Genomic DNA, 48061 nt, shown 5'->3' on the forward strand with positions numbered 1-48061 from the left:
GCCCATCGCAAACAACACCGGTCCAGACCGGCATTCCCTCGACACGAACACCGATCCGGCCCCGGACACACCGCCCGCGCTCACACGAGCCGGCGCACTCCGGACCAGCCGCACACACTTGGCGCGGGGTGGAGCAGCCCGGTAGCTCGTCAGGCTCATAACCTGAAGGTCACAGGTTCAAATCCTGTCCCCGCAACCAAATCCCAATACCAAACAACCCGCCACGCTCACATGCGCGGCGGGTTTTTCGTTTTCAAGGACGATCGATCCCCGTCGATCAGAAGCCGGTCCGCTCAGGCGGACCGGCTTCTTCGTGCGTTCAGTCCTTCGTGGTCGGGATTTCCGAGCCCGCGGGCCGCTCGAAGGGCGGACCCGTCGGAACCGACCCGTCGCGCTGCGTCGCCAGTGCCGGCCCATGCCCGAGACCTTCGGACCGACGGATCCAGTCCCCGATCACGGGCATATCCGGGTGCCCGGATCGCCCGGGCCGGTCCGAGGGCGCCCGCCCCCGGCCCGGGTATTCCCCGCGACGAGACCGTCACTTCCTCAGCGGGACGCCCTTCGTGGTGAAACGCAGGCCGCCACCCCCGTGGCGCACGGGTCGTGGCCGGTCCCCCGCCTTGCCCGCGCCTGCGCCTGTTCCCGGCGGTTGGGAGAACGGCACTAGCTGGTCCGGGCGCGGCCCGATGAGGTCGGCTCGGCCCATCTCCCGCAGCGCCTCGCGCAGCAGCGGCCAGTTCTCGGGATCGTGGTAGCGCAGGAACGCCTTGTGCAGCCGCCGCTGGCGCAGCCCCTTGATCGCCTCGACCGGCTCGCTGCCGCCGCGGCGCACGCCCCGCAGGGGGTTGACCTCGGTGTGGTACATCGCCGTGGCGGTCGCCATCGGCGAGGGCAGGAACGTCTGGACCTGGTCGGCGCGGTAGTTGTTCTTCTTCAGCCAGAGCGCGAGGTGCATCATGTCCGCGTCGGTCGTGCCCGGATGCGCCGCGATGAAGTACGGGATCAGGTAGTACTTCTTGCCGGCCTCCTTGGCAGCGGCGTCGAACATCTCCTTGAAGCGGTCGTAGGTGCCGATCCCCGGCTTCATCATCTTGTCGAGGGGGCCGCGCTCGRTGTGCTCGGGCGCGATCTTCAGGCGGCCGCCGACGTGATGGGTGACGAGCTCCTTGACGTATTCCGGGCTTCGGACCGCGAGGTCGTAGCGGACGCCGGAGGCGACCATCACCTTCTTGACGCCCTTCACCTCGCGGACCTTGCGGTAGAGCCGGATCAGGTCGTCGTGCGACGTGTTCAGGTTCGGGCAGATGTCCGGGAAGACGCAGGAGGGCAGCCGGCATGCCGCCTCGATCTTCGGGTCCTTGCAGGCCATCCGGTACATGTTCGCCGTCGGGCCGCCGACATCCGAGATCACGCCCGTGAAGCCCGGGGTCTTGTCGCGGATCCGCTCGATCTCGCGCAGGATCGAGCCCTCCGAGCGGTTCTGGATGACGCGGCCCTCGTGCTCCGTGATGGAGCAGAAGGTACAGCCGCCGAAGCAGCCGCGCATGATCGTCACCGAGAACTTGATCATGTCCCAGGCGGGGATCTTCGCGTCGCCGTAGGACGGGTGAGGGGCGCGGGCGTAGGGCAGGTCGTAGACCGCGTCCATCTCGTCGCTGGTCAGCGGGATCGGCGGCGGGTTGAGCCACAGGTCGCGGTCGCCGTGGCGCTGGACGAGCGGACGCGCGTTGCCGGGATTGGCCTCCCGATGCAGGACGCGCGAGGCGCGGGCATAGGCCTCCTTGTCGTCCTTGACCTGCTCGTAGGCGGGGAGCCGGATGACGGTGTCGCCGGGCCGGCGGGTGGCGGCCTCGTCCGCCGAGTCGAGGTCGTCGGCGGGCAGCTCGGTGTAATGGCCGGGCACGCGGCGGAACAGGGCGACGCCCCGGATCGCGTCGAGCTCGTGCGGTGCCGCGCCGGCCGCGAGGCGGTTCGCCACCTCGATCACGGCGCGCTCGGCGTTGCCGTAGAGGAGCAGATCGGCCTTGGCGTCCGCCAGGATCGAGCGGCGCACCTTGTCGGACCAGTAATCGTAGTGCGCGATGCGGCGCAGCGACGCCTCGATGCCGCCGAGCACGATCGGCACGTCCTTGTAGGCCTCGCGGCAGCGCTGCGTGTACACGATGGTGCAGCGGTCCGGGCGCCGGCCGCCTTCGCCGCCCGCCGTGTAGGCGTCGTCGTGGCGCAGCCGCCGGTCCGCGGTGTAGCGGTTCACCATCGAATCGAGGTTGCCGCCGGTGACGCCGAAGAACAGCCGCGGCTTGCCGAGCGCCTTGAACGGCTCCGCCGACTGCCAGTCGGGCTGGGCGATGATGCCGACCCGGAAGCCCTGCGATTCCAGCAGCCTCCCGATGATGGCCATGCCGAAGCTCGGATGATCCACGTAGGCGTCACCCGTCACGAGAACGATGTCGCACGCGTCCCACCCGAGCGCCGTCATCTCGGCGCGGCTCATGGGCAGGAACGGCGCCGCCGCTGCGGCCGGCGGCTTGCGGACGGGAGACGCGCAGGCGAGTGGGGCGGAGGCTTGGAGGTCCATGGGGTCCATGCATAGGCCGCCAGGACCGCGAGCTCAACGAAGGGCTCGGCGCGGTTACGAATCCGCGGCCCGGCACGGGATCTTTCCGACGCGACAGGCGGTCGCGGGCGACCGCCGCGCCTCGGCGGGTCGTGCCGGGATGGCAGGCCGCGGGGCCTCGGCCGCCCCGGACGCCGCCTCTCACCGGGCGGATACGGCCCGCCGGCGATGGGCGTCCCCGCCGCCTCGGGGCGTCGCGCAGCGGAATCCGTAACAGTCCCCGGGCGTGGTCCCGTCCCGCCTCATCGCGCCCCGCCCGTCCGCCGCGTTCGGCGCTCGGCCTTGCGGGTCGCGGTCTCGCGCAGGTGCTGCTCGATGGCGTCGTTGGCGCGGCCGCGCATGTGGCGGATGGCGTCCACGTCGTCGAAGGTCTCGGGGAAGCGCCGCGACAGCCACAGATAGGCGCTGGCGAGCTTCACGGTCCGCTCCTGGTAGTCCAGCGCGCCCGCGAGATTGCCCCGGAGCGCCGGCACCGTGAGTCCGGCGGCCCGGGCCTGGCACCAGCGCTCCAGCAGGCCCATGGCGATCTCGTCGCGCCGGTCGATCGGGCAGACCGAGAAGGCGAACTTCTCCTCGATCGGYAGCCGCGCCCGGTCGACGATCCGGGCGACCTCCAGCACCTCCTCCAGGGCCGAGGGCTGGAACGGCGAGCCGGCGTAGAAGGTCGCGCGGGCGAAGTGGGTGAGCACCTCGTACAGGCTGTGCGTGCGCATCTCCTCGGCCACCGAGCGGATCGCCCCGAGATCCGGGCGGACGAAGAAGCGCGTGTCGGCCGCGGGCGCCGTCGGCGCGCCCGAGAGGGCGGTGCGGATCGGCTCGGCGGCGAACGGGTCGGTCGCCGCCACGTAGCCGACATCCTGGTGGCCGTAGCGGCCGGCCCGGCCGGCGATCTGCCGGATCTCCGAGTGGGTCAGCGCCCGCTCGGCGGTCCCGTCCCACTTGCGCACCGCCGAGAACACGATCCGCTTGAGCGGCCCGAGATTGAGACCCATGCCGATCGCGTCAGTGGTCACCAGCACGTTGGCCTCGCCGGAGCGGAAGCGCGCGGCCTCGGCCCGACGGACCTCCGGCGACAGGGCGCCGTAGATCGTCGCCACCCGGTGGCCGCGGGCGACGAGGATCTCGCGATTCTCGTGCACGGCCCGACGGGAGAAGGCCACGACCGCGTCGCCCGCCTCGACCTTCTCCAGGGGCACCGGCTCCTCCAGGAGCAGGAGCGGCGACTTGCGGGTGAAGGGGATCACCTCCAGCGACTCGTTGGCGGCCTCGGCGGCGCGGCGGACATACGACAGGGCGTCGTCGGAGCCACAGACGATGACGGTCTTGGCGGCGACGCCGAACAGCGCGTTGGTCCAGGCCCAGCCGCGGTCGGGGTCCGACAGCATCTGGATCTCGTCGATCACCGCCACGTCGATGGGCCGCGTCAGGTCGGCGGTCTCGATCGTCCGGGCGGTGTGGGTCGGGTTGGCCTCGCCCAGCACCTCCTCGCCGGTGATCATGCCGGCGCGCAGGCCGCGCTCGCGCAGGGTCTCGAAATTCTCCAGCGCCAGGAGGCGCAGCGGCGCGAGGTAGGCGCCGGTCTCGGCCGCCATCAGGTGCTGGAGCGCCGCGTAGGTCTTGCCGGAATTGGTCGGCCCCATGTGGAACAGGATCGTCCGGTTGAGGCGCCGGGCGGCGGTGAAGCGCTCGATATAGGCGCCGAAGCCGACCTGATCGCGCAGGCGCCGCAGGCGCGAGCCCTCGCGGGCCACCGCCTTGGCGTGCCGGCGCACGGGGGTGAGCGTGTCGTTGAGGCCGCGGGCGAGCTTCGGGCCGTAGGTGAACACCCGGGACCGGAGGGAGCGGTCCATGTGGGCGATGTAGGCGGCGGCATCCGCCCCGACCTCGCGCAGGTCGACGAGGAGCTGCGCCCGCAGCCGGTCGACCGGCTTGTGCAGGGCGCGGGTCGCCTGAAGGGCGGTGCGCGCCACGGCGTCGCGCAAGGGCTCCAGGCGGTGGGCCGGGTCGTTCCGGGCGCCCATGCGCGCCAGGATCTCGGCCGCCTCCGGCTCGGGGGCGATGTCGAGCCGCAGGTCCAGGCGGCCGTTGTCGAGGAGCGGGATCTCGGTCCGGATCAGCCAAGTGATGCGGTGGTCCTTGGTGACCACGGCCCGGAGATTGGGGATCGCTTTCCGGATCGCGGGGATTCCGGTCTCCGCGAAGGCTCGGGCCGCCTGCATCGCGCGGAGCGCCCCGGCGACGCGGTCGTCCTCCACCTCGGCGCCGTAATCGGGCAGGTCGAGCTGGGCGAGCAGCCGGTCGAGGTCGACCGCGTCCGGGGAGAGGCCGAGCCGCCCGAGGGATTCGATCAGGCTCTCGATGGTCGGGCGGAGACGCTTGCGCGCCATGCGGTCACCTTCGGCAGAAGCGTCTGACGCCAACCCGGACTGTATCGGGGGCGTTCCGGATCCGATCCATGCGCCGGACGGAGGAGGCGCGCCATCCCCGACTGCGCGCCACGATCGTCTTTGCGAGCGCAGCGAAGCAATCCAGGCCAACGCGACGCCTGTCAGTGTGGCGCGACACTGGGTTGCTTCGCTCCGCTCGCAAAGACGGGATCTCACGGCCGCCGGGCCGCGTCGGCGAGCCAGGCGCAGAAGGCCCGCACCGCCGGGTCCTCGGCTCGCGGCTCGGGGACGTAGGTGTAGTAGCTCCGCGCCGGCAGGGCGGGGGCCGCGAAGGGCAGGGTCAGGCGGCCGGCCGCCACGTCGTCGGCGATCAGCCGCTCCGGCCCCATGGCGACCCCGAGGCCGTCGAGGGCGGCCTGGAGGGTCAGGTAGAAGTGTTCCAGCGTCACCGAGGCCTGCGGTTGCAGGTCCGGCACGTCCGCCGCCTGCAGCCAGTCCGGCCAGACCCGCGGGAGCGTCGCGGCGTGCAGCAGCGTGTGCTGCCGGAGGTCCTCCGGTGTCTGGAGGGGCAGGCGCTGCAGGAGGGCCGGGCTGCAGACCGGGATGCGGCGCTCGGACAGGAACGGCTCCGCGCGATGGCCCGGGCGCGTCTCCGGACCGCCGCGGATCGCGACATCGAACGACTCCGCGAGGTGCGCCAGGGGCACGTTGGAGGTCGTGAGCCGGACCTCGATCGCGGGGTTGGCCACCTGGAAGCCGGACAGGCGGGGGATCAGCCAGCGCAACGTGAAGGTGGCGAGCGCATTCACGTGCAGCAGGCGCGGCCGGCCGCGCTCGGCCTGGCGGGCCGTGGCCAGGGCGATCCGGTCGAGGGCGGCGCCGATCTCGGTGGCGTAGGCCCTGCCGGCCTCGGTGAGGACCACGCGCCGGTTGTGGCGCTCGAACAGCGGCAGCCCGAGCCAGCCCTCCAGCATCTGCACGTGCCGGCTGACGGCCCCGTGGGTCACCCGCAGCTCGTCGGCGGCCCGGGTGAAGCTCCCGTGCCGCGCGGCCGCCTCGAAGGCCTTCAGGGCGTTCAGCGACGGCAGGCGGCGGTGCACGGGTCAGGTTTCCTCACGCGAGCGTCAGCTTAAGTCGTTTGTCAGCCCCGGGCCAGGGCGCCATCCTGGCTCGGAACCACGAAGGATGGCTGGATGTCCGTCGCGTCCGATCTGACCGCGTCTTCCGAAACCGCGTCCCTGCCGGAGGCCCGGCGGACCCTGGTGGCCACCGGATTCAATCACGCCCTGCACGACGGCTACACCGACCTGATCTACGTGCTGCTGCCGGTCTGGCAGGCGGAGTTCGGGCTCGACTACGTGGCCCTGGCCCTCCTGCGCTCCCTCTACAACGGCGCCCTGGCGGCGCTGCAGATGCCGGCGAGCCGCCTCGCCCAGTCCTGGGGCGCGCGCACCGTGCTGGTGCTCGGCACGCTCCTCAGCGCGGCCGGCTACGCGATCGCCGGTGCCTCGGGCGGCCTCATCGGGCTCGGCATCGGGCTCCTGCTCGGCGGCGCCGGCAGCAGCACCCAGCATCCCCTGGCCTCGGCGGTGATCGCCCGGGCCTACGGCCCCGGGGCGCGGGGACCCCTCGGCACCTACAATTTCACCGGCGACCTCGGGAAGGCGGCGGTCCCGCCCGTGGTCGGCCTGCTGCTGACGCTGACGGGCTGGCGGCACGCGCTCTGGGTGATCGCCGGCGCGGGGATCGTGGTCGCGCTGGCCGTCGGGTGGCTGCTGCCGCGTGAGCCGGCCTCACGCGGCGAGTGCACGCCCTCCGGACGGACGGCCAGCCGACCCGCGGCCGGCTCGCGGCGCGGCTTCCGGCTGCTCGTCGCCATCGGCATGCTCGACAACGCCGCGCGGCCGGCCTTCCTGCTGTACCTGCCGTTCCTTCTGCAGGACAAGGGTGCGGCGCTGACCACGGTGGGCCTCGCGCTGTCGCTGGTCTTCGTCGGCGGCGCGCTGGGCAAGGCGGTTTGCGGGCGCCTCGGGGAACGCCTCGGCGTGACCCGGACCGTGATCCTCACCGAGACCGGCACGGCGCTCGCGATCCTGGCGGTGATCGTCCTCCCGCTGGCGCCCGGGCTGATCCTGCTGCCGCTCCTCGGCGTGATGCTGAACGGCACCTCGTCGGTGCTCTACGGGACGGTGCCGGAGCTGGCCCCGGGCGGCCGGGTCGAGCGGGCCTTCGCGGTGTTCTACACCTGGACGCTCGGCGGCAGCGCGCTGGCGGCGCCGCTGCTCTACGGGCGGCTCGGCGACGCGGCCGGCCCGCGCTGGGCGGCCGTGGCGGCGGCCGGGACCGCGCTCGCCGTGGTGCCGCTGATGCTGATCCTGGCGCCGCGCCTGGGATCGGCGCGGCAGCGGGCCTGAGGGGGGCAGGTCATGCGGTCGCCTTGCGGATCACCCGTCATCGCGAGCGCAGCGAAGCGACCCAGGGCAGCGGGACGTCTGCAGGGTCGGCGCCACCCTGGATTGCTTCGCTGCGCTCGCAAGGACGGAAGCATCAGAGGCTGCCCAGGGTGCTGACCCGCACGGCCTCGGACCGGCCGTCCACCGCCGCGTCCCGGATCCGCGCCGGCGCCACGCGGGCCGCCCGATAGACCGCCTCCGACACCACGGCGACGCAGCCGAGGGTCTTGGTCAGCCCCTGGAGGCGGGCGGCGACGTTGACGGTGTCGCCGAGCGCCGTGAAGCGGGCATCGGTGGCATCGCCCATCTCGCCGACGATGGCGGGACCCGCATGCACGCCGATCCCGTACCGGAGCGTGTGCTCCAGATCGGCCGCCAGCAGCCGGTTCAGGGTGTCGACGGCCTCGGCGATGAGGTCGATCGCCCGCAGGGCGTCCCGGGCGGCCTGTTCGGGCTCCGTCTCCAGGCCGAACAGCGCGAGCAGACCGTCGCCGAGGAACTGGTTGGTCGAGCCGCCGGCCTCCCGCACGGCGTCGCCGACCGCGCCGAGGAAGCGGTTGATGATGAACACCGTGTCGTAGGGCAGGCGCTCCTCGGCGAGCCGCGTCGAGCCGCGCAGGTCGACGAACATCGCCACGATGAAGCGCTCCTCGCCGGACTGCGCCCGGTCTAGCAGGTCGGCCTGGCGCACGCGCGGCTGCGGCGGGAGCAGCGGCACCACGGCCATGTCGGTCTCGGGCCGGAACTGGCAGGCGAGGCGCACCCCCGGGCCGGCGGCGATGCGCTCCAGCACCGCCCGCTCGGTGCGGCCGGGCGTGGGCGCGCCGTCGCTGCCGTCCGTCACCCGGATCCGGCAGGTCGAGCACCGCCCGCGGCCGCCGCAGACGCTGGCATGGGGGATCCGGTTGCGCCGGCTCGCCTCCAGCACGCTGGTGCCCCGGGGCACCCGCACCACCCGGCCGTCCGGATAGCTGAGCCGGATCGTGCCGCGCTTGACCTCGGCCAGCGTCCGCGCGCCGCGGGCCACGAGGACCGCCGCCACGAGGCCCGCATAGGTCCCGAGCAGCCCGTTCCGGATGGCGGCGAGCCGCGCCACCTGATCGGGCAGCCCGACATGGACCGGCTGGAGGGCCACCGCCCGCCACGCCGGATCCTGCGCCAGGGTGAGGATCATCCGGCCGCCCTGCGCGAAGCCCAGCAGCGCCAGGACCGGCACCAGCACCGCCAGCGCCAGCAGCCAGGGCGCGATCCTCCCGAAGGCGGGCTTCAGCCGCAGCCAGAAATACAGGCCCATGCAGCCGTGGATCCAGGCCAGGACCAGGACCGTCACCTGCAGGAGGCCCTGCGTCGGCGAGGCGATCCAGAAGGCGTAGAGTTCCTGCGCGTAGCCCTTGTCGAGCCCCTCGGTGACGAAGGAGATCCGGGTCGCCGTGATGTGGCTGATGAGGAGCGTCGGGATCAGCAGGCCGGAGACCAGCTGCAGGGCCTCGGAGGGCCGCCAGTGGAAGAAGCGGGCCGCGTAGAGCGCCTGGAGCCCGAGCAGCAGATGGGTCACCAGCGCGCCGTAGAGCAGCGTCAGGCCGACGGGGTTCAGCCAGACGGCGGTGACGAGGTCGAGGCCGTCCTCCATGGCGTCGAGGGAGACGTTGCCCAGGGCGTGGTTGAGCAGGTGGGTCAGCACGTAGCCGAACAGAATCAGGCCGCTGGCCAGCCGGAGGCGCCGCAGGTTCAGGCGGATCCGCGCGGCCTGCGCGGCGGATCGGGGTTGCGCGCCCGCATCGGCGGACCGGAGCGTCGCGGTCGAGGCTGTGCGCACCATGCTGGGAGGTCCGAAGGGATCGGTTCTGAGACCGCCATTCACGGCCCCTCGTACCAGCAAGACTTCTGCCCCGCCCGATTTATTTCTCCGCGACCGCCATTCACGCGTTCTTCGGCGCGCCCGCCGGAACGCCGCCCCGGGAGTCCCGATGCTGGAGCCCTTCTTCGCCCGAAGCGCCGCCGCGGTGGCCCGCGACCTGATCGGCGCCCGTCTGTTCGTCGGCGCGGCGGGCGGGATCATCGTCGAGACCGAGGCCTACGACCGCAGCGATCCGGCCTCCCACAGCTTCCGCGGCCCGACGCGGCGCAACGCCAGCATGTTCGGGCCGCCGGCCCACGCCTACGTGTACCGCTCCTACGGGATGCACTGGTGCCTGAACCTCGTCTGCGAGCCCGGCAGCGCCGTGCTGCTCCGCGCCCTCGCGCCCACCGAGGGGCTCGCCGCCATGGCGGCCCGCCGGGGCACGGAGGCGCCGCGCCTCCTCTGCGCCGGCCCCGGTCGCCTCTGCCAGGCCCTCGGCGTCACCGACGCGCTGGACGGCGCGCCCCTCGCGCGGGCGCCGTTCCGGTTCGAGCCCCGCGCCCCGGGCGACCCCGAGGCCGTCGACGTGGTCAGCGACCGGCGCATCGGGATCAGCCGCGGCGCCGAGACGCCCTGGCGCTTCCTGCTCGCCGGCTCCCGGTTCGTGAGCCGGCCGGCGCGGACGGCGGGTCCGGCCGCCGGGTGAGGGCGGCCGGACCCGCGGGACGCGGCGTTGCCCCCTTTCCCCCCGGGTCCGCCCCCGGCGGCCCGGGGAACGGCTTTCGCGGCGGGTCCTCCCTCGGCTAGGACAGCGGGGCGCGCAGCCGTCCGGGCGCCTGCGGCGAGCCCGGGGGGACCATGGCGGCCAAGGATGAAGCGACGTGGCGGGTCGGCGTCCTGTTCTCCCGCAGCGGGGTGAGCGGCGTCACCGAGACCGAGCACTTCCTCGGCACAGCCCTCGCCATCGAGGAGATCAACACGGCCGGCGGCGTGCTCGGCCGCCCGATCGAGCCGGTCTGCTACGATCCCGCCGGCGACATCGACGCCTACCGCACCCTGGCCCGGCGGATGCTCGCCGAGGACGGGGTCGAGGTGGTGTTCGGCTGCTCGCTCTCGGCGAGCCGGAAGTCGGTGCTGTCCACCATGGAGCGGCACAACGGCCTGCTCTGGTACCCGTCGATCTACGAGGGCTTCGAGTACTCGGAGAACATCATCTACACCGGCGCGACCCTCAACCAGAACGTCTTCGCCCTGGCCGACTACCTCCTGCAGGAGCAGGGGCGGCGGATCTTCCTGATCGGGTCCGACTACATCTACCCGCGGGAATCGAACCGGGTCATGCGCGACCTGATCGAGGCGAAGGGCGGGACCATCGTGGGCGAGCTGTACGCGGCCCTCGACGCGGATGACGCGGCCCACGCCGCCATGATCGCGGCGATCCGCGACGCCGCGCCGGACGCGGTCTTCTCCACCGTGGTGGGGCGCGGGGCCGAGCGGCTCTACCGCGCCTACGCGGAATCCGGCATCGACCGCGCCCGCTGCCCGATCGCCAGCCTGACCCTGGCGGAGGGCCAGATCCACGCGATCGGCCCCGAGCACTGCACCGGCCACGTCCTGGCGGCCCCGTATTTCGGGTCGCTCGCAAGCGAGGAGAACCGGCGCTTCGTCGCCGCCTTCCAGGCCCGGTTCGGGCCCGAGCGCCCCACCAGCATGTGGTCGGAGACCGCCTACGCGCAGGTCCATCTCTTCGCCCGGGCACTCACGGAGGCCGGCACCCTCGACGCCGAGCGCCTCGGCGCGGCGGCCCTGCGGCAGCGCCTCGCGGCGCCGGAGGGCGACCTCGCCTTCGACGGCGAGACCCGCCACATCTGGCTCACCCCCGGCATCGGCGTCGCCCGCGCGGACGGTCAGTTCGACGTGGTCTGGCGGGCGCGGCGGCCTGTGCGGCCCGATCCCTATCTCGCGTGGTCCCGGTTCGAGACGAACTGGCTGGAGGAGGGGCTCGCCGCGTGACCGCCCCCGCCCGCAAGATCCTGGACGACCTGCGGCGCGCCCGCGCCCTCGTCATCCACCCCAAGGACGAGGAGGGCGCCGCGCTGCTGGAGCAGCTCCGCCGCCTCGGCTGCGCGGTGTCCCTGGCGTGGCCGCCGCCCGCCGCCCTGCCGGCCGACATCGATACCCTGTTCATCCAGCTCGACGACGCCCAGGTGATGCACCTGCTGCCGTCGATCGAGGCGCTGGAGCCCGCCGTGATCGCCATCGTGGCCTACGAGAGCCCGACCTCCCTGAAGGCGATCGCCGACGTCAACGCCCACGGCGTGCTCAACAAGCCGCTCCATCCGCGGGGCGTGCTGACCCAGTTCGCCCTGGCCCGCTACCGGCGCGGCTACGAGGGCCGGCTCACCAGCAAGATCAACCGGCTGGAGGAGACCATGAAGGGCCGCCGCACCGTCGAGAAGGCGGTCCGGCTGCTCGTGGACCTGAACCGGATCGACGAGGACGCCGCCTACAAGCTGCTCCGGGACCGGGCCACCGCCGCCCGCGTGCCGATGTCGAGCGTCGCCGAGAGCGTGGTCTCGGCCCACGAGGCGATGAGCGGTCTCGGCCTGCGCATCGCGTTGGCGGAAAAGACCTGATCGCAGCAGCCTGCCGCATTTATGGTCTTGCAGTCCGTACCGGGGCGCGTATCGTAGTCTAACCGGGCAAGGTTGCCCCGCAGCAGGATTGCTGCACTACATCACGGCTTTGAAGCCTCTGGTTCGCGGACGATTGCGTCCGTGCCCAGGGGCTTTTTGCGTTTTGGAGCTTTCATGATCCAAGCGAACGGTTCCGCGCGCCCACCGATACGGGTCTCCTGTATCCAGTTCGAGCCGCAGATCGGCGAAGTTGCGGCCAATATGGCCCGTGCGTCGGATCTCGTCCGCGCCGCCGCCGCGGAGGGCGGCCGGCTGATCGTGCTGCCGGAACTCGCCAGCACCGGCTACGTGTTCGACTCCGCCGCGGAGGCCGCCGCGCTCGCCGAGCCGGTACCGGACGGGCCGACCACCCGGGCCTGGGCGGCGCTCGCCGCGGAACTCGGCGTGCACGTCGTGGCGGGGATCGCCGAATCCGCCGGCGACGTCCTCTACAACGCCGCCGTGATCGTCGGGCCTGAGGGCTACATCGGCACCTACCGCAAGGCGCATCTCTGGGACCAGGAGAACGTGTTCTTCGCCAAGGGTGACCTCGGCTTCCCGGTCTTCGAAACGGCGCTCGGCAAGGTCGGCGTCGCGATCTGCTACGACGGCTGGTTCCCCGAGACCTTCCGGCAGCTGGCGCTCGGCGGCGCCGAGATCGTCTGCATCCCGACCAACTGGGTGCCGATGCCCGACCAGCCCGCGGGCGAGGCCGCCATGGCCAACACCCTGCACCGCGCGGCGGCCCATTCGAACGGCATCTTCATCGCCTGCGCCGACCGGGTCGGGATCGAGCGCGGCCAACCCTTCGAGGGCCAGAGCCTGATCATCGGCCCCAAGGGCTGGCCGCTCGCCGGCCCGGCGAGCCGGGACCGCACCGAGACCCTCTCGGCGCTGGTCGACCTCGCCGAGGCCGGCCGCAAGGACCTGAACACGCACAATTCCCTGCTGCGCGACCGCCGCACCGACATCTACGGCTGATCCGCGATCCGTATCCGCCCCCGTCCGTCCCAAGGAGCTCGTTCATGGTGAAATGGTCCCTCGTCGGCGCCACGGCGCTCGCCCTCGCCGCCACGGCCGCGCAGGCCGCCGATTCCAAGCCGATCGTCATCGGCATCCCGATCGGCCTGTCGGGTGCCAACAGCGTCGTGGCGCCCTCGGTGGTGCAGTCGGCCGAACTCGCTGTCGAGGAGATCAACGCCAAGGGCGGCGTCCTCGGTCGTAAGCTCGCCCTGGAAGTGGCCGACGACGCCTCCGGGGCGGCCGGCGCCCAGAAGGCCTTCGACAGCCTGATCTACCAGAAGAAGGTCGACGTCCTGATCTCGATGGAGACGAGCGCGGCCCGCAACGCCGGACTGCCCGCCGTCACCAAGGGCAAGGTGCCGTACATCTACACCTCGTTCTACGAGGGCCATTCCTGCAACAAGAACATGTTCGTGGACGCCTGGGTGCCGGAGCAGCAGGTTCCGCCGGTGGTGGACGCCTTCAAGGCGAAGGGCGCCAAGACCTACTTCCTGATCGGCAGCGACTACGCCTTCGGTCGCGGCATGCTGGGCTTCGCCAAGAGCTACGTCGAGAAGACCGGCGGCAAGGTTCTGGGCGAGGAATACCTGCCGATGGACGGGAGCGACTGGACGGCGATCATCTCCAAGCTGAAGGAGGCCAAGCCCGACGCGCTGATCACCTCGACCGCGGGCGGCGCGCCGAACGTGACGCTGACCAAGCAGCTGCGCGGCGCGGGTGTGACGCTGCCCTTCGCCAACCTCGCCCTGGACGAGGGGACGGCCAAGAGCATGGGCGCGGACGCCGAGGGCGTCTACCTCTCGGCTTCCTACGTCACCGGGATCGACAGCGCGGAGAACAAGGCCTTCCTGGCGGCGATGCAGAAGAAGTTCGGCGCGGAGCTGCGCACCCCGAACGACCTCTCGGTGCCGGAATACGAGGCGATCTACCTCTACAAGGCCGCCGTCGAGAAGGCGGGCGGGACCGAGACCGCCAAGGTGCTGGAGGCGCTGCCGACCGTGAGCTTCACGGGGCCGCGGGGCACGATCACCATGAGCAAGCAGCACCACGCGCCGCTGACCATGTATCTCGGCCAGATCCAGAAGGACGGCACCGTGAAGGTCGCCGGGAGCTTCAAGGACGTCGATCCCGGCGCGCAGTGCCCGAAGCTGCAATGAGGGGCGGGGCACGAGGCCTTGCCCTCCCGGGTGACGATATCCACCCGTCTCGCGCCGACGTCGATCACGGAGCGCCACGTGCCCCCTCTCCCGTGCGGGAGAGGGTTGGGGTGAGGGATTAGACGCTCCTGGATCGAGCGCGCCGTCGTCGCGCTGTCTTGGACGAGACTTCTCCGGAGAGGTCACACCCCTCACCCAGTCCCTCTCCCGCACGGGAGAGGGGACCCGCGCCCGGTCCGGAAGCCGCGGTGCCGCGGTCGATACGTGACTCGGCAAGCCCGCAGAGGGGGAGGGGACCGTCGTCACCCGCCACATGCCTCCCTCAGCCCGCGACGACACGCGCACACGGAATCCCCGATGCTGCTCACCCTCGATATCCTGACCACGGCGGCGATCCTGTTCATCGTCGCGATCGGCCTCCTGGCGATCTTCGGCGTGCTCAAGATCATCAACTTCGCCCACGGGGCGTGGCTGACGGTCGGCGCCTACTGCGCGGTGGTGACCGCCAGGCTCGGGCTCAATCCGTGGCTGGCCCTGCCGCTGGCCTTCGCGGTCGGCGCGGCGTTGGGCGGCCTCGCCGAGCACTTCATCATCCGCCCGCTCTACCGGCGGCCGCTGGACGCGATCCTCGCCACCTGGGGGCTCGGCATCGTGATCGGGCAGCTCATCACCCTGGCCTTCGGCCGGGACGTCCAGCTCACCCCGAACCTCTACGCCGGCACCGTCGAGATCCTCGGCGTCGACTACTCCGCCTACCGGCTCGTCGCGCTCGGCATCGCCCTGGCGATCGGCACGCTGTTCGCGCTGACCATCGAGCGGACCCGGCTCGGCCTCTCGGCTCGGGCGGTGATCATGAACGAGACCCTGGCGCGCAGCCTCGGCATCGACACGGGCCGCGTGCGCCTCGTCGTGTTCATGCTCGGCGCCGGCTTCGCGGGCCTCGCCGGCGTCCTGCTGACGCCGCTCACCAGCGTCGACCCGAACATGGGCGTCTCCTGGCTGATCGGCGCCTTCATGCTGGTGATGGTCGCCGACGCCTCGTACCTGGCGCTCGCGGCGGCCTGCCTCGTCTTCGGGGCCGCGCAGGTCCTGATCAGCACCTTCGTGAGCCCGATCCTGGGCAGCATCGCCGTCGCGGTGCTGGCCGCCCTCGTGCTGCGGATCAGCCCGAAAGGTTTCTCCCGTGCTTGAGACCCTGCCCGTCGCCGAGCGCGCCGCCGCGGCGCCCCGCGGACGCCGCATGTCCCGCGCCGCGCCCTTCGTGGTCGCGGCCCTGGCGGCGCTGGCCCTCTGGATCGCGCCGCTGTTCCTCGACACCTTCGCGGTCAACGTCCTGACCCGCTCGATGATCTACGCGGTGCTGGCCGTCACGGTGGACCTGCTCTGGGGCTTCGCGGGGATCCTGACCTTCGGGCAGGCGGCGTTCTTCGGCGTCGGCGCCTACGCCACCGCGATGATCCTCGCCGCCTACGGGGCGACGCCGCTGGGGATCGCCGCGGCGGTCGCGGCGTCGCTCGTCGTGCCGGCGCTCCTCGGCCTCGCGGTCGGCTGGCTGTCCTTCTACCACCGCTCGACACCGCTCTACGCCTCGGTGATCTCGCTGGTCGTCCCGATCGTCGTGGTGCAGCTCATCTACTCGGGCGGGGAATGGACCGGCTCCAGCAGCGGCCTCGTCGGCTTCGACGTGCTGCCCTTCGAGATCGAGGGCTATTTCCGCCTCGCGGCGCTGTTCCTGATCGCCGTCACGCTGGCGGCCTGGATCCTGGTCCGGGCCGATGCCGGCCGTGCCCTCGTGGCGCTCCGGGACAACGAGGCGCGCTGCGCCTATCTCGGCCTCAACCCGCGGCGCCTGCAGATCCGGCTGACCGCCGCGCTCGCCGGGATCGCGGGGCTCGCCGGCTTCCTGTTCGCCAACGCCTCGGGGGTGGTCGCGCCCGAGAATGCCGGCTTCCTGTTCGGCACCGAGCTGGTCATCTGGGTGGCGCTCGGCGGCCGCGGCACGCTGCTCGGCCCGGTGCTCGGCACCATCGCGATCGACTACCTCGCGGCGAACCTCTCGGGCGACCTGCCGTTCCTCTGGCAGCTCCTCCTGGGGACGGCCTTCGTGGCCATCATCATCCTGCTGCCGGGCGGCCTCGCCGACCTCGTCGGCCGCCTGTGGCGGGCGCTGCCGGTGGGCCGGCGGGAGGCCGCGCCGCCGCGCCTCGTCGCGCGGGCGGCCGGCACGGAGCCGGCCGGGACCGGACTCCCGATCCTCAAGGTCGAGAACCTCGCCAAGGCCTACGGCGCCCTGACGGTGCTGGAGGGCATCGACCTGGAGATCCGCGCAGGCGAGTTCGTCAGCCTCGTCGGCCCCAACGGCGCCGGCAAGACCACCCTGATGCGCTGCCTCAGCGACGGCACCGAGCCGTTCAGGGGCGCCATCGCGGTCGGCGGTACGCCGATCACCGGGCTGACGCCGAACCGGATCGTCGGCCTCGGCGTCGGGCGCAAGTTCCAGGTGGCGAGCGTGTTCGAGAGCCTGTCGGTGGCCGACTGCCTGCGGCTCGCCCGGGCGTCCCGCGACGGCCTGAGCCCGGTCGGGCAGGCGGAGACGCTGGGCCTGCCGCAGCCGGCCCTCGACGTCCTGCGCATGACCGGCCTCGACCACCTGCTGACCCGGCCGACGCGCCTCCTGTCGCACGGCCAGAAGCAGGCGCTGGAGCTCGCCATGGTGGTGGCCCTGGAGCCGCGGCTGATCCTGCTCGACGAGCCCACCGCCGGCCTGACCAAGGCCGAGCGCACCACCATCGGGACCGTCCTCAAGGCGCTCACCGCCGAGGGCCGGATCGCCGCCGTGCTGGTCGAGCACGACCTCGACTTCGTGCGCGAGATCTCGTCCCGGATCGTGGTGCTGCACCAGGGCCGGCTCGTCCTCGACGGCACCGTCGACGCGGTCGTCGGCTCGGAACTGGTCCGGACCATCTACTCGGGAGGCGGCCATGGGTGAGGCAGCACGGCAGGGTGCACCGGCAGGTTCCGCCCTCGCCCTCGACAGGGTGTCGAGCGGCTACGGCGCCGTCGCCATAGTGAAGGACGTGTCCCTGTCGGTCGGGCCGGGGGAGATCGTGGCGCTGCTCGGCAAGAACGGCATGGGCAAGACCACCCTGCTCAAGACCGTCCTGGGGATGGTGGCCCTGCGCGGGGGCGCCGTCACGGTCGGCGGCCAGGCGCTGGCCGGCCTCACGCCGGCCAAGCTCAACGCGCTCGGCGTCGGCTACGCCCCGCAGGAGCAGCCCCTGTTCCAGGACCTGTCGATCCGCGACAACCTGCGCCTCGCGGTGCCCTCCGACCGGATGCTGCCCGAGGCGCTGGAGCGGCTGTTCGGCCATTTCCCGTTCCTGAAGGACCGACTGGCCCAGCGGGCCGGCACCCTGTCCGGGGGCGAGCAGAAGATGCTGATCCTCGGGCGCGCCCTGATGCTGCGCCCGCGCCTGCTCCTCATCGACGAGATCTCCGAGGGCGTGCAGCCCTCGATGGTCGAGCGCCTGCGCGGCGTGCTTCACGCCGAGCGGGCGGCGGGCGTGTCCATGCTGGTGGTGGAGCAGCACGTCGCCTTCGCGCTGGCGCTGGCCGACCGCTACGCCGTCCTCAAGCTCGGCGAGATCGTCGACAGCGGCCCGGCCCGGGCGCCGGAGGCGCAGGCGCGCGTCATCGACCACCTCGCGGTGTGAGGCGGTTTCGGTGCCGATCCCCACGCCGTCATCGCGAGCGCAGCGAAGCGACCCAGGGATGCGCCACGCTCCCAAACGGGGCGCTGCTGGATTGCTTCGCTGCGCTCGCAAAGACGGTGGTGGATCGGGCGCAGGGAGGAGGAGGCTGTAAGCGCATGATGGAACTCAACACCTTCTCGATCGCCGCCCGCTGCCCGCGGACCGGCCAGCTCGGCGTCGCGGTGGCGAGCGCCGTCCCGGCGGTGGGCGGGCTGTGCCCGTTCCTCAGGGCCGGGATCGGGGCCGTCACCACCCAGTCCTGGGTGAACCCCTACCTCGCCGCCCGCATCCTCGACGGGCTCGCCGGCGGGCACGATCCCGACGCGGCGCTGGCGGCGGCCCTCGCCACCGACGACCGGCCGGACCTGCGCCAGCTCGGCCTGGTCGACGGGCAGGGGCGGGCGGCCGCCTGGACCGGCGACGGCTGCACGGCGGCGGCCGGCCACCGCACCGGAGCGGGCTACGCCGTGCAGGGCAACATGCTCGCCGGGCCGGGTGTGGTCGACGCCATGGCGGCGGCCTTCGAGGACGCCGCAAGCGACCTCGACGAGCGGCTGATGCGCGCCCTGGAGGCCGGCGACGCGGCCGGCGGCGACCGGCGCGGCAAGCAGTCGGCGGCGCTCAAGATCGTCGCCGGCGAGGATTACCCGCTCCTTGACCTGCGGGTCGACGAGCACGCCGAGCCCGTCGCCGAGCTGCGCCGCGTGCTCGCGGTCGCCCGCCGGCAGCTCGTACCGTTTGTGGCTGGCATGCCCCGGAAGGATGGCCCGGCCGGCGCCCTGCCGGACGACGTCGTGGCGATGCTGCTCAAGCCCCCCGCCGAGCGGCCGGGCGCTGCTGGCGATGCAGCCCCCGACCTCCTGCGCGACGTCGTCGGACTGCGCCAGGAGCCCCAGCGGGTCGCGCACCTGCTGGCCCAGTTCGCGCCGGTGCTGGCCGAGATCGCGCAGCTCCGCGACCTCGACCTCGCGGACATCCATCCGCCGGTCGTCTTCGATCCGACCTTGCCGTACCGCCGGGTGCCCCATGACGACCGCCGCGACTGACGCCCTCTGGCAAGCGCCGATCACCGAGCTCGCCCGGCGGATCGCGGCGCGGGAGCTGTCGAGCGCCGAGCTCGTCGGCGCCAGCCTCGACCGGATCGCGCGCCTCGACGGCGCCCTGAACAGCTTCGTCCACCTCTCACCCGCGGCCCTCGATTCCGCGCGCGCCGCCGATGCCGAGATCGCCCGGACGGGTTCGCGCGGGCCGCTGCACGGCATCCCGATCGCCATCAAGGACAACTACACCACGGCCGACATGCCGACCCGGGCCGGCACGGCGGTGGAGGCCCTGACCTTCCCGGCGGCCGACAGCCACGCCGTGGCGAGACTGCGGTCGGCCGGCGCGGTGATCCTCGGCAAGCTGCGCATGCACGAATTCGCCTGGGGCATGGTCACGCCACCGACCCGCAATCCCTGGGACCTCGACCGGGTGCCGGGCGGCTCCAGCGGCGGCTCCGGCGCCGCGGTCGCGGCCCGCCTCTGCCCGGCCGCCCTCGGCTCGGACACGGGCGGCTCGACCCGGATCCCGGCCGCCCTGTGCGGGGTCGTCGGCCTCAAGCCGACCTACGGCCGGGTCGGCCGGTCGGGGATCGTGCCGCATTCCTGGTCCCTCGACCATGCCGGGCCGCTGACCCGCACGGTCGCCGATGCCGCCCTGATGTTGCAGGCCCTCGCCGGCCCGGATGCCGGCGATCCCGCGGCCAGCGCGGCGCCGGTGCCCGACTACACGGCCGGGCTTGACCGGCCGATCCGAGGCCTGCGGGTCGCGGTGATCCGCAACCACTTCTTCGACGCGGTCGACGACGACGTCGCCGCCGCAATCGAGGCGGCGCTCCGCTTCCTCGCCGACCGGGGCTGTACCCTCCGCGACGTCGCGGTGCCGTCCCTGCGCCACGGCCTCGGCGCCATCTACGCCATCGAACTCGCCTCCTCGACCGCCTATCACGACCGCAGCCTCGCCCGGGGCCACGTGGCGGGCTTCGCCGCCGACGTCCGCGACCTCGTGGAGATGGGCCGGTTCGTGACCGGGCCGGACTACCTGCGGGCCGAGCAGGTGCGGGCTCTGATCATGGACGAGATGGCCGCCATCCTGGCGGAGGCCGACGTGATCGTCGGCCCGGCCTCGCCGCTGACCGCGTGGCGGACGGACGAGACGGCGGTGTCACTCGGCGGGCGCGCGGAGAGCGTGCTGGCGGCCTCCTGGCGCCTGACCTACCCGTTCAACCTCACGGGCCTGCCCGCCATCGCGCTGCCCTGCGGCTTCGACCGGCGCGGCCTGCCAATCAGCCTCCAGATCGCCGGCCGGCCCTTCGCCGAAGCCGAGATCCTGCGCGTGGCTCACCAGTACGAGCGGGCGCACGATTGGTGGCGCCGGATGCCGCCCCTAGCCGGCTGACGCAGCGGGCCGGTCCTGCGCAGCTGAACCGGCCCATTGCGTTCGGTTGCACGCAACCAATACGGCCTCTCATCGCAAAAATGCGTGCGCTCTACAGAGCGATGCGTGTGGAACCCTTTTCCCGCGGTTGCCGTTGCTAGGTTCGATTGAAGTCAGGAGGCTACCAATGCGCAATATCATTCTCTCGGGTGCCCTGTTCGCAGCCCTGTGCGGCGCTGCGAGCGCCGAGGAGACCACCGTCGTGCGCCGCGACGGACCCGCCGTCGTCGACCACCACGATACCGTCGTCGAGAAGCGTGCGGTTACCACCGGCACCGTCGATTGCGGCTCCAAGACCGTCCACAAGGAGGACGGCATGGGCAACTCCAAGACCGTCCACAAGGAAGGCTGCAACTGAGCCTCCACGGCCCGCAGCGCTCTGACGACCTTGGAGACATCAGCATGACGAACAAGCTCCTTCTCTCGCTGGCGACGGCCGGCCTCTTCGCCCTTCCGCTGGCCGCTCAGGCGCAGGGTACCCTGCGGGGCGCAACCGAGGGCGCGGCGGTCGGCGCCGATGCGGCGGGCCCGGTGGGCGGCATCGTCGGCGGTGCGGTCGGCGCGGCCACCGGCACGGTGGGCGGCATCCTCGGGGTCGACGACCGTCCCCGGTTCCGCAGCTACGTCCGCGAGCGCGGCACGCGCTCCTACAGCTGGGGCGGCCCTGTCCGGGTCGGCACCGTGCTGCCCGAGGACAGCGTGACCTACTACGACGTGCCCACCGAGTACCGGGTGCGTCCGGGCTACCGCTACACCATCGTGAACGACCAGCCGGTGCTGGTCGATCGCGGCCACCGCATCGTCGAAGTCATCGACTGATCGGGCGGGCGCCGGGTTCCCGGCGCTCCGTCAGGCAGGACGGCCCGTCCGGCATCGCCGCGGCGGGCCGTCTCGCGTGTGCCGTGCGCTGCGCGGGAAGAATGGGCGAAGCGCGACGGCTCCCTCTCCCGAGCGGGAGAGGGGACCCGCGCCCGGTCCTGAAGCCGCGTTGCCGGCACGGATGGGTGGATCCGACGGCCCGCACGGGACAGGTGGCTCGGCCCCCCGGATCTGACGGACAGGCCGGCCGTGAGCGTGCAGCCGGTCGCGGCATGCGGATCGGCCTTACCCCCGCGTGAGCACCGACCCCGGCAGGTTCAGGGTGATCCGGTACGTCGAGGCGTCGTGGCTGCGCGTCACGGTCGCTTCGAGCTGCCGCAGGGACATCTCCACCAGCAACGTGCCGAAACCGCGGCCCGGTCGCGGCTCGGCCACGCGGGCCATGCGCTCGCACCACGTCAGCACCAGCCCGTCCTCCTGCCGCTCCCAGGTCACGGACAGCGATCCGTCGTCGGCGCCGAGCGAGCCGTACTTCACCGCGTTCGTGGCCCATTCGTGCAGGATCATGGCCAGCGACGACACGTGCCGCCAGTCGATGGCCACCAGGGGGCCCTCGATCACCGTGGGGACGTGGTCGCGGTACGGACGCAGGGTCGCGCCGATGAGACCCGCGAGATCGCTCATTCCCTGGCCGTCGATGGGATCGGCCAGGGAATGTGCCCGGCCCAGGGCCGAGATGCGGTCGCGCATGTCCGAGGCGAAGACGCCGATCTCCCGATGCGTGCGGGCGCCCGCCGAGATCATGCCGCCGATGATCGCGAACAGGTTCTTCACCCGGTGGTTCATCTCCCGCAGCATCAGATCGCGGGTCTCGGCCAGGGCGTATTCGGGCGAGACGTCGATGCAGACGCCGACGATCCGGGTCCGGTCGCCGCTCCGGGGCGGGCGCCCGTAGCTCCGGATGTGCCGGAGCGTGTGATCGGCAGCGCGGACGCGGATGCGCGCCTCGAACTCGTTCAGCCCATGCGCGACCTCGGCGAGCGCCGCCTCCAGGGCAGGGCGATCCTCGGGCACCACGCCGGCCGCCAGGGCCGCGGTGGCGTGCGGCGTGTCGGGGGCGAGCCCGAACATCGTGCCGGCCGTGCTGTCGACCACGATGGTCCCGGCCGTGGGGTTGTACTCCCAGACCCCGATGCCCCCCGCCTTGACGGCGAGCCCCAGCCGCTCCCGCTCCGCAGCGAGCTGTCGCTCCAGCCGCAGCGCCTCGGTGATGTCGGTCAGCACGAGGGTGGCGCCATCGACGCTGCCGTTCTGCAAGCGGTAGGGCAGCACCCGCAGGGATAGGGTCCGGTCCCCGTCCCGGGTGGCGACGCGCCGCTGGATCACGCTGCCGCCGGCGCAGATCTCCTGGGCGTCGTGGAGGTATTCGTCGCCGGCCAGCTGGCTGGCGACGTCGGCGAGGGGGCGCCCGCGATCCCCCGGCTTCAGCGGGAAGATCGCCGTGGCCGCCGCGGTGAAGCTGCGCACCTTCAGCGCCCGGTCCAGCACCACGACGGCGAGATCGGTGGATTCGAAGAAGTTGCGCAGATCGGCATTGGCGACGGTGAGCTGCTCGATCTTGGACTTCAACTCATCGTTGACCGTGGACAGCTCCTCGTTGGTCGACTGGAGCTCCTCGTTCATCGACATCATTTCTTCGTTAGAACTCTTCAGTTCCTCGTTCGTCGTCTCCAATTCCTCGACGGTGGAGCGAAGCTTGTAGCGCGTGCGCAGCAGCTCCTCCTCCAGCGCCTCGACGGGGTCGCCGCTCGCGTCCAGCTCGACGAGGTCGAGGTCGCCCGCCGGCTGGAATGCGCCGGTGTCGCGCAGGACGAGAAGCATCGAGCCGTCCGGCAGGGGGTCGCAGATGAGTTCGACCCGCTGCACGCCGTATTCCGAGCGGATCTCCACGTCGCGGACGACCACGCGCTGGCGCGCGTCCCGGGTCTGGCGCAGCAGCGGGCCGAGCACGTCGCGCAGGCCCGGGCGGGCCAGGGTGATCGCGCTGCTGCCCCCGGTCCGCGTGACCGGGAAATCGAAGTAGCGGCTCAGGCGCCCGTAGGCGGCGATGATCCCGCCGTCCTCGTTGAGCACCATGCTGGGCGGGGCGTAGCGGTCCATGACACGGCGCACCGCGACGGTCTCGTCGGCGATCGACGGCTGGCCCCGGCGCTCCTCGCGGCTGTCACGCCGTGCCTCGCCGCGCCGGGCGCTCCCGGGCAGGTCGATCGGGTAGTGCGGCGCGCCCGGCGGCCGCTCGAACAGGCGGGCCTGCTGGTCGATGACCGGGAAGAGGTGCTCGAACCGGCTGACGCTCTCCGAGGGGCCGAGGAACAGGTACCCGCCCGGGCGGACCGCGTAGTGGAACAGCGGCACCACCGATTGCTGGAGGCGCTCGTCGAAGTAGATGAGCAGGTTCCGGCAGGACAGGAGATCGACCCGCGAGAACGGCGGATCCTTGACCAGGCTGTGGCTGGAGAAGCGGATCAGGTCGCGGATCGGGGCCGCGATGGTGAAGCGCTCCGCGTGGGGGACGAGGTAGCGCTCCCCGCAGATGGGCCGGGATGTCGGCCAGCGCGGCGGCCGGGTAGGTCGCCTCCCGGGCGATCTGCAGCATGCGCTCGTCGATGTCGGTGGCGAAGATCTGGACCGCGAGGGGCAGGCCGAGGCGGTGGGCAGCGTCGGCGAACAGCATGGCGACGCTGTAGGCCTCCTCGCCGCTGGAGCAGCCCGGGATCCAGACCCGGATGTCCTCGTCGGGATTGCGGGTGCGGAGCAGGGGCTCGACGGCCCGCTCGCGGAGGACCTCGAACAGCTCAGCGTCGCGGAAGAAGCGGGTGACGTTGATGAGCAGGTCGCGGAACAGCGCCTCGCACTCGGCCTTGTCGGCCCGGACGCGGCCGAGATAGGCCCGGCCGGATTCGAGCCCGAGGACGTGCATGCGCCGCTCGACCCGCCGGACCAGGGTGGTCCGCTTGTAGCCGGAAAAGTCGTGGCCGACCGCCGCGCGGATCACCCGGCAGAGGTCTTCGACATTGTCGGCGACCAAGCCGGCCTCTTCGTTCCCGGGGTCGCTGCCGCGGCGGCGGAAGAACGCCGTGAGGCAGTCCACGATCTCCCCTGGCGGCTGCACGAAATCGACGAGGCCGGTCCCGACGGCGGAGAGCGGCATGCCGTCGTAGCGCGCCGTGTCCGGCTGCTGCGCCACGCAGACGCCGCCGTGCTCCTTGATGGCCCGCAGGCCCGTCGTCCCGTCGGCGCCCGTCCCCGAGAGGATCACGCAGGCGGCGTTGACCTGCTGGTCGACGGCGAGCGACAGGAAAAAATCGTCGATGGGCCGGCGCAGACCCCGGGGCTGCACGAACTGCGTGAGTTCGAGGACGCCGTTCTGGATCGCCAGGCCCCGCCCGGGCGGGATGATGTAGACCGTGTCGCCCGCGATCCGCTCGCCGCCCTCGCACTGGAGCACCGCCAGCCCGGTGTGCCGGTCGAGGAGCTGCGCCAGCATGCTCTCGTGGTTGGGGTCGAGGTGCTGGACGATGACGAAGGCCATGCCGGTGGGTGGCCGGGCGCGCGCCAGCATCTCGCGCAGGGCCTCGAGCCCGCCCGCCGATGCGCCGATGCCCACCACCGGACCCGCGAAGGGGGCGGCCGTCACCGGCCCGGCACCGTCCCGGATCTCGGCGGCGGCAGCGGCGCCGGCCGCGTCAAGGAAATCCTGGTGCGTCGAGATGCGCGAGCGTGAGCTTGGCCTGCGCGACGGTGGCGACCGTGTTGGCGATCGTCATCAGGGACCCCTCGATGACGAGCCCACTCTCCGCGAGCGTCGGGGTCAGACGAGACAGGGTCCGACCCAGTTCCGCATCGTAGGCGGAAAGCAATGCGGGTTGCGAGCGGCTGACGTCGAATTGCGATGCGAAAAGAAAGCGCACCTCGCCCGTCAGGGCCTTCAGTTTGGACATGTACAGCAGATTGACGAACGGCGTCCCGTCCTTGCGGAAGTTCACGATCGGCGTGCGCACCGTGTCCCGCCGCTCGCTCTCGAGGAAAGCGCGGATCTTGGCCCGCGCCTCCCGGTTGTCGGCGTCGCGCTGGAGGAGGCGGCAATTGCGTCCGATCACCTCGGCGCCCGCATACCCGGTGAGCCGGTGGAACCGCTCGTTCACCAGCAGCAGGTCGTGGTCGCCCGTCGCGGCGGCGAGCGCCAGGGCGATGTGCGAGCCCTCGAAGAAGGCCCTGAGTTCGGCCGGGATGGTCTGCGTGTCCACGGTCGCTTCCCCCGTCGGCCTCCGCGCGGCGACGCCCTGCGTGACGCCGCCGTCATGGTCGCCCCGGATCCGTATGGCAATCGCCTGGCCACCCGGCCCTGGTCGCCCGTCGCCTGCCGGCGGGACGCAGGCCTCAGCCCTCGTCGCCGATGATGCCGCGGATGCGCGTGGCCAGCGCCTCCAGGGCGAAGGGCTTGGTCATCACCTGCATGCCGGGGCCGAGATGACCGTGGTTGAGCGCGGCGTTCTCCGCGTAGCCGGTGATGAACAGCACCTTCAGGCCCGGGCGGTGCTCGCGACCCGCATCGGCCATCTGGCGGCCGTTCATGCCGCCGGGCAGGCCGACATCGGTGATGAGCATGTCGATGCGCACGTCCGACTGAAGCACCTTCAGGCCCGAGGCGGCGTCCGCGGCCTCGATGGCGGCGTAGCCGAGATCTTCGAGCACCTCGGTCACCAGCATCCGCACGGTGGGCTCGTCGTCCACCACCAGGACCGTCTCGCCCTGCTCGGCGCGGGGGGCGTGGGCAAGGTCGGGCAGACTCACCTCCGCCTCCGCCTCGCCGAGATGGCGGGGCAGGTAGAGGCATACCATCGTGCCCTGGCCGACTTCCGAATAGATCCGCACCTGCCCGCCGGACTGCTTGGCGAAGCCGTAGATCATCGAGAGCCCGAGTCCCGTGCCCTCGCCGATCGGCTTGGTGGTGAAGAACGGGTCGAAGGCCTTGGCGGCCACCTCGGGGGTCATGCCGGTGCCGTTGTCCGAGACGCAGAGCGTCACGTACTGCCCCGGCTCCAGCTCGCGGTCCTGCGCGGCCCTGTGGTCGAGCCAGCGGTTGGCCGTCTCGATGACGATGCGGCCGCCCTCCGGCATGGCGTCGCGGGCGTTGATGCACAGGTTGAGCAGGGCGTTCTCGAGCTGGCTCGGATCGACGAGCGTCGGCCACAGGCCGCCGGCCCCCACCGATTCGATCGCCACGGCGGGGCCGACCGTGCGGCGCACGAGGTCCATCATGCCCTCGACCAGGCGGTTCGCATCGGTCGGCTTCGGATCAAGGGTCTGCCGGCGCGAGAAGGCCAGCAGGCGGTGGGTCAGCGCGGCGGCGCGCCTGGCCGCCCCCTGGGCCGCACCGATGTAGCGGTCGAGGTCCCCGACCCGGCCCTGCAGCATCCGGGTCTGCATCAGCTCCAGCGAGCCGACGATGCCGGCCAGCATGTTGTTGAAGTCGTGGGCGAGGCCGCCCGTCAGCTGCCCGACGGCCTCCATCTTCTGAGACTGGCGCAGGGCCGCCTCGGTCCGCATCAGCTCGGCCGTCCGCGCGGCGACCCGCTGCTCCAGGGTCTCGTTGAGGCTGCGCAGCGCCGCGGTGACACGGTCCCGCTCCGCCTCGACGGCCCTGCGCTCGTCCACGTCGATCAGGACCCCGGGGAAGCTCAAGGGCGTGCCGTCCGGCGCCTGGTCGACGCGGCCGTTCGCCTCCAGCCAGTAATAGTTCCCGTCGGCGCGGCGGACCCGGTACTGGTGGGCGTAGGCGCCGCCCCTGTCGATCGCGGCCGTGATGGCCTCGGCCAGGCCCGCGCGATCGTCCGGATGAACGGTCTCCACCACCTGGGCGAGGCTCAGGCCGTCGCGCCCGAGGGCGGGATCGAGGCCGAAACTGCGGGCGAAGGCCTCGTCCACGGTGAAGCGGTCGCTCGGCAGGTCCCAGTGCCATGTGCCGATGATTGCGCCGGCCGCCAGGGCGAGCTGCACGCGCTGGACGTTGGTCCGGGCCAGGGCCTCGCTGGCGCGCAGCGCATCCTCCGCCTGCCGACGCGCCGTGATGTCCCGGAACAGCACGGAGACCTGGCGCCGGCTCGCCGGCTCGATCCGGGCCGCGGAGACGTCGATGAAGCGGTTCGCCTGGGCGAAGAAGCGCTCGAACCGTATCGGGATACCGGTGCGGAGCACGCCGCCATACAGCTCGAGCCAACCCGCCGCGTCCTCGGCCGGGACGAGGTCGCGCAGGGTCCGTCCGACGATATCCGGGATGCCGGTGTGGCGCTCGTAGCCCGGATTAGCCTCGATGTGGACGTAGTCGCTCAGCGGCCCGTAAGGCCCGTCGAAGAACTCGATGACGCAGAAGCCGTCGTCGATGGCGTCGAACAGCGTCCGGTAGCGCGCCTCGCCAGCACGCAGGGCGTCGCGGGCCTCTTTCTGCTCGGTGACGTCGCGTGCCACCCCGGAGAACCGCACCGGTCGCCCATGGGCGTCGCGCTCGACCTCGCCCTGCCGCGCGATCCAGCGGATCTCGCCGGTATCCGGCCGTCGGATCCGGTACGTGACATCGCGTGGGGGGACGCCGCGGCGGCGGCTCGCCGCCGTCGAGACCAGGGCTTGGTCCTCCGGGAGGATCAGCGCCTCGACGACCTCGGACGGGTAGGTCTCGCGCTCCGGCAGGCCGTAGAGCCGGCAGAATTGCGCGGTCGGGTGCAGGAGGCCGTCCTCGACCCCCACGGTAAACAGGCCGATCCCGCCCGCCTCCTGTGCCCGCAGCAGGCGCGCCTCGGCCGCCTGGAGCGCCAGCCCGGCCGCGTGCAGGTCCGAGCGGTCCCGGAGGATCTTCACGTACCCGACATGGGCACCGGCCCCGTCGCGCAGCGGCATCAGCGCGCCGGACAGGCGCAGGCGCGTCCCGTCGGCCCGCAGGTGCCAGTCCTCGTCCTCGACGCTGCCCTGATCCAGAGCCCTGCGCAGCGCAGCCTCCGGACGGCCCGCCGCCTGGTCCTCGGGGGTGAACAGCGCCGCAAAGGGCCGGCCGCCCATCGCCTGTGCCGTCCAGCCGAGGATGTGCTCGGCGCCGGCGTTCCACGCGGTGATGCGTCCGCCGCGGTCGGTGGTGATGGCGGCGAACCGGGCGCTGCCGTCGTGGACCGGCTGCGCGTGCCCGTCTCCGGCCGGGTCGCCGCCCGAGGCCACCCGCGCGCGGAGCCCGGCGGCTTCCGCCTCAAGCGCGCGGGCGCGCCGCAGGAGCACGTCGGTCCCGACCTCGTCCACGCTCAGGTCCCGGGTGTCGCGAACGGATCCGCCGCCTGTCGTGCGAGCGTGGCCGGGCCGGTCCGCGCGGGGCGGCTTCGGCTGGTCGCGATCGGGACGGCGGCGAGGGCGGGTGAATCGGACACGAGACTGGCGTTTCGACGGCGGCGGGGGAGGGCGCCTTCTGCCGGAAACGGACATGGGGCGCCAAGGGGGGCGCACCATAACGCGCGGAAACCGCTAAGGCTGCGTCGCGGGTGCGCAGGAGGCGAGTCCGGCCCCGATCGTGCCTGCCGCCGATCCGCCGCGGCCTAGCGGGCCTGCCGCCACTTCAGGTAGGCCTGATAGACCTCCTCCTTCCCCGCCGGGCGGTCGGGCTGCGCTTGGAGGAACCGGTCCAGATCCGGCCGGGCGGCGACCTCAGGCTCGCGATGGCGGTCGAGCCAGTCCTGGGCGGGCCGGAAGCGCGTCCAGCCGCTTACGGCCGCGGCGAGATTGACCTCGCGCCACTTCGGGTGCCGCTGCGGGGCCAGGAACTTGTCGAACTGGCCGAAGAACGCCTCGACGAAGCGGACGAGCTTCTCGTAGCGCGGGGATCCCTTCGCGCTGTTGTAGACGCCCAGCACGGTGCCGACCGCCAGGGTCTCGACCGCCTCGCCGCGCACCAGCTTCGGGTAGTCGGCCTGGCTGAGGCTGGCGGGGACGTAGGCCTCGCTGATCGTCTCCGGATAGGGCGCCGGGACGAGGTGGAAGCGATCCTCCGGATCGAAGCCCGCGATGACGGAGACCGGCTTGGCCGCCACCGAGACGACGGCCTGGATCTCGCCCTTGCGGAGCATCGCCAGCGCGGTCGGCTGGTCGACGTTGATCGCCTCCACGCCGATGCCGAGCCCCCGGAACATCGCCCGGCCGCTATAATCGGTGCCGCTGCCCCTGACGTCGAAGCTGACCCGCTTGCCGGCGAGATCGCCGACCGACTTGACCGCGTTCGGCGCCAGGATGTGCAGCTCGTCGTCGAACAGCTTGGCGATGAACTGGATGTGCCGCTCGATCGCCTTGAGACGCTTGTCCTGCCGCAGTTGCTCCAGCGTGTCGGTGCGGACGAACCCCATGTCGACGCCCTTGAGGAAGCGGATGTCGTAGGCGTTCTCCCCCGCGCCCTTGCCGAGGATCGGCAGGATCCGCAGCGCGTCGCCGTCATCCAGCACGAAGGCGAGATCGGCGCCGACGCGGAAATAGGTCCCGCCGGGGGTGCCCGTCACCACCGTGACCGTGCTGGCGTTCATCCGCTCGCCGAGGGCGGCCTCCGTCGCGGAATCGGGGTGCGCGACGGCCGCGTCGGTCGCCCGTGCGGCCGGCCCGGCGGCCAGCGTGGCGAGCCCGAGAAGGGCGACGTAACTGGCAAGCCTCGGCATCTGCGCGTCCCTCGATGATCGCCCGGGCTCAGTGCCCCTTCGCGGCGAGCCGCCGCTCCTCCGCCCGATCCTGGCCGGCGGCCTTCGCGTACAGGCTGCGGGCGCGATCCGGGTCCGGGCGCAGGCCGCGCACCTTCCAGGCGCGCAGCATCGCGGGGTCCCAGGTCTGCGCCAGCAGGAAGGTGGCGTTCGGCGCGCCGCGCGCCTGGGCGCGCTCCAGCAACAGCCGTGCGCCGCTGATGTCCCCCAGGCGGATCAGGCCCCTGGCGCGTTCCACCAGCGGGTCCGGAGCCGTCGCGCCCGCGCGTGCAAGCGCCTGCGCGGGGACCTGCGCGGGGACTTGCGCGGCGATGGCTGGCGATGCCGGGCGGTCGGCCTTCGCCGGGCTCGCGGGTGCAGTACCGGCGGCCGTCTCGCGCGCGACGACCTCGGCGGCCGGCGCGTCCTGCCCGGCCGCGACCGCAGCGGCGGGCATCCGCGGGGCCAGATTGGCTTCGTCGCTCGGGTCGGCGCGCCGTTCGTCCGGGCCGGGCTTCCCGCCGGCGGGGTCGGGTCTGTCCGGGGCGAATCTCACGGTGAGGCGGCTCGACGTCACGTCGAGGTGCCCGCCGCTCTCCGGCGTCCAGATCGCCGCCACGGCGATCGAGAAGCTGCCCGCGCGCGGGTCGCTCTGCATGATCCGGATCTTCGAGAGATCCCAGTCGCTGACATCGACGTCGGCGTGGTCGATCGATGCCGCGAAGATGTTGGTGGTATCGCTGATCGTCACGCCGTGGGGCAGACCCAGCAGCTTGATCGCCTCGATGGAGACGTTGGGCGCGCGGACGAGCGTGATCTCCAGCGGCAGGTCGGCACCCGGCGGTCCCGCGGCGTCGCGCGTGGCGATCAGGAGACCGGACGCCGTGGCCCGGGTCGGATCGGATTCGGTCGAGGCCGTCAGATCGGAGGCGGGGATGCCGTCGGCCGCCCGTGCGGGCGTGGCCGCCGTGATCGCGACGGACAGAGCGAGCGCCAGCATCGCCGCGCGTCCGGCGCTGTCTCGGCAAATATCGTCCATCGGATGCACTCCAATCCGGGCGCATTCTCGCTTAGATGCCGGCCACGATTACAGTAAAGTAAAATTTGCGTCAATAAATGCGGTCTATTGTCAGTCTTCACGCCGGCCGGGATCGGGGTCTGGTCAGCGCCGGGGAGTGCGCCCCCCGCCGTTGCCGCGCCCGTTCCCGGTGCCGAAATTCCCGTTGTCGTTCGTCTGATTCCCATTGCCGTTGTTCGAGCCGACATTGCCGTTGCCATTCCCGTCCCTCGCGCCGGCCGGCCCGGTGCCGACGATGCCGGGGGCCTCGGCGGCGGGCAGAGCGGTCATGCCGAGGGCGAGGGCCAAGAGGGCGACGAGGGCGTACCGCATGGGGAGGCTCCGTCGGGTGGGATCGGCGGCGCCGCGCGACCGTCCTGCCGGCGGCTGCCTAGCGGCGGAAAAGGGCGGGCAGAGAGGCGTTCCCGATGCCGTTGCGCGAGCCAAGGTTGCCATTGCCGTTTCCGGCCCCGGAATTGCCCAGCCCGTTGCCGAGGCCGGACTGCGCCTGCGCAGCCGTGGCCCCGAGGGCGAGCATGAGGCGGGCCGCACGATGCTCGGGCAACACCCCTCGGGCGATGAGCAGTACCGCCCACCCCGGATCGGCGCCATCGTTCGAGAGCTTGGCCGTTTGGTCAATATTCGAGGCGATCCGGAAGATTGCTTATCACTATAATACTTGACGATGACTCGTAAAATCTGGAGCGTGCGGCAAAAAATGGCGCTTCGCGACAGGCGGCGCCCGGATGCCCGGAGCGCGGCTCAGCGCGGCTCGGCGATCCGGCAGGTGGCGCCGCTCGCCCGGGGCCAGCCATAGTAGATCGTCTCGGCCTGCACGTCGGCGAGGCCCACGACCTCCGCCACGGAGGCCTGCTGCGTATCGAGCACCGTCCCGCCGGCGCCCGTGAAGGTGCACAGGACGGTCACGTTCGTGGCCAGGTCCGGGCCGGTGTTGCGCAGGTTGATCATCGCCCTCTGCGGCTCGTGGGAGTCCGGGGGCGTGTGGAGGCGGGTTTCCTGGAGGACGAGGGCGGCGTCGGCCCGTGCCGGCGCGGCCAACCCGGCGGTCAGGCCGGCCGCCAAGAGAGCACTTGGCAGGAGAGCACTTGGCAGGAGAGCGATTGGCAGAAGGGCGCCGACCCGCCCCGGCGATGGCATCCTGCGCATGGTCACGTCCTCCCGTCGTCGCGCGGGGGGCCAAGCCCCCGATTCGCCCAACTTGGAAACCCGGCCCCGGGTTCTCGAACCCGCGCATCGAGCGTCGCATACCGGGTTCAGTTGCGCAGCGGCTTGGCGTCGATCTGCATCCGGTAGATCGTCGTCGGAAACTTCACGGCCGAGGCCTCGCCGCCGTTCATCGCCGGCGTGCGGTTCATCTGCGCCGCCGGGATCCACAGGCCGCCCTGCTCGTCGATCCACATCGCGTCGACCCAGACCAGCCGGGGATCTTGCACCAGCGTGCTCATCGTGCCGTCCGGCGCGATCTTGAGGATCCGCAGCCCGTCCGTGTCGCTGGCGTAGATCGTTCCCGCGGCGTCGATCGCGGTGCCGCCCGTCGCCACGGTGGCCGCGTGGAGCCTCACGTGCGCGGCGCGCACGGCGTCGGGCACGGTCGGATCGTCGAGATACTGCGTCTCGATACTGTAGAGCGGTCCGGTGCAAGCCTGATAGTAGAAGGTCTTGCCGTCCGGCGAGACTTCCAGTTGATCGGCGTGGATGAAGAGCAGCTTGTCCTTGTCATCCCGGAGCACCCGGCCCTGGCCGGTGAGGGGGCGCTGCGCGATCGTCGACCAATGGCCGTCGAGCACCCGCCGCAGGCCGCCGGTCTCGAGGTCGAGGACGATCAGACCGGGCTGACCGGCGTCGGTCAGATAGGCATGGCGGCCGTTGAACCGGAAATCGTCGATGAAGCTCTTCTCGGTGGTGGCCGACTGGAGCGGGTAGACCTTGCGCACGACATTCGTGGCGAGATCGATCTGGACGAGCTTGGGGCCGCCGGGCAGGGGCGCGGCGCCCATGCCGGGCGCGCCCTTGTCGACCACCCAGAGATCCCCGTCCGGACCGATCCGGATGGCGTTGACCGCCACGAAGGCCCGGGCCGGGTCGTCGCCCTCCGTCCAGGCGTTCCAGGCCGCATCGGGAAACGGCACGGCCTTGCCGTCGCGCCACTCGCCGAGTTCGATCCCCCTGTTCCGGGTCTGGCGCTGGAACGGCGAGAATAGCCGGCCGTCCCGGGACCGGGTGATGCCGTTGAAGACGAGGCTGTCCGACTGGACCATCGGCGTGAGCGCGTCGGACCCGGCCGGCGCCTCGGCGGCGCAGCCGGGTGTGCCCAGACAGGCCGCCAGCAGGAGGGCAGGAAGCGTGGCGCGCATCGTGAGATCCCTGGCCGGGGGAATGGTCGTCTGCGCGGCTAAGCGCGCGGAGCACGCGGTGTTCCCTGCCGGCCCGATCGGCCGCACGTGGCCGGAACGACGGCCCGGCCTGGGGGAGACCGTATCTTGGAACCGGCACCCGCGATCCTTTGGCAGGGCTGGATCCCGGCAGGATTAGAACATATAATGAACAAACGGTGTTGACGGCCGGGAGGCCGCCGAAGAGGAGCGAGGGATGGCGCGGTATCGGTTCCACTGCACCAACGGTCTCGAATGCGTGTTCGACGCGCGCGGCACGGAGGTTCGCGCCACCGGCCGCCTGATCGATCGCGCCCGGACGGTCGCGACCGCCGTGCGGCAGTCGCTGGCGAACCAGACCGACTGGTCCGAATGGCGGGTGAGCGTGCACGACCTGTCCGGTCGGCGCGTCCTGGTCCAGCCGTTCGAGCCCCTACCGGGACGCACCAGCGCGGCGGCCTGACCGGCGCCGGCGATTCGCTTCTGGGCTTCGAAGCGGAACACCGGCCCGACCGCGCCCTGCCGGCCCGCGGGGTGAGCATCGACGGTCGCGATCGAGACCGCGCCGGACCTGTCGCTGGACCGGAATTGCCGCGGCGGGCGGCCCTCTCTACCGTTGCGCGGATCAAGCCGAGGCCCCCGATGATCGACCTCTACGCCTGGAACACGCCCAACGGCCGGAAGATCAGCGTGGCGCTGGAGGAGATGGCGCTGCCCTACCGGGTCAAGCCGGTGGACATCACCCAGGGGGCGCAGCACGCACCCGACTTCCTGGCGATCAGCCCGAACAACCGGATCCCCGCCCTGGTCGATCCCGACGGGCCGGACGGATCCCCGATCTCGGTGTTCGAGTCCGGGGCGATCCTGCTGTACCTTGCCGAGAAGTCCGGCCGGTTCCTGCCCGAGGACCGGCGGCAGCGCGTGGCCGCGCTGGAATGGCTGATGTGGCAGATGGGTGGCTTCGGACCCATGCCCGGTCAGGTCCATCACTTCCTGACCGTCGACGGGGCCGACCGCGCCTACGGACTCGCGCGCTACCTCAAGGAAACGCGGCGCCTCTACGGCGTGCTGGACCGCCGCCTCGCGCAGGTCGAATACGTGGCGGGACCGCTCTCGGTGGCGGATTTCGCCATCCTCGGCTGGGCGTGGCGCCACGAGCGCCATCAGGTCGACCTCGCCGATTACCCGCAGGTCCGGCGCTGGTACGACCGCCTGATGGCCCGGCCCGCCGTGAGGCGCGGCTTCGAGGTCGCCCTGAGCTGAGGTGGGGACGGGACGGACCGCCGAGCCCGGATCCGATCCCTTAGGCCCGCAGGCGCACCGCGCTGGTGTCGTGCCGGAGCCACGGGAGGAGTTCGTCGAGGGGCATCGGCCGGCCGATGTGATAGCCCTGGACGTAGCGGCAGCCATGCCGCCGCGCCACGTCGAGCTGGGCCTGGGTCTCGATCCCTTCGGCGATCCCGTCGAGGTTCAGGTTGCGGCACAGGTCGAGGATCGTGGAGACCAGGCTGCAGCCCCGGTCCGTGTCGATGTCGGCCATGAAGCTGCGGTCGATCTTGATCTTGTCCAGGGGCAGACGGTGGACGTAGCCCAGACTTGAGTAGCCCGTCCCGAAATCGTCGAGCGCGATCTGGATGCCGAGGCTGCGCAGCGTCGTGATGGCCGCCTTCGCGTGCTCGAAATCGCGCATCAGGGCGGTCTCGGTGAGTTCGAGCGTCAGGCGGCGCGGGTCGAGGCCGCTGCCACGCACCGCCGCCAGGATCGCCAGGACGGTCTCGGGCGAAGCGAGGTCGTGGGCGGAGAGGTTGAAGGACAGGCCGATCCCGGGCGGAAGCCGCGCGCAGTCGGCGAGGGCCTTGCGCAGGAGCAGCAGCGTCACCGTGTGGATCATGCCGCAACGCTCGGCCGCCGCGATGAACCGGTCCGGCGCGACCCGGCCCAGGGAGGGGCTCGTCCACCGCGCCAGACCTTCGACGAAGGCGATCCGGCCCGTCCCGGTGTCGAGGATCGGCTGATAATGCAGCGCCATCTCGGCGGCGAGATCGGCCGTCCGCAGACCCGTCTCCACCGCCTGCTCGGCGTGGATCGCGTCCTTGTGCTCCTGTGAGAACAGGGTCGTCGCGCCGCGCCGCTGCTCCTTCGAATGGTAGAGCGCGTAGTCGGCGCGGTCGAACAGGGCATCCGCGTCGTGCCCCGCCCGACAGGGCAGGGCAAGCCCGCCGGAGCATCCCGTGACGACCCGGATGTCGCCGATCCGGATCGGCTGCTGCAAGGCCGTGCAGATGCCGTCGCAGATGGTGAGCGCCGCCGCGGCCGGTCCGGGGGCGCGCAGCAGCACGCCGAACTCGTCGCCCCCCAGCCGGGCCACCACCACGTCGGCGCTCGCGAAGGCCGCGAGGCGCCGGCCCGCTTCCGCCAGGACACGATCGCCGACATTGTGCCCGTAGGTGTCGTTGATCGGTTTGAAGCTGTCGAGGTCGAAGATGGCCAGGGCGAAGGGCACGTCCGCATCCGACGGCGCCTGGATCGCCTCGTCGAGCTTCTGGAAGAAGTAGCGCCGGTTGGGCAGGCCGGTCAGGCTGTCGGTCTGGGCGAGGCGCGCGTTCTCCTCGGAGAGCCGGCTCGCCACCGCCTGGGACGCGACGAGGTCGACGAAGGCCCGATAGTTGGTGTTGAGGATCCGGACCATCACGGCCGTCACGAAGGCCGTGTTGGCGGCGATGGCCAGGAAGACGTTGTTCCCGCTCGTCACGCAGCAGAACAGGAACACGCTCATGACGATGCCGGTGACCAGGAAGGCCGCCACCGGCAGATGGGTCAGGCAGAAGATGCAGGCGATCACCGTGACGGCCACGAAGATGGCCACGTGGCCCTGCTCGTAGGGGCCGCCGAACGCGTTCAGGACCATCGCCCAGATCACGAAGGCGACCGAAAAGAAGACCGTGAGCGCCGTCGTCCGCCGCAGATGACGGGCGGCCTGCGCCTCGCTGAACGTCTCCGGGCGCAGCCGCACCCAGTGAACCGCGCGGATCAGGCACAACGCGATCACGGCCGCCGGGAGGCCGACCGTCAGGGACAAGGGCGCGAGGGCGTAGTGCGTCACGGCCAGGGCGCCGGCATTGACCGAGAGCAGCCCGTAGAGGGCGGGAACCTGCTTCTTCAGTTCCGCGAGCTGGCGGACGGCGGTCAGACCACGGCTCGACCCGGTGAGCGTCGCGATCAATATCGAAAGCGGGTGTGTCGGGCGGGTCATCGGATCTGCGTCTACACGATGCCGAAATTACTATTTTCTTTTCATTAAAGAGAGATTTATGGATTGATCACGTTGGGATGCTGGTCATCCGTGGCGCGGGCTCACAAGTTCGGCGCTCGCGTCGCGTGGGTCGGCAGACTCCCCACCCGCCGATCGGCGCGATCCTCATTCGAATGCATCGCGACGCGCCTGGACGGTCACCGGGATTGCCTGATTTCACAATCTGCGTGGTCGGTTCACTATCAGAATCGCCATTATAAGTATTGCTTCGGCGGAGCCGACTGAACGTGGCCTCGCCGGCTGGCGGCCGCAGGGTCCATCGCCCCTCCCGGCTCAGGCCGCCGCGATCGCCTTCTCGACAAAGGCGGTGACACCGTCGATGTAGCGCTGGATCGGGATGCCGCGCTTCCGATGCTTGGCCCGCTTCACGTACCAGTCCTGCAGGAGCGGCTTGATCAGCGCGGCGGTGAGATCGACGTCCGCGACCGTGAAGACGCCCGCCGCCACGCCGCGGGCGAGGACCTCGGCGAAGATGCGCTCGGTGGCGGCCTCGCTCGCCGTCGCCATCGTCCGGGCGGGGGCCGGGAACCCCTTCGCCTCCATGAAGGCGAAGACGAACCAGGGCTGCATCGCCTCGGTCAGGCGGATGTGGGTTGCGATCAGCCAGCGCAGATGCGCGGCCGGATCCGCCGCGAGCCCCGCCGGGGCCTGCCGCAGGGCGGCCTCGGCCGTCTCGGCCACCTCGGTGAGGATCATCACCAGCAGCGTGTTCTTGTTGTCGAAGTACGAGTAGAGGCCGCCCATGCTGAGGCCCGAGGCCTGGGCGAGGTCGCGCAGGCTCGTCTCGTGGAAGCCCTGTCGGCTCGACAGCGTCAGCACCGCCTCGATGATCCGGGCGAGGTTGGCAGTGGCGACGTGGTCCTTCCGGACGCTGATCCGGTCCCGGTGGCGCGCCAGGATCCGCACGCAGATCGCCTCGGTCGCGTAGGCCTCCTTCGCCGGAAGGGCGGCCGGGGGAGCGTCTGCGGGTCCCATCGATCCCTCGTCGCGCGGGCCTGCCGGATGAAGGCCGGGGACGGCCCCTGCGCCTGATCCCGTTGCCAGTATCTCGTTGCCAGGGCCGAATCCAAGCGATAAAAAGCGAGCGCTCGCTCGATTTTTATCGCCGGGAGCGGCACGGGAGATGGACTCATGGATTTCACCATCAGCCCGCGCGTCGCGGATTACCGCGACCGGATCGCGGCCTTCGTGGAGACGCACGTCCTGCCGCTGGAGGCTGATCCGGCGGCCTATGACGGACACGGCAACATCAGCCTCACCGAACTGGCCCGTCTGCGCGGGCTCGCCCGCGACCAGGGCCTGTGGTGCCTCCAGCTGAAGCCCGAGACCGGCGGCGCCGGGCTCGACACGGTCGGCATGGCGGTCTGCTACGAGGCCATGAACCGCTCGATCTTCGGGCCGGTCGTGTTCAACGCGGCCGCGCCCGACGACGGCAACATGATGGTGCTGGAGAAGGTGGCGAGCCCGGCCCAGAAGGCGCGCTGGCTCGCGCCGATCGTGCGCGGCGACGTGCGCTCCGCCTTCGCCATGACCGAGCCGCATCCCGGCGGCGGCTCCGATCCCGGGATGATCCAGACCCGGGCCGAGCGGCGGGGCGACGCCTACGTGGTCACCGGCCGCAAATGGTACATCACCGGCGCCGAGGAGGCCGCGCACTTCATCCTGATGGCGCGCACCTCCGACGACGCGCGGAAAGGGCTGACCGCCTTCCTGTTCCACAGGGATCAGCCCGGCTGGCGGATCCTGCGCCGCATCCCGATCATGGGACCGGAGGAGCATGGCGGCCATTGCGAGCTGCTGTTCGAGGGCCTGGAGATCCCGGCCGAGAACGTGCTCATGAGCGAGGGCGACGGGCTGAAGCTGACCCAGATCCGCCTCGGCCCGGCGCGGCTGACCCACTGCATGCGCTGGCTCGGCCTGTCGAAGCGCTGCGTCGCGATCGCCCGGGCCTACGCGGCCGAGCGGCACGGCTTCGGAATCCGCCTCGCCGACCGGGAGAGCATCCAGCTGATGCTCGGCGACCTCGCCATGCGGATCGAGATCGGGCGCCTCCTGGTGATGAAGGCCGCCTGGGCTCTCGACCAGGGCAGCTTCGCCCGCAAGGAGGTTTCGATGGCCAAGGTGCACGTGGCCAACCTCCTGCACGCGGCCGCCGACACGGCGATCCAGATCAACGGTGCCCGGGGCTACTCCACCGACACGCCGCTGGAGTGGATCTACCGCTACGCCCGGCAGGCCCGCCTCGTGGACGGGGCCGACGAGGTCCACAAGATGGTGCTCAACCGCAACCTCGAAGCCGAGGGCGACGGCTTCTGGTCGTGGGATGTTGGGGCGTGAGCGGGGCGGTACATCCCGACAGGCTGATCGAGGCAGGGAGTCCGAGAGTATGACCGAGGTCGTCATCACAGGCGCGGTGCGCACCGCGATCGGCACGTTCGGCGGCGGCCTCGCCGGCACGCCGCCTTCGGAATTGGCAGCCAAGTGCGTCGCGGAGGCCCTGCGGCGGGCCAGGACGGCGCCCGAGGCGGTCGGCCACGTGGTCTTCGGCAACGTCATCCCCACCGAGCCGCGGGACGCCTATATCGCCCGCGTCGCCGCCCTGGAGGGCGGCCTCCCCAAGGAGGTACCGGCGATGACGGTCAACCGCCTCTGCGGCAGCGGCCTGCAGGCGATCGTCTCGGCAGCACAGTCGATCCTGCTCGGCGATGCCGAGACGGCCCTGGCCGGCGGCGTCGAGAGCATGAGCCGCGCGCCCCACCTCCTGACCTCCGGACGAACCGGGCAGCGCATGGGCGACGCCGTGCTCGTCGACTACATGCTCGGCGCGCTGAGCGACCCGTTCGGCAACGGCCATATGGGCGTCACCGCCGAGAACGTGGCCGAGCGCTACGCCGTTTCCCGCGACGTGCAGGACGCCTTCGCGGCCGAGAGCCAGGCGCGTGCGGCCCGGGCGATTCGGGAGGGCCGGTTCCGCGACCAGATCCTGCCGATCGAGGTCCAGCGCAAGCGCGAGACGGTGGCCTTCGACACCGACGAGCACCCGAAGGCCACGAGCGCCGCGGATCTCGCCAAGCTCCGCCCGGCCTTCTCCAAGACCGGCAGCGTCACGGCCGGCAACGCCTCGGGCCTGAACGACGGCGCCGCCGCCCTGGTCGTGACCAGCGCGGCCCGCGCCGAGCGGGACGGCACGACGCCGCTCGCCCGGATCGTCGGCTACGCCCATGCCGGCGTGGACCCGTCCGAGATGGGCATGGGTCCGGTGCCGGCGGTGCGGCGTCTGCTCGAGCGGACGGGGATGCGGGCTGGCGATTTCGATGTCATCGAGTCGAACGAGGCCTTCGCGGCCCAGGCCTGCGCGGTCTCCCGCGCCCTCGACCTCGATCCCGCGAAGGTGAACCCGAACGGCGGCGCCATCGCGCTGGGCCACCCGATCGGCGCCACGGGGGCGATCATCACCGTGAAGGCGCTCTACGAGCTGGCCCGGACCGGCGGCCGCTACGGGCTCGTGACCATGTGCATCGGCGGCGGCCAGGGCATCGCCATGGCGGTCGAGCGCGTCCAGTGACGCGGCCCTGAGCCCGATGCTGGACGCTGATCAGAAGACGGCGCTCTGCGCCTGGATCCGCCGGACCCTGGAGGCCGGGACGGTCACCCTCGACGACGTCCGGCCGTTGAGCGGCGGATCCATCCAGGAGAACTGGATGCTGCGCTGCCGGGTCGACGGGACCGAGCGGAGCTTCGTCCTGCGCAAGGACGCGGCCGCCACCATCGCGTCGAGCCGTCCGCGGGCGGAGGAGTTCCGGATCCTGCGTGCGGCCTTCGCCGCCGGCGTGCGCGTGCCGGAGCCGGTCGGATTCTGCGCCGATCCGGGCGTGGTCGGAGCGCCCTTCGCCCTGATGGGTCTCGTCTCCGGCATCGGGTTGGGGCCGCGGGTGGTGAAGGACACGAGCCTCGGCGGTGACCGCGCGGCCCTGGCCGAGCAGCTCGGGCGGGAGCTGGCCCGGATCCACGGCATCCTGCGCACTGACGGCCCCGGCCGCGCCGCCCTGACGGGGGACCTCGCCTTCCTGGGGACACCCGAGGCGAGCCCGGCGCTGGCCGAGATCCGTACCCTGCGGTCGAACCTCGACGGGATCGGTGCCGTGCGCCCGGCCCTGGAATGGGGCCTGCGCTGGGCGGAACGCCATGCGCCCGCCTGCGCGGAGCCGATCCTGGTGCACCGCGACTTCCGCACCGGCAACTACATGATCGACGCCGCAGGCCTGACGGCGATCCTCGACTGGGAATTCGCCGGTTGGGGCGATCCGGTCCAGGATATCGGCTGGTTCTGCGCCGCCTGCTGGCGGTTCGGGCGGCCCGATCTCGAGGCCGGGGGGATCGCCCCGCGGGCGGACTTCTATCGCGGCTACGAGGCCGAGAGCGGGCGCGGGATCGACCCGCAGGCGGTGCGCTACTGGGAGATCATGGCGCATCTGCGCTGGGCGGTGATCGCCCTGGAGCAGGGACATCGCCACGTCTCGGGTCAGGAGACGTCCCTGGAACTGGCGCTCACCGGACGGATGGCGCCCGAACTCGAGGCCGTGGTCCTGCGCGAGACCGCGCCCGAACGATGGGGCACCCGATGAGTTCAGCCTTCCCGGACGCACCCTCCGGCGCCGCGCTCCTCGCCGTCGCCCGGCAGAGCCTCCTCGACGAGGTCGCCCCGGCCCTGTCGGGACGGCAGCGCTACGTCCTCCTGATGGCCGCAAACGCGATGGGCATCGCCATGCGGGAGATCGAGCAGGCCGAGGCCGCCGCCGGGGCTTGGGAGCGGGCACTGGGGGCCGCCGACTCACCGACGGACCTGGTCGCGGCGATCCGCGCCGGCCGGTTCGACGGGGACGCGGCGCTCCACGACGCCCTCGCCGAGACGACACGGATCGCCGCCGGCATCCGGAAGGCGCCCGGGTAGCGGCTCCGGCGACGGCGTGGCTGCCGCCGGCCGACGGCCCCGGTTCGTCCGGGCCTCGGCCCGCCCGATCCCAGGCCGCCCCGGCCGCCATCCCGCGCGGGCCGCGGATGCGGGCACGCTCAGGGCCGCAGCCCCGCGTCAGCGAATGCCGCCGCTGGCGGTGATCACCTCGCCGGTCAGCCAGCGGGCCTCCTCGGAGGCGAGGAACGCGACGACGCCGGCGATGTCGTCGGGTTGGCCGGCCCGGCCGAGCGGCGTCTGTGCGACGAGGCCGGCCTCCATGTCTGAGCCGACGATGCCGGCCGAATGCGTGCCTTCGGTCACGACGAAGCCCGGGCTCACCACGTTGACCCGGATCCGGCGCGGAGCCAGTTCGTTGGCCAGAACACCCGAGATCGCGTTCAGGGCGCCCTTGGTTCCGGCATAGGCTGCCGCGGTCGGCGTATGCACATGGGTGATGGCCGACGAGATGTTGATGATGCTGCCGCCCTCGCCGAGATGACGTGCCGCCGCCTGGGTCGTGAGCAGGACGCCCAGGACGTTGACGTCGAAGAGGCGGCGGTAATGCGCCTCGGTGATCTCGTCGAGAGCCGCAAATTCGTAGAGGCCGGAGTTGTTGACCAGCACGTCGAGCCGGCCGAACCGATGCACCGCCGCCTCGATCAGGCGGTGCGCCTGCTCGGCCTTCGAGACGTCGGCCTGGACCGCGATGGCCGTCCCACCGGTCGCGGTGATGGCCTCGACCACCGCATCTGCGCCGGCTCTGCTGGAGACATAATTGACCACGACGGCGGCGCCTTCCTGCGCGAGCGAGCGAGCGATCGCGGCACCGATACCCTTGGATGCGCCGGTCACCACGGCGACTTTGCCGGCAAGCTTCGACATGTGTGCTATCCTCCGAGCGGGACCGCCTCCATGCTGGCGATCGCGATCCCATAGTTCGGAATTTCGGAACTATGGGATCGCGGATCAAGCCCCTATGGACGATTCATGAGACCCCTGTTCCATCCCGCCATCGAGGATGTTCGACCGGAAGCGATCCTGCATGCGCTGTCCGATCCCAGCCGCGCGGCCATTTTCGCCAAGATCATGCAGGCTGGCTGCGTCGAGGCCTGCTCCGCCGTCGCCGCTGTCGGGGATCGGGTGATTCCGAAGTCGTCCTTGTCCAACCACTTCAAGGTGCTGCGCGAGGCGGGATTGATCCGCAGCGAGCGTCACGGGGTCGAACTTCGCAACCATTCGCGTTGGGTCGAGGTGGATGCGCGCTTTCCCGGTCTGCTGGCCGGGATCGTCAACGCCTACGCTTCGGATGCCGGCTCTGACCCGGTGAGTGTCGTCACCGGCGATTGATGCGGTCCGCCTGTCGTCGCGGGGCGGTCGGTCGTTTCCTGCCGGCATGACGCGAAACTCCCCTCCAGCATGCAACGGTTTCCGGCTATGCGGGCTTTCTCACCGTCTTATCGAAGCGCAGGGAGAGATCGACATGTCGGTACGCTTGGTCACGGCCGTTTTGCTTCTGTCCAGTGCGGGCTCCTCGGTCCTGGCGGCACCGATGTCGGCCGACGACAAGGCGGCGCTCCAGCAGCAATGCATGGGCGATTTCACGACCTATTGCGGGAACATGCCGCCCGAGGACGGCCCCGAGACTCAGGCGTGCTTCGAGAAGAACATGGCGAAGCTGTCACCGGGCTGCCAGAACGCCATCCAGAGCTTCAAGCAGGGCAAGAAGGGCTGACGACGCCGGCCCCGTCCTGCTGTACGATGCTCGACGGGGTCGGGAGTCCCGCGCAACGCGGGGCCGGCGATCCGCCGGCCCGCGGCCGCATCCGGGACGATCCGGGGATCCGACGCTCATGATCCGCACCACACTCGCGATGCTCGCCACGGTGGCCGGACTGTCCGCGGCTCACGCCCAGCGATCGGCCCGCTCGCCTGACGCGGACCCGACCTTCATCGAGCCGACGGACGCTGCCCACCGGCACTGTTCGGGCTCATGCATGAAGACGGGCGCCCTGCAATGGTTCTGCCGGCCCGACCAGACCTGTTCCCTCGATTGCGCCACCGCGCCGCCGAAGATGCATTGCCACGATCCGAAGCGGTAGCCGTCAGACGGCTTTTCCGACGAGGCTTCCGATCCCGGCGGTGACGGCCATGGCGAGCACGCCCCAGAAGGTCACCCGCGCCGTCGCCCGCGCGATGGGAGCACCGCCGGCCTTCGCGCCCAGGGCTCCGAGAACCGCCAGGAAGACCAGTGATGCGGCCGACACCGTGTAGACGGCGAGGCTCGCCGGCGAGAGCGCCGCCACCGCCAGCGGCAGCGCCGCGCCGGCCGAGAAGGTCGCGGCCGAGGTCAGGGCCGCCTGGACCGGGCGCGCCGTCGTGATCTCGGAGATGCCGAGTTCGTCCCGGGCATGGGCGCCGAGCGGGTCCTTGGCCATGAGCTGGTCGGCCACCTGAAGGGCCAGCGCGTAGTCGAGGCCGCGCCCGACATAGATCCGCGCGAGTTCTTCCCGCTCGGCCGCCGGGTCGTTGGCCAGTTCGCGCCGTTCGCGGGCGAGGTCGGCCTGCTCGGTGTCCGCCTGGGAACTGACCGAGACGTATTCGCCCGCCGCCATCGACATCGCACCGGCGACGAGGCCGGCGCAGCCCGCCACGAGGATCTCCCCCGGAGCGGCGGCGGAGGCCGCGACCCCCACGATCAGGCTGGCGGTCGAGACGAGGCCGTCATTGGCCCCGAGCACGGCGGCCCGCAGCCAGCCGATCCGGTCGATCAGGTGTCTCTCGGAATGGACGGGGCGCATGGATGTCACGGTCTCCAGGGCAGCATGCGGCGCAGGACGGCGTCATGCCAGAGGTAGTGGTGAACGAGCGCGGCCGCGGCGTGGAACAGGGCGACCGCCATCAGGACGTTGGCGGCGAGGCCGTGCCAGTGCGTCAGGGGACGCCGCCATGCCGGGTCGCCGATCGGCGGCAGGCTCAGCGGGCCGATGAGCGTCACGCCGCGCACGAAGGCGTTGGCAATGCCGAGACCGACGATGACGAAGAGCAGCCCGTACAGGGCCGCGTGGGTGATTTTCGCCAGTCGATGCAGGGGGCCGGCATCCTCGACCGGCAGGCTGCGGCCCCGCGTCCGACGCCAGGCCAGCTGGGCGACGAGCAGGGCGGCGAGGACGAAGCCGACGTCGAAATGCGCCGACCAGAGGCCGGAGCGCAGGGTCCCTTTCGGCACGAGGTCTTCGAGGAAGGTGCCCACCAGCCAGAGACCGAGGACGAGCCCTGCGGTCAACCAGTGCAGGGCGATGGTGACGCTGTCGTATCCCGGGACCGTCCGCATCGTTTCGACAGTCTGCTTCATGCTCGCTTTCCTGGATAGACCCGCGATGCTGCCGGACGATGACGGGAATCGGCGCACCCGATCCACGTCACGGCTCGGATCGCCCGGGCGCCGACGCCGCCCCCGCCCGGGCGAGGGCGCGCACACCCTTGGCGCTGATGAACCAGAGGCCGGCGGCGTCCCGGCCTGATAGCCTTGGCCGGACGAGGCCGCGCTCCCGCAGGGAGCGTATCGTCCGCATCTCCCAGGGCCTGGGCGCCAGGAGCGCCCCCTCCCGTGCCAGACGGAGCAGCATGGCCCGTTGGCCGGGGGTGAGGACGCCGCGGGGCGCCGGTCGGTCGGGCGAATCCATCGCAGATTTGGAATTACTCTAATCTAGACGGCACCTCAAGCGCGGGCCCCGCGTCGATGGCCGCGGAGCCCGGCCCGGCCAGGACTTGGCGGGCATCGCGGCGGGCGCCTGCGCCGCGGCTTTCGCCCCTTCAGCTCCACCGGGGTGTCGTCGTTGCGGTCCCGTCGGGTGTTCGCGTCGGTGCCGGTCCGCTGAAGCTGAGCGCACGTCGTCGAAGGCGGCAGCAGCGTGGCCGCGGCGGCGTTGTTCGAACGGATCATCGAGAACCTTGGATCCCCTGCGTGGCGGCGAGGCGGGCGTCGCCCGAAACGGCGGGACGGATGTCACGAAGCAGGGACGGATTCGGCACCCCCGGCGTTCCGGAATGAAACCGAATTTACGGTTCGGGATCTCGACCGTGCCCGCCGCCGGAGTCGGCGACGCATAGGCCGGCGCCGAGCCTTGGGTCGGCCTCGACGCGGGCCGCGGTGCCGATGGTCGGGGCTGTCGAGGCCCCCGGCGCGCAGCATCCCGTTGACGACGCGCAGGACCGTGGAGGGGCAGTGCTCACCCGTCCGGTCGGGGGTGTCGGCGAGCTGTTCTGGGCCGATGCCGAGCGCCCGCCCGCCGCGGTCACCTCGATCGAGCGGCGGTCCTCGGTCAGCCCGGACCGCACAGGGGCGGCGGTCCGTCTGACGCAACCCATGCGCCCCGCCGGCCGGCCGGCGCGGCGCCCGCCCAGGGCCGGCATCCGGGGGGGCAGGCCGGCGCCGATCTCCGCACCGAACCGGCGCACTTCAGCGACCGCGCCGTCCCGGTGCCGATGGCCCGGTCAGGGCCGTGGAGTCCTGAGGCGGGACGCCGCCGACCCCGTCGTGCCGAACCCGCTCACGGGTCCTGTCAGGCCGGGGTCCGTGCGGGCAGGACCCAGCCCGGCCTGACGAAGTGACAGGTGTATCCGCCGGGACGCCGTTCCAGATAATCCTGGTGTTCCGGCTCGGCCTCCCAGAACGGCCCGGCCGGCGCCACCTCGGTCACGACCTTCCCCGGCCACAGCCCGGAGGCGTCGACGTCGGCGATGGTATCCTCCGCCACACGGCGTTGCTCGTCGTCCTGATAGAAGATGGCCGAGCGGTAGCTGAGGCCCCTGTCGTTGCCCTGGCGGTTTGGGGTCGTCGGGTCGTGGATCTGGAAGAAGAACTCCAGCATGCGCCGGAAACTCGTCTGGGTCGGATCGTAGATGATCTCGATGGCCTCGGCATGGGTGCCGTGGTCGCGATAGGTGGCGTTCGGCACGTCGCCACCGGTGTACCCGACCCGGGTCGACACCACGCCCGCCTGGCGCCGGATCAGATCCTGCATGCCCCAGAAGCACCCGCCCGCCAGCACCGCCTTCTCGGTTGTCATCGTCATGTCCCGTCACTCGCCTCGTCTGCCGCGCCTATATGGGGCGGGCGAGGACACTTCGCCGCCATCGCGCGTGCACGGCCGGATCCATCCGTGACGACCCGCGGCGCGACCCCTCATTCGCGCCCGTCGCAAGCGGTGTTTCCGACCGCACCCGCGACCGGGTCCGGTAGTATGACGATCTGTCCCGGATGGATCAGGTCCGGATCGCGGATCCGGCTCTCTGATTGGCATCGTCGATCACGGCGAAGCGGTCACCCGCGCCTCGGGTGCCCGTTCAGAATGTCCGGCCGGTGCGATCACGCCGTCCGTAGCGGCGTCCGAGAAAGGCGACGAGCTTGGGGACGATGAACGCCGTCAGGATCTTGTGCAGCATCGGGTGTCTCCGGGTTCAGCGGGCGCGGCGCACGAGCCAGCCCGCCGCGAAGGCGAGGGCGGCCAAGCCCAGCACGGTGTTGGCGTGGTTGCCGTCGAGGGTGCGGACGGCCCGCCGGCCGTAGGTCGCGCCGCGTTGGCGGGCGTCCCGGGCGAGCCGGCGGCCGTCGTCGATGAGGTCGTCGGCCCGCGCCCATGCCTCGTGAGCGAGATGGCGGCCGTCCTCGGCGAGGTCGTCGGCCCGGTCGCGGGCGCGGCCGTAGGCGTACTGGGCGCCGCCGGCCACCTGGTTCACGGCGCCGCGCACTTGGCGCGCCGGGTCGCCGGTCAGGCCGCCGACGGCGGTCTGCGCGCGACCCTTGAGGTGACGGGACGCGCCACGGATCTGGTCGCGGTTCATGGGGGGCTCCTGTGTCGGGCTGGGGCTGCTGCGATCCGGGGATGGGGCCGGTCCGGCCGGCCCCACCCGGCCGCGGTCAGTGCGTGCCGGTGATCTTGTCGGCGAGGGTCTTGGCGCCGTCCTTGACGTCGCCGACCGTCTTCTGCGCCTCGCCCTTCAGCTCCTGCGCCTTGCCCTCGGCCACGAGCTTGTCGTTGCCGGTGGCCTTGCCGGCCGCCTGCTTGACGGTGCCGACGGCCTCGTTGGCCAGACCCTTGAGCTTGTCGGTGGTGCTGCTCATCGCGTGCGCTCCTTGCGGTTGGGGGTGGGATCGGGGTGGATCCGGCCGCGGGCCGGGCGGCGCCCGCACGGCGGGCGCCGGGGGCGATCAGGCGCGCTGGGTCTCGTAGGTGCCGAGCAGGGTCGCGGGCTTGGGGGCGCCGAGGCGGCCCCCGAAGAGCGCGGCCAGCGCACCGAGGATCAGCGCGAGGGCGGCGTAGAAGGCGCCCTGGGTGGCGGCGGACTTGGCCGTCACGGCCGCGGCCTCGGCCTTCTGCTTGGCGG

At 71.6% G+C, this 48061-nt stretch carries 44 protein-coding genes, 1 tRNA gene and 1 pseudogene; 23 read left to right on the forward strand and 23 right to left on the reverse strand.

Translation table 11 applies throughout. The annotated features are described in order from the left end of the window. Positions 1–122: 122 nt before the first annotated feature. Positions 123–199, forward strand: a tRNA-Met gene (locus ACXJKQ_RS20075). A gap of 339 nt (positions 200–538) precedes the next feature. On the opposite strand, the gene ACXJKQ_RS20080 is transcribed toward ACXJKQ_RS20075, so the two are convergent. From ACXJKQ_RS20080 to gcvA, 3 genes are all read right to left on the reverse strand, one after another. Continuing rightward, a complete protein-coding gene (locus ACXJKQ_RS20080; protein ID WP_457107484.1) occupies positions 539–2587 on the reverse strand; it encodes a YgiQ family radical SAM protein in 2049 nt (682 codons plus the stop codon). 272 nt (positions 2588–2859) lie between these two features. After that, on the reverse strand, positions 2860–5004 hold the full coding sequence (locus tag ACXJKQ_RS20085; protein ID WP_457107485.1) for a helicase-related protein: 2145 nt from the start codon (positions 5002–5004) through the stop codon (positions 2860–2862). 212 nt (positions 5005–5216) lie between these two features. Further along, complete coding sequence (gene gcvA / locus ACXJKQ_RS20090; RefSeq protein WP_457107486.1) at positions 5217–6104, reverse strand: transcriptional regulator GcvA; 888 nt, start codon at positions 6102–6104, stop codon at positions 5217–5219. Between the two features lie 93 nt (positions 6105–6197). Here gcvA and ACXJKQ_RS20095 point away from each other — a divergent pair, with 93 nt between their 5' ends. Then, positions 6198–7418: an MFS transporter gene (locus ACXJKQ_RS20095; RefSeq protein WP_457107487.1), complete on the forward strand. Its 1221-nt coding sequence runs from the start codon at positions 6198–6200 to the stop codon at positions 7416–7418. A 133-nt stretch (positions 7419–7551) separates the two neighbouring features. Here ACXJKQ_RS20095 and ACXJKQ_RS20100 read toward each other — a convergent pair whose 3' ends face one another. Beyond that, positions 7552–9276 (reverse strand): adenylate/guanylate cyclase domain-containing protein, encoded by a 1725-nt coding sequence (locus ACXJKQ_RS20100; RefSeq protein WP_457107488.1) that lies wholly within the window; start codon positions 9274–9276, stop codon positions 7552–7554. A 148-nt stretch (positions 9277–9424) separates the two neighbouring features. Between ACXJKQ_RS20100 and ACXJKQ_RS20105 the strand changes: the two genes are divergently transcribed. From ACXJKQ_RS20105 to ACXJKQ_RS20160, 12 genes are all read left to right on the forward strand, one after another. Further along, positions 9425–10003 (forward strand): DNA-3-methyladenine glycosylase, encoded by a 579-nt coding sequence (locus ACXJKQ_RS20105; RefSeq protein ID WP_457107489.1) that lies wholly within the window; start codon positions 9425–9427, stop codon positions 10001–10003. 152 nt (positions 10004–10155) lie between these two features. Next, on the forward strand, positions 10156–11310 hold the full coding sequence (locus ACXJKQ_RS20110) for a transporter substrate-binding domain-containing protein (protein ID WP_457107490.1): 1155 nt from the start codon (positions 10156–10158) through the stop codon (positions 11308–11310). Beyond that, on the forward strand, positions 11307–11933 hold the full coding sequence (locus tag ACXJKQ_RS20115) for an ANTAR domain-containing response regulator (protein ID WP_457107491.1): 627 nt from the start codon (positions 11307–11309) through the stop codon (positions 11931–11933). The genes ACXJKQ_RS20110 and ACXJKQ_RS20115 overlap by 4 nt, the downstream gene beginning before the upstream one ends. A 174-nt stretch (positions 11934–12107) precedes the next feature. Then, complete coding sequence (locus tag ACXJKQ_RS20120) at positions 12108–12953, forward strand: nitrilase family protein (protein WP_457107492.1); 846 nt, start codon at positions 12108–12110, stop codon at positions 12951–12953. A 44-nt stretch (positions 12954–12997) separates the two neighbouring features. Continuing rightward, positions 12998–14152 (forward strand): substrate-binding protein, encoded by a 1155-nt coding sequence (locus ACXJKQ_RS20125; protein WP_457107493.1) that lies wholly within the window; start codon positions 12998–13000, stop codon positions 14150–14152. Between the two features lie 357 nt (positions 14153–14509). Next, positions 14510–15343, forward strand: a complete 834-nt coding sequence (locus tag ACXJKQ_RS20130) for a branched-chain amino acid ABC transporter permease (protein WP_457107494.1) — start codon at positions 14510–14512, stop codon at positions 15341–15343. Between the two features lie 49 nt (positions 15344–15392). Continuing rightward, entirely contained in the window at positions 15393–17141 is a 1749-nt protein-coding gene (locus ACXJKQ_RS20135) for a branched-chain amino acid ABC transporter ATP-binding protein/permease (protein ID WP_457107525.1), read from the forward strand. Beyond that, positions 17134–17865, forward strand: coding sequence for an ABC transporter ATP-binding protein (locus ACXJKQ_RS20140; protein WP_457107495.1), 732 nt, complete (start codon positions 17134–17136; stop codon positions 17863–17865). Before ACXJKQ_RS20135 ends, ACXJKQ_RS20140 begins: the two co-directional genes overlap by 8 nt. A 155-nt stretch (positions 17866–18020) precedes the next feature. Next, positions 18021–18950, forward strand: a complete 930-nt coding sequence (locus ACXJKQ_RS20145) for a DUF1028 domain-containing protein (protein WP_457107496.1) — start codon at positions 18021–18023, stop codon at positions 18948–18950. Then, positions 18931–20343, forward strand: coding sequence for an amidase (locus ACXJKQ_RS20150; RefSeq protein ID WP_457107497.1), 1413 nt, complete (start codon positions 18931–18933; stop codon positions 20341–20343). The genes ACXJKQ_RS20145 and ACXJKQ_RS20150 overlap by 20 nt, the downstream gene beginning before the upstream one ends. A 166-nt stretch (positions 20344–20509) precedes the next feature. Further along, positions 20510–20740 carry a hypothetical protein gene (locus ACXJKQ_RS20155; protein ID WP_457107498.1) on the forward strand — a complete coding sequence of 77 codons (231 nt, stop codon included), beginning with the start codon at positions 20510–20512 and terminating at the stop codon, positions 20738–20740. A 44-nt stretch (positions 20741–20784) separates the two neighbouring features. Then, the gene (locus ACXJKQ_RS20160; protein WP_457107499.1) at positions 20785–21201 is read left to right on the forward strand and encodes a DUF1236 domain-containing protein; all 417 of its coding nucleotides are present in this window, start codon (positions 20785–20787) and stop codon (positions 21199–21201) included. A gap of 285 nt (positions 21202–21486) precedes the next feature. Here ACXJKQ_RS20160 and ACXJKQ_RS20165 read toward each other — a convergent pair whose 3' ends face one another. The 10 genes and pseudogenes from ACXJKQ_RS20165 to ACXJKQ_RS20210 all read right to left on the reverse strand — a co-directional run bounded on the left by ACXJKQ_RS20165 (position 21487) and on the right by ACXJKQ_RS20210 (position 33389). Next, complete coding sequence (locus tag ACXJKQ_RS20165; protein WP_457107526.1) at positions 21487–23919, reverse strand: CheR family methyltransferase; 2433 nt, start codon at positions 23917–23919, stop codon at positions 21487–21489. Then, positions 23849–24823 (reverse strand): annotated as a pseudogene (locus ACXJKQ_RS20170) (chemotaxis protein CheB); the annotation flags it as partial. The gene ACXJKQ_RS20165 and the pseudogene ACXJKQ_RS20170, both read right to left, overlap by 71 nt. A gap of 124 nt (positions 24824–24947) precedes the next feature. Further along, positions 24948–25508: a PAS domain-containing protein gene (locus tag ACXJKQ_RS20175; RefSeq protein ID WP_457107500.1), complete on the reverse strand. Its 561-nt coding sequence runs from the start codon at positions 25506–25508 to the stop codon at positions 24948–24950. Positions 25509–25641: 133 nt separating this feature from the next. Then, positions 25642–28545 carry a PAS domain S-box protein gene (locus ACXJKQ_RS20180; protein ID WP_457107501.1) on the reverse strand — a complete coding sequence of 968 codons (2904 nt, stop codon included), beginning with the start codon at positions 28543–28545 and terminating at the stop codon, positions 25642–25644. Between the two features lie 290 nt (positions 28546–28835). Further along, complete coding sequence (locus ACXJKQ_RS20185; protein ID WP_457107502.1) at positions 28836–29939, reverse strand: TAXI family TRAP transporter solute-binding subunit; 1104 nt, start codon at positions 29937–29939, stop codon at positions 28836–28838. A gap of 28 nt (positions 29940–29967) precedes the next feature. Then, entirely contained in the window at positions 29968–30996 is a 1029-nt protein-coding gene (locus ACXJKQ_RS20190; RefSeq protein WP_457107503.1) for a hypothetical protein, read from the reverse strand. Between the two features lie 123 nt (positions 30997–31119). Further along, positions 31120–31347 (reverse strand): hypothetical protein, encoded by a 228-nt coding sequence (locus tag ACXJKQ_RS20195; protein ID WP_457107504.1) that lies wholly within the window; start codon positions 31345–31347, stop codon positions 31120–31122. 58 nt (positions 31348–31405) lie between these two features. Further along, the gene (locus ACXJKQ_RS20200) at positions 31406–31579 is read right to left on the reverse strand and encodes a hypothetical protein (RefSeq protein ID WP_457107505.1); all 174 of its coding nucleotides are present in this window, start codon (positions 31577–31579) and stop codon (positions 31406–31408) included. A gap of 197 nt (positions 31580–31776) precedes the next feature. Next, the gene (locus tag ACXJKQ_RS20205; RefSeq protein WP_457107506.1) at positions 31777–32181 is read right to left on the reverse strand and encodes a hypothetical protein; all 405 of its coding nucleotides are present in this window, start codon (positions 32179–32181) and stop codon (positions 31777–31779) included. Positions 32182–32288: 107 nt separating this feature from the next. Beyond that, a complete protein-coding gene (locus tag ACXJKQ_RS20210; protein WP_457107507.1) occupies positions 32289–33389 on the reverse strand; it encodes an SMP-30/gluconolactonase/LRE family protein in 1101 nt (366 codons plus the stop codon). A gap of 235 nt (positions 33390–33624) precedes the next feature. Between ACXJKQ_RS20210 and ACXJKQ_RS20215 the strand changes: the two genes are divergently transcribed. Both ACXJKQ_RS20215 and ACXJKQ_RS20220 read left to right on the forward strand, forming a co-directional pair. Further along, positions 33625–33870 (forward strand): DUF6894 family protein, encoded by a 246-nt coding sequence (locus ACXJKQ_RS20215; RefSeq protein ID WP_457107508.1) that lies wholly within the window; start codon positions 33625–33627, stop codon positions 33868–33870. Positions 33871–34049: 179 nt separating this feature from the next. Beyond that, positions 34050–34670 carry a glutathione S-transferase family protein gene (locus tag ACXJKQ_RS20220; protein WP_457107509.1) on the forward strand — a complete coding sequence of 207 codons (621 nt, stop codon included), beginning with the start codon at positions 34050–34052 and terminating at the stop codon, positions 34668–34670. A gap of 40 nt (positions 34671–34710) precedes the next feature. Here ACXJKQ_RS20220 and ACXJKQ_RS20225 read toward each other — a convergent pair whose 3' ends face one another. Both ACXJKQ_RS20225 and ACXJKQ_RS20230 read right to left on the reverse strand, forming a co-directional pair. Then, positions 34711–36660 (reverse strand): putative bifunctional diguanylate cyclase/phosphodiesterase, encoded by a 1950-nt coding sequence (locus tag ACXJKQ_RS20225; RefSeq protein ID WP_457107510.1) that lies wholly within the window; start codon positions 36658–36660, stop codon positions 34711–34713. 333 nt (positions 36661–36993) lie between these two features. Beyond that, complete coding sequence (locus ACXJKQ_RS20230) at positions 36994–37695, reverse strand: TetR/AcrR family transcriptional regulator (protein ID WP_457107511.1); 702 nt, start codon at positions 37693–37695, stop codon at positions 36994–36996. A 156-nt stretch (positions 37696–37851) separates the two neighbouring features. On the opposite strand from ACXJKQ_RS20230, the gene ACXJKQ_RS20235 reads away from it, so the two are divergent. The 4 genes from ACXJKQ_RS20235 to ACXJKQ_RS20250 are packed head-to-tail and all read left to right on the forward strand — an operon-like array spanning position 37852 to position 41671. Then, complete coding sequence (locus ACXJKQ_RS20235) at positions 37852–39057, forward strand: acyl-CoA dehydrogenase family protein (RefSeq protein WP_457107512.1); 1206 nt, start codon at positions 37852–37854, stop codon at positions 39055–39057. A 49-nt stretch (positions 39058–39106) separates the two neighbouring features. Further along, entirely contained in the window at positions 39107–40285 is a 1179-nt protein-coding gene (locus ACXJKQ_RS20240; RefSeq protein ID WP_457107513.1) for an acetyl-CoA C-acyltransferase family protein, read from the forward strand. 16 nt (positions 40286–40301) lie between these two features. Further along, positions 40302–41345: a phosphotransferase family protein gene (locus ACXJKQ_RS20245; protein WP_457107514.1), complete on the forward strand. Its 1044-nt coding sequence runs from the start codon at positions 40302–40304 to the stop codon at positions 41343–41345. Continuing rightward, positions 41342–41671 carry a DUF6285 domain-containing protein gene (locus ACXJKQ_RS20250; protein WP_457107515.1) on the forward strand — a complete coding sequence of 110 codons (330 nt, stop codon included), beginning with the start codon at positions 41342–41344 and terminating at the stop codon, positions 41669–41671. The genes ACXJKQ_RS20245 and ACXJKQ_RS20250 overlap by 4 nt, the downstream gene beginning before the upstream one ends. Positions 41672–41809: 138 nt before the next feature. Here the strand turns inward: ACXJKQ_RS20250 and ACXJKQ_RS20255 are convergent, their stop codons facing one another. Next, positions 41810–42556 (reverse strand): glucose 1-dehydrogenase, encoded by a 747-nt coding sequence (locus tag ACXJKQ_RS20255; RefSeq protein ID WP_457107516.1) that lies wholly within the window; start codon positions 42554–42556, stop codon positions 41810–41812. A gap of 105 nt (positions 42557–42661) precedes the next feature. On the opposite strand from ACXJKQ_RS20255, the gene ACXJKQ_RS20260 reads away from it, so the two are divergent. From ACXJKQ_RS20260 to ACXJKQ_RS20270, 3 genes are all read left to right on the forward strand, one after another. Then, the gene (locus tag ACXJKQ_RS20260; RefSeq protein ID WP_457107517.1) at positions 42662–43021 is read left to right on the forward strand and encodes an ArsR/SmtB family transcription factor; all 360 of its coding nucleotides are present in this window, start codon (positions 42662–42664) and stop codon (positions 43019–43021) included. A gap of 133 nt (positions 43022–43154) precedes the next feature. Next, positions 43155–43406: a hypothetical protein gene (locus ACXJKQ_RS20265; RefSeq protein ID WP_457107518.1), complete on the forward strand. Its 252-nt coding sequence runs from the start codon at positions 43155–43157 to the stop codon at positions 43404–43406. Between the two features lie 118 nt (positions 43407–43524). After that, positions 43525–43773, forward strand: a complete 249-nt coding sequence (locus ACXJKQ_RS20270) for a hypothetical protein (protein WP_457107519.1) — start codon at positions 43525–43527, stop codon at positions 43771–43773. A gap of 3 nt (positions 43774–43776) precedes the next feature. On the opposite strand, the gene ACXJKQ_RS20275 is transcribed toward ACXJKQ_RS20270, so the two are convergent. The 6 genes from ACXJKQ_RS20275 to ACXJKQ_RS20300 all read right to left on the reverse strand — a co-directional run bounded on the left by ACXJKQ_RS20275 (position 43777) and on the right by ACXJKQ_RS20300 (position 47798). Then, complete coding sequence (locus ACXJKQ_RS20275) at positions 43777–44472, reverse strand: VIT1/CCC1 transporter family protein (RefSeq protein WP_457107520.1); 696 nt, start codon at positions 44470–44472, stop codon at positions 43777–43779. Between the two features lie 5 nt (positions 44473–44477). Beyond that, the gene (locus ACXJKQ_RS20280; protein WP_457107521.1) at positions 44478–45026 is read right to left on the reverse strand and encodes a cytochrome b; all 549 of its coding nucleotides are present in this window, start codon (positions 45024–45026) and stop codon (positions 44478–44480) included. 67 nt (positions 45027–45093) lie between these two features. Further along, positions 45094–45357 (reverse strand): hypothetical protein, encoded by a 264-nt coding sequence (locus tag ACXJKQ_RS20285; protein WP_457107522.1) that lies wholly within the window; start codon positions 45355–45357, stop codon positions 45094–45096. Positions 45358–46236: 879 nt separating this feature from the next. Continuing rightward, a complete protein-coding gene (gene msrA, locus ACXJKQ_RS20290; RefSeq protein WP_457107523.1) occupies positions 46237–46749 on the reverse strand; it encodes a peptide-methionine (S)-S-oxide reductase MsrA in 513 nt (170 codons plus the stop codon). A gap of 385 nt (positions 46750–47134) precedes the next feature. After that, complete coding sequence (locus ACXJKQ_RS20295) at positions 47135–47518, reverse strand: CsbD family protein (RefSeq protein WP_457107524.1); 384 nt, start codon at positions 47516–47518, stop codon at positions 47135–47137. Between the two features lie 76 nt (positions 47519–47594). Beyond that, the gene (locus tag ACXJKQ_RS20300) at positions 47595–47798 is read right to left on the reverse strand and encodes a CsbD family protein (protein ID WP_457105977.1); all 204 of its coding nucleotides are present in this window, start codon (positions 47796–47798) and stop codon (positions 47595–47597) included. Positions 47799–48061: the final 263 nt, after the last annotated feature.

This window comes from Methylobacterium sp. P5_C11, assembly GCF_054049775.1.

Coding starts and splice junctions, on each gene's coding strand:
- ACXJKQ_RS20095 (WP_457107487.1), top strand. CDS start 6,198: ATGTCCGTCGCGTCCGATCTGACCGCGTCTTCCGAAACCGCGTCCCTG.
- ACXJKQ_RS20100 (WP_457107488.1), bottom strand. CDS start 9,276: ATGGTGCGCACAGCCTCGACCGCGACGCTCCGGTCCGCCGATGCGGGC.
- ACXJKQ_RS20105 (WP_457107489.1), top strand. CDS start 9,425: ATGCTGGAGCCCTTCTTCGCCCGAAGCGCCGCCGCGGTGGCCCGCGAC.
- ACXJKQ_RS20110 (WP_457107490.1), top strand. CDS start 10,156: ATGGCGGCCAAGGATGAAGCGACGTGGCGGGTCGGCGTCCTGTTCTCC.
- ACXJKQ_RS20120 (WP_457107492.1), top strand. CDS start 12,108: ATGATCCAAGCGAACGGTTCCGCGCGCCCACCGATACGGGTCTCCTGT.
- ACXJKQ_RS20125 (WP_457107493.1), top strand. CDS start 12,998: ATGGTGAAATGGTCCCTCGTCGGCGCCACGGCGCTCGCCCTCGCCGCC.
- ACXJKQ_RS20130 (WP_457107494.1), top strand. CDS start 14,510: ATGCTGCTCACCCTCGATATCCTGACCACGGCGGCGATCCTGTTCATC.
- ACXJKQ_RS20135 (WP_457107525.1), top strand. CDS start 15,393: ATGTCCCGCGCCGCGCCCTTCGTGGTCGCGGCCCTGGCGGCGCTGGCC.
- ACXJKQ_RS20140 (WP_457107495.1), top strand. CDS start 17,134: ATGGGTGAGGCAGCACGGCAGGGTGCACCGGCAGGTTCCGCCCTCGCC.
- ACXJKQ_RS20145 (WP_457107496.1), top strand. CDS start 18,021: ATGATGGAACTCAACACCTTCTCGATCGCCGCCCGCTGCCCGCGGACC.
- ACXJKQ_RS20150 (WP_457107497.1), top strand. CDS start 18,931: ATGACGACCGCCGCGACTGACGCCCTCTGGCAAGCGCCGATCACCGAG.
- ACXJKQ_RS20155 (WP_457107498.1), top strand. CDS start 20,510: ATGCGCAATATCATTCTCTCGGGTGCCCTGTTCGCAGCCCTGTGCGGC.
- ACXJKQ_RS20160 (WP_457107499.1), top strand. CDS start 20,785: ATGACGAACAAGCTCCTTCTCTCGCTGGCGACGGCCGGCCTCTTCGCC.
- ACXJKQ_RS20185 (WP_457107502.1), bottom strand. CDS start 29,939: ATGCCGAGGCTTGCCAGTTACGTCGCCCTTCTCGGGCTCGCCACGCTG.
- ACXJKQ_RS20190 (WP_457107503.1), bottom strand. CDS start 30,996: ATGGACGATATTTGCCGAGACAGCGCCGGACGCGCGGCGATGCTGGCG.
- ACXJKQ_RS20195 (WP_457107504.1), bottom strand. CDS start 31,347: ATGCGGTACGCCCTCGTCGCCCTCTTGGCCCTCGCCCTCGGCATGACC.
- ACXJKQ_RS20205 (WP_457107506.1), bottom strand. CDS start 32,181: ATGCGCAGGATGCCATCGCCGGGGCGGGTCGGCGCCCTTCTGCCAATC.
- ACXJKQ_RS20210 (WP_457107507.1), bottom strand. CDS start 33,389: ATGCGCGCCACGCTTCCTGCCCTCCTGCTGGCGGCCTGTCTGGGCACA.
- ACXJKQ_RS20215 (WP_457107508.1), top strand. CDS start 33,625: ATGGCGCGGTATCGGTTCCACTGCACCAACGGTCTCGAATGCGTGTTC.
- ACXJKQ_RS20220 (WP_457107509.1), top strand. CDS start 34,050: ATGATCGACCTCTACGCCTGGAACACGCCCAACGGCCGGAAGATCAGC.
- ACXJKQ_RS20225 (WP_457107510.1), bottom strand. CDS start 36,660: ATGACCCGCCCGACACACCCGCTTTCGATATTGATCGCGACGCTCACC.
- ACXJKQ_RS20230 (WP_457107511.1), bottom strand. CDS start 37,695: ATGGGACCCGCAGACGCTCCCCCGGCCGCCCTTCCGGCGAAGGAGGCC.
- ACXJKQ_RS20235 (WP_457107512.1), top strand. CDS start 37,852: ATGGATTTCACCATCAGCCCGCGCGTCGCGGATTACCGCGACCGGATC.
- ACXJKQ_RS20240 (WP_457107513.1), top strand. CDS start 39,107: ATGACCGAGGTCGTCATCACAGGCGCGGTGCGCACCGCGATCGGCACG.
- ACXJKQ_RS20245 (WP_457107514.1), top strand. CDS start 40,302: ATGCTGGACGCTGATCAGAAGACGGCGCTCTGCGCCTGGATCCGCCGG.
- ACXJKQ_RS20250 (WP_457107515.1), top strand. CDS start 41,342: ATGAGTTCAGCCTTCCCGGACGCACCCTCCGGCGCCGCGCTCCTCGCC.
- ACXJKQ_RS20255 (WP_457107516.1), bottom strand. CDS start 42,556: ATGTCGAAGCTTGCCGGCAAAGTCGCCGTGGTGACCGGCGCATCCAAG.
- ACXJKQ_RS20260 (WP_457107517.1), top strand. CDS start 42,662: ATGAGACCCCTGTTCCATCCCGCCATCGAGGATGTTCGACCGGAAGCG.
- ACXJKQ_RS20265 (WP_457107518.1), top strand. CDS start 43,155: ATGTCGGTACGCTTGGTCACGGCCGTTTTGCTTCTGTCCAGTGCGGGC.
- ACXJKQ_RS20270 (WP_457107519.1), top strand. CDS start 43,525: ATGATCCGCACCACACTCGCGATGCTCGCCACGGTGGCCGGACTGTCC.
- ACXJKQ_RS20275 (WP_457107520.1), bottom strand. CDS start 44,472: ATGCGCCCCGTCCATTCCGAGAGACACCTGATCGACCGGATCGGCTGG.
- ACXJKQ_RS20280 (WP_457107521.1), bottom strand. CDS start 45,026: ATGAAGCAGACTGTCGAAACGATGCGGACGGTCCCGGGATACGACAGC.
- ACXJKQ_RS20285 (WP_457107522.1), bottom strand. CDS start 45,357: ATGGATTCGCCCGACCGACCGGCGCCCCGCGGCGTCCTCACCCCCGGC.
- msrA (WP_457107523.1), bottom strand. CDS start 46,749: ATGACGATGACAACCGAGAAGGCGGTGCTGGCGGGCGGGTGCTTCTGG.
- ACXJKQ_RS20295 (WP_457107524.1), bottom strand. CDS start 47,518: ATGAACCGCGACCAGATCCGTGGCGCGTCCCGTCACCTCAAGGGTCGC.
- ACXJKQ_RS20300 (WP_457105977.1), bottom strand. CDS start 47,798: ATGAGCAGCACCACCGACAAGCTCAAGGGTCTGGCCAACGAGGCCGTC.